The 57,671-nt window shown below is 35.5% G+C and carries 47 protein-coding genes, 1 tRNA gene and 2 pseudogenes (1 of these 50 running past the window's edge); 25 read left to right on the plus strand and 25 right to left on the minus strand.

What is annotated here, in order from left to right; genetic code table 11:
• The 3 genes from A9G37_RS06835 to A9G37_RS06845 all read left to right on the plus strand — a co-directional run.
• The coding region (locus A9G37_RS06835; RefSeq protein WP_141671110.1) for an IS3 family transposase at positions 1–207 on the plus strand (207 nt) is incomplete at its 5' end.
• A 286-nt stretch (positions 208–493) separates the two neighbouring features.
• Positions 494–1,945, plus strand: a complete 1,452-nt coding sequence (locus tag A9G37_RS06840) for an APC family permease (RefSeq protein WP_065575028.1) — start codon at positions 494–496, stop codon at positions 1,943–1,945.
• 356 nt (positions 1,946–2,301) lie between these two features.
• The gene (locus tag A9G37_RS06845; RefSeq protein WP_065575029.1) at positions 2,302–2,769 is read left to right on the plus strand and encodes an IS30 family transposase; all 468 of its coding nucleotides are present in this window, start codon (positions 2,302–2,304) and stop codon (positions 2,767–2,769) included.
• A gap of 375 nt (positions 2,770–3,144) precedes the next feature.
• Here A9G37_RS06845 and A9G37_RS13590 read toward each other — a convergent pair whose 3' ends face one another.
• The 3 genes from A9G37_RS13590 to gltB form a co-directional block, all read right to left on the minus strand.
• On the minus strand, positions 3,145–3,243 hold the full coding sequence (locus A9G37_RS13590) for an NINE protein (RefSeq protein ID WP_080702388.1): 99 nt from the start codon (positions 3,241–3,243) through the stop codon (positions 3,145–3,147).
• 350 nt (positions 3,244–3,593) lie between these two features.
• Positions 3,594–5,006: an FAD-dependent oxidoreductase gene (locus tag A9G37_RS06855; RefSeq protein ID WP_065575031.1), complete on the minus strand. Its 1,413-nt coding sequence runs from the start codon at positions 5,004–5,006 to the stop codon at positions 3,594–3,596.
• 13 nt (positions 5,007–5,019) lie between these two features.
• Complete coding sequence (gltB, locus tag A9G37_RS06860) at positions 5,020–9,477, minus strand: glutamate synthase large subunit (protein ID WP_065575032.1); 4,458 nt, start codon at positions 9,475–9,477, stop codon at positions 5,020–5,022.
• A 285-nt stretch (positions 9,478–9,762) separates the two neighbouring features.
• Here gltB and A9G37_RS06865 point away from each other — a divergent pair, with 285 nt between their 5' ends.
• From A9G37_RS06865 to A9G37_RS06875, 3 genes are all read left to right on the plus strand, one after another.
• Complete coding sequence (locus A9G37_RS06865; protein ID WP_065575033.1) at positions 9,763–11,286, plus strand: fused MFS/spermidine synthase; 1,524 nt, start codon at positions 9,763–9,765, stop codon at positions 11,284–11,286.
• A 14-nt stretch (positions 11,287–11,300) separates the two neighbouring features.
• Positions 11,301–11,918, plus strand: a complete 618-nt coding sequence (locus A9G37_RS06870; RefSeq protein ID WP_065575034.1) for an MFS transporter — start codon at positions 11,301–11,303, stop codon at positions 11,916–11,918.
• Between the two features lie 518 nt (positions 11,919–12,436).
• On the plus strand, positions 12,437–13,618 hold the full coding sequence (locus tag A9G37_RS06875; protein ID WP_065575035.1) for an NAD(P)/FAD-dependent oxidoreductase: 1,182 nt from the start codon (positions 12,437–12,439) through the stop codon (positions 13,616–13,618).
• Here the strand turns inward: A9G37_RS06875 and A9G37_RS06880 are convergent.
• On the minus strand, positions 13,611–15,044 hold the full coding sequence (locus tag A9G37_RS06880) for a sigma-54 interaction domain-containing protein (RefSeq protein ID WP_065575036.1): 1,434 nt from the start codon (positions 15,042–15,044) through the stop codon (positions 13,611–13,613). The two genes, A9G37_RS06875 and A9G37_RS06880, sit on opposite strands and share 8 nt — an antisense overlap.
• A gap of 252 nt (positions 15,045–15,296) precedes the next feature.
• Here A9G37_RS06880 and lysA point away from each other — a divergent pair, with 252 nt between their 5' ends.
• From lysA to A9G37_RS06900, 4 genes are read left to right on the plus strand one after another with little or no spacing between them, the layout of a single operon-like run.
• Positions 15,297–16,694 (plus strand): diaminopimelate decarboxylase, encoded by a 1,398-nt coding sequence (gene lysA / locus A9G37_RS06885; RefSeq protein WP_065575037.1) that lies wholly within the window; start codon positions 15,297–15,299, stop codon positions 16,692–16,694.
• Between the two features lie 52 nt (positions 16,695–16,746).
• Positions 16,747–18,153 (plus strand): APC family permease, encoded by a 1,407-nt coding sequence (locus A9G37_RS06890; RefSeq protein WP_034913748.1) that lies wholly within the window; start codon positions 16,747–16,749, stop codon positions 18,151–18,153.
• Between the two features lie 25 nt (positions 18,154–18,178).
• On the plus strand, positions 18,179–19,285 hold the full coding sequence (locus A9G37_RS06895; protein ID WP_034913744.1) for an alanine/ornithine racemase family PLP-dependent enzyme: 1,107 nt from the start codon (positions 18,179–18,181) through the stop codon (positions 19,283–19,285).
• Between the two features lie 54 nt (positions 19,286–19,339).
• Positions 19,340–20,746 carry an amino acid permease gene (locus A9G37_RS06900; protein ID WP_065575038.1) on the plus strand — a complete coding sequence of 469 codons (1,407 nt, stop codon included), beginning with the start codon at positions 19,340–19,342 and terminating at the stop codon, positions 20,744–20,746.
• A 177-nt stretch (positions 20,747–20,923) separates the two neighbouring features.
• Here the strand turns inward: A9G37_RS06900 and A9G37_RS06905 are convergent, their stop codons facing one another.
• The 13 genes and pseudogenes from A9G37_RS06905 to aas all read right to left on the minus strand — a co-directional run bounded on the left by A9G37_RS06905 (position 20,924) and on the right by aas (position 31,496).
• Positions 20,924–21,526, minus strand: a complete 603-nt coding sequence (locus A9G37_RS06905) for a MarC family protein (protein WP_065561484.1) — start codon at positions 21,524–21,526, stop codon at positions 20,924–20,926.
• 163 nt (positions 21,527–21,689) lie between these two features.
• Complete coding sequence (gene rplS / locus A9G37_RS06910; RefSeq protein ID WP_034913735.1) at positions 21,690–22,040, minus strand: 50S ribosomal protein L19; 351 nt, start codon at positions 22,038–22,040, stop codon at positions 21,690–21,692.
• Positions 22,041–22,071: 31 nt separating this feature from the next.
• Positions 22,072–22,824 (minus strand): tRNA (guanosine(37)-N1)-methyltransferase TrmD, encoded by a 753-nt coding sequence (trmD, locus tag A9G37_RS06915; RefSeq protein WP_065575039.1) that lies wholly within the window; start codon positions 22,822–22,824, stop codon positions 22,072–22,074.
• Between the two features lie 16 nt (positions 22,825–22,840).
• A complete protein-coding gene (gene rimM, locus A9G37_RS06920) occupies positions 22,841–23,371 on the minus strand; it encodes a ribosome maturation factor RimM (RefSeq protein WP_065575040.1) in 531 nt (176 codons plus the stop codon).
• 23 nt (positions 23,372–23,394) lie between these two features.
• Positions 23,395–23,643 (minus strand): 30S ribosomal protein S16, encoded by a 249-nt coding sequence (rpsP, locus tag A9G37_RS06925; RefSeq protein ID WP_065575041.1) that lies wholly within the window; start codon positions 23,641–23,643, stop codon positions 23,395–23,397.
• A gap of 225 nt (positions 23,644–23,868) precedes the next feature.
• Complete coding sequence (locus A9G37_RS06930; RefSeq protein WP_065575042.1) at positions 23,869–24,243, minus strand: DUF956 family protein; 375 nt, start codon at positions 24,241–24,243, stop codon at positions 23,869–23,871.
• Between the two features lie 145 nt (positions 24,244–24,388).
• Complete coding sequence (locus tag A9G37_RS06935) at positions 24,389–25,300, minus strand: PTS system mannose/fructose/sorbose family transporter subunit IID (protein WP_065575043.1); 912 nt, start codon at positions 25,298–25,300, stop codon at positions 24,389–24,391.
• Between the two features lie 16 nt (positions 25,301–25,316).
• The gene (locus tag A9G37_RS06940) at positions 25,317–26,111 is read right to left on the minus strand and encodes a PTS mannose/fructose/sorbose transporter subunit IIC (protein ID WP_065575065.1); all 795 of its coding nucleotides are present in this window, start codon (positions 26,109–26,111) and stop codon (positions 25,317–25,319) included.
• Between the two features lie 26 nt (positions 26,112–26,137).
• Positions 26,138–26,674, minus strand: a pseudogene (locus tag A9G37_RS13595) (PTS system mannose/fructose/N-acetylgalactosamine-transporter subunit IIB); the annotation flags it as partial.
• A 56-nt stretch (positions 26,675–26,730) separates the two neighbouring features.
• Positions 26,731–27,112 (minus strand): annotated as a pseudogene (locus A9G37_RS13600) (PTS sugar transporter subunit IIA); the annotation flags it as partial.
• A gap of 156 nt (positions 27,113–27,268) precedes the next feature.
• Complete coding sequence (gene murQ, locus A9G37_RS06950; protein ID WP_034913711.1) at positions 27,269–28,165, minus strand: N-acetylmuramic acid 6-phosphate etherase; 897 nt, start codon at positions 28,163–28,165, stop codon at positions 27,269–27,271.
• A complete protein-coding gene (lplT, locus tag A9G37_RS06955; RefSeq protein ID WP_034913708.1) occupies positions 28,152–29,339 on the minus strand; it encodes a lysophospholipid transporter LplT in 1,188 nt (395 codons plus the stop codon). The genes murQ and lplT overlap by 14 nt, the downstream gene beginning before the upstream one ends.
• 15 nt (positions 29,340–29,354) lie before the next feature.
• A complete protein-coding gene (gene aas / locus A9G37_RS06960; RefSeq protein ID WP_034913703.1) occupies positions 29,355–31,496 on the minus strand; it encodes a bifunctional acyl-ACP--phospholipid O-acyltransferase/long-chain-fatty-acid--ACP ligase in 2,142 nt (713 codons plus the stop codon).
• A 189-nt stretch (positions 31,497–31,685) separates the two neighbouring features.
• Here aas and A9G37_RS06965 point away from each other — a divergent pair, with 189 nt between their 5' ends.
• Positions 31,686–32,660 (plus strand): ornithine cyclodeaminase, encoded by a 975-nt coding sequence (locus A9G37_RS06965; protein WP_034913700.1) that lies wholly within the window; start codon positions 31,686–31,688, stop codon positions 32,658–32,660.
• Positions 32,661–32,730: 70 nt separating this feature from the next.
• Here A9G37_RS06965 and gpsA read toward each other — a convergent pair whose 3' ends face one another.
• From gpsA to A9G37_RS06980, 3 genes are read right to left on the minus strand one after another with little or no spacing between them, the layout of a single operon-like run.
• Positions 32,731–33,747: an NAD(P)H-dependent glycerol-3-phosphate dehydrogenase gene (gene gpsA, locus A9G37_RS06970; RefSeq protein ID WP_442903142.1), complete on the minus strand. Its 1,017-nt coding sequence runs from the start codon at positions 33,745–33,747 to the stop codon at positions 32,731–32,733.
• A gap of 40 nt (positions 33,748–33,787) precedes the next feature.
• Positions 33,788–34,264, minus strand: coding sequence for a protein-export chaperone SecB (secB, locus tag A9G37_RS06975; RefSeq protein ID WP_065575046.1), 477 nt, complete (start codon positions 34,262–34,264; stop codon positions 33,788–33,790).
• 24 nt (positions 34,265–34,288) lie between these two features.
• The gene (locus A9G37_RS06980) at positions 34,289–34,729 is read right to left on the minus strand and encodes a rhodanese-like domain-containing protein (protein ID WP_065575047.1); all 441 of its coding nucleotides are present in this window, start codon (positions 34,727–34,729) and stop codon (positions 34,289–34,291) included.
• Positions 34,730–35,876: 1,147 nt separating this feature from the next.
• Here A9G37_RS06980 and glnA point away from each other — a divergent pair.
• The 11 genes from glnA (at position 35,877) to fruA (ending at position 48,919) form a co-directional block, all read left to right on the plus strand.
• Positions 35,877–37,286, plus strand: coding sequence for a glutamate--ammonia ligase (gene glnA, locus A9G37_RS06985; protein ID WP_034912563.1), 1,410 nt, complete (start codon positions 35,877–35,879; stop codon positions 37,284–37,286).
• Positions 37,287–37,358: 72 nt separating this feature from the next.
• Positions 37,359–38,408: a nitrogen regulation protein NR(II) gene (gene glnL, locus A9G37_RS06990; RefSeq protein ID WP_034912566.1), complete on the plus strand. Its 1,050-nt coding sequence runs from the start codon at positions 37,359–37,361 to the stop codon at positions 38,406–38,408.
• An 11-nt stretch (positions 38,409–38,419) separates the two neighbouring features.
• Entirely contained in the window at positions 38,420–39,874 is a 1,455-nt protein-coding gene (gene glnG, locus A9G37_RS06995) for a nitrogen regulation protein NR(I) (RefSeq protein ID WP_034912575.1), read from the plus strand.
• Between the two features lie 213 nt (positions 39,875–40,087).
• Positions 40,088–41,041, plus strand: a complete 954-nt coding sequence (locus A9G37_RS07000) for a siderophore ABC transporter substrate-binding protein (protein ID WP_141671112.1) — start codon at positions 40,088–40,090, stop codon at positions 41,039–41,041.
• A gap of 11 nt (positions 41,042–41,052) precedes the next feature.
• Positions 41,053–42,009, plus strand: coding sequence for an ABC transporter permease (locus A9G37_RS07005; protein WP_065575066.1), 957 nt, complete (start codon positions 41,053–41,055; stop codon positions 42,007–42,009).
• Entirely contained in the window at positions 41,999–42,970 is a 972-nt protein-coding gene (locus tag A9G37_RS07010; protein WP_034912578.1) for an iron chelate uptake ABC transporter family permease subunit, read from the plus strand. Before A9G37_RS07005 ends, A9G37_RS07010 begins: the two co-directional genes overlap by 11 nt.
• Entirely contained in the window at positions 42,967–43,722 is a 756-nt protein-coding gene (locus tag A9G37_RS07015) for an iron ABC transporter ATP-binding protein (RefSeq protein WP_065575048.1), read from the plus strand. Before A9G37_RS07010 ends, A9G37_RS07015 begins: the two co-directional genes overlap by 4 nt.
• A 134-nt stretch (positions 43,723–43,856) precedes the next feature.
• Positions 43,857–44,861, plus strand: coding sequence for a catabolite repressor/activator (gene cra, locus A9G37_RS07020; protein WP_034912587.1), 1,005 nt, complete (start codon positions 43,857–43,859; stop codon positions 44,859–44,861).
• Positions 44,862–45,075: 214 nt separating this feature from the next.
• The gene (gene fruB / locus A9G37_RS07025) at positions 45,076–46,281 is read left to right on the plus strand and encodes a fused PTS fructose transporter subunit IIA/HPr protein (RefSeq protein WP_065575049.1); all 1,206 of its coding nucleotides are present in this window, start codon (positions 45,076–45,078) and stop codon (positions 46,279–46,281) included.
• A complete protein-coding gene (gene fruK / locus A9G37_RS07030; protein ID WP_034912594.1) occupies positions 46,281–47,216 on the plus strand; it encodes a 1-phosphofructokinase in 936 nt (311 codons plus the stop codon). The genes fruB and fruK overlap by 1 nt, the downstream gene beginning before the upstream one ends.
• A gap of 8 nt (positions 47,217–47,224) precedes the next feature.
• Positions 47,225–48,919: a PTS fructose transporter subunit IIBC gene (gene fruA, locus A9G37_RS07035; protein ID WP_065575050.1), complete on the plus strand. Its 1,695-nt coding sequence runs from the start codon at positions 47,225–47,227 to the stop codon at positions 48,917–48,919.
• A gap of 63 nt (positions 48,920–48,982) precedes the next feature.
• Here the strand turns inward: fruA and A9G37_RS07040 are convergent, their stop codons facing one another.
• Positions 48,983–49,558, minus strand: a complete 576-nt coding sequence (locus A9G37_RS07040; RefSeq protein ID WP_065575067.1) for a TIGR00730 family Rossman fold protein — start codon at positions 49,556–49,558, stop codon at positions 48,983–48,985.
• A 148-nt stretch (positions 49,559–49,706) separates the two neighbouring features.
• On the opposite strand from A9G37_RS07040, the gene A9G37_RS07045 reads away from it, so the two are divergent.
• Positions 49,707–49,782, plus strand: a tRNA-Asn gene (locus A9G37_RS07045).
• A gap of 327 nt (positions 49,783–50,109) precedes the next feature.
• Here the strand turns inward: A9G37_RS07045 and mutT are convergent.
• The 4 genes from mutT to A9G37_RS07065 all read right to left on the minus strand — a co-directional run bounded on the left by mutT (position 50,110) and on the right by A9G37_RS07065 (position 55,543).
• Positions 50,110–50,514 (minus strand): 8-oxo-dGTP diphosphatase MutT, encoded by a 405-nt coding sequence (gene mutT / locus A9G37_RS07050; RefSeq protein WP_034912603.1) that lies wholly within the window; start codon positions 50,512–50,514, stop codon positions 50,110–50,112.
• Positions 50,515–50,634: 120 nt separating this feature from the next.
• A complete protein-coding gene (gene secA, locus A9G37_RS07055) occupies positions 50,635–53,367 on the minus strand; it encodes a preprotein translocase subunit SecA (RefSeq protein WP_065575051.1) in 2,733 nt (910 codons plus the stop codon).
• A gap of 77 nt (positions 53,368–53,444) precedes the next feature.
• Positions 53,445–53,795: a hypothetical protein gene (locus tag A9G37_RS07060; protein WP_034912611.1), complete on the minus strand. Its 351-nt coding sequence runs from the start codon at positions 53,793–53,795 to the stop codon at positions 53,445–53,447.
• A gap of 218 nt (positions 53,796–54,013) precedes the next feature.
• Positions 54,014–55,543: a multicopper oxidase family protein gene (locus tag A9G37_RS07065; protein ID WP_081297689.1), complete on the minus strand. Its 1,530-nt coding sequence runs from the start codon at positions 55,541–55,543 to the stop codon at positions 54,014–54,016.
• A 701-nt stretch (positions 55,544–56,244) separates the two neighbouring features.
• Here A9G37_RS07065 and A9G37_RS07075 point away from each other — a divergent pair.
• Positions 56,245–57,327 carry an MJ1255/VC2487 family glycosyltransferase gene (locus A9G37_RS07075; RefSeq protein WP_218059336.1) on the plus strand — a complete coding sequence of 361 codons (1,083 nt, stop codon included), beginning with the start codon at positions 56,245–56,247 and terminating at the stop codon, positions 57,325–57,327.
• Between the two features lie 10 nt (positions 57,328–57,337).
• Positions 57,338–57,671: the 5' portion of a type 3 dihydrofolate reductase gene (gene folA, locus A9G37_RS07080; RefSeq protein WP_065575055.1), read on the plus strand. It continues 170 nt past the right edge of the window; 334 of the gene's 504 nt are visible here — the first part of the coding sequence; its start codon is at positions 57,338–57,340; its stop codon lies off the right edge, out of view.

Below are 57,671 nucleotides of genomic sequence, written 5' to 3' on the forward strand. Positions count from 1 at the left end.
TTAAGTCGCAAAGGCTGCCCCTATGATAACGCAATTGCAGAAAGCACATTCAAAGCAGTGAAAACAGAATTTGTGTCAAATACTATTTTTGATTCACTGGCGCAACTTAAATTGGAATTTAATCACTATGTGGATTGGTTTAATTATAATCGACTTCATTCAACATTAAATTACCAGTCGCCGATTGAATACAAAAGAAATCGATGACCTTATCTTTTTGGTACTAAAAAGTGTGGACATACCAAAATGAAAGCAGGTAAAATTCGAGGTCGTATGGTTGTTGATATGAAAATGCAGAAGTCTAAATAAATTAACCTCATTTGTAATTCAAAAAGCTGGCTATATGCTGGCTTTTTTATAAATCAAAAAATTATTTATTTGATTTATCTAAGTTTTTATGTAAATAATGTTAATCTTTTCTTGTGTTTTATAAATAAATCCCTATCATAATCAGATTTTGCTAATTAATTTTATATGTTTCAAGAGGAACTTCATGGCAGATCATAATTTAGAGAATAATTTGCGCAAGGATCTTGGTTTAGTTTCTGCATTATCACTAGTCGTTGGAATGGTTTTAGGTGCAGGAGCTTTTATGAAACCTCCTGCTGTGTTAGAAGTTGCTGGTGATTATAATTTTGCGTTGCTAGCTTGGGTAATAGGTGGTGTATTTTCTATTTGTGGTGGTTTAACTCTTTGTGAACTAGGAGTCATGTTTCCTCGAACTGGTGGAATGTTAGTATATTTAGAAAAAATCTATGGTGCGAAAGTTTCTCACCTTTATGGTTGGATGATAACTGTCTTATTTGCGCCTTCACTTATTGGAGCACTAGTCGGGTATTTTAGCTCAGTATTTTGCTTATTATTTCATATCAATGATGCTTATCGAATGGCTGTGAGTGCTGGCGTTTTAGTGTTTATTGCAACAATCAATGCAGTAGGTGTTAAAAAAGCAGGTTATTTGCAAACTATTGCCACTATATGCAAACTTATTCCAATACTATTATTAGCTATATTTGGATTATGGAAAGGTAGTGGACAAGTGGTATTGTTCAGTGCTAGTGGGCAAGGGATTGAAAGCTATGCGCCTTTCGCTGTCGCTATTTTAGCTACGTTATTTGCGTATGACGGTTGGGCGCAGGTCGCATCGGTAGCTGGTGAAATTCGTAATCCGTCGAAAGTTTTACCCCGAGCCATAATTTTAGGCATAATTTTCCTTGTTATAGTTTATGCCTGTATTAATATTGCATTATTCAAAATTTTTCCTGTTAAAGAAATGGTATCACTAGGACATGATACTTCAGCGGTTGCTTCACAGCGGATGTTTGGGCATTTTGGTGGTAATTTAGTTGCAGTTGGTATTATGATTTCCATCTTAGGCGGCATTAATGGCTATATTATGACGCTATCTCGCACAATTTTTAGCATGGGAGAACGAGGGACTATCATTGGTGCACGTTATTTAAGTACTATTGATGAAGAAAGTCGCTCACCAATTAATGCGATTATCGTTTTAGTTATTTTTTCTTTCCTTTATTCAGTGTTACTCGATGCTGATCGTCTATCTGAAATATCGATGTTTTCCATATGGGTATTTTATTTATTAACTTTCATTGGTGTAATAATTGCTCGAAGAAAATACCCGAATGTGACTAGAACTTATAAAGTAATTGGTTATCCGATTATTCCTATCATCGCTATGTTAGGTGCAATATATGTCATTTACGGAATGTTAATTTATCAAACCGTAAATGGTATAGCTTCAATAGTGGTCACCTTAATTGGTTTGCCAGTGTATTACTATTATCATATAAGAAATAAAAATAAAGCGCTATCACTTGGTGAAATGAAAAAATATGATACTAGCACTAAATATATGATCGTTACGGTTTCAATAAGTATCATTTTGGGATTAATTGTTTATGGTTATATCGTTAGTGGCAAATGATAAGAATAGTTAATTATTAATTTAAATTCTAAAATCAATACAATAAATAGACCGGCTAATGTCGGTTTATTTTTTTAATAAAAAGTTAAATATAATTTGAAACCAAGCTATAAATATCCTGAATTCAAACATGAAGTGCAATTTTAAACACGGTGGAGTGAAGAAAGTAGAAAGGCGATTTATACTAGCACCTTCGCACCACCACAGTTTGGAGATTGCTATGTATTATAATCACCTTTCTAGGAAGGAAAGATACCAGATTTTCGTATTATTACAAGCAAAGAAGGAGAGCGCCGTTATAAACGGTCAATTAAACGACGTCCAAGTTATGTAGAAAGCCGGAAAACGCGAGGACATTGGAGGGAGATACGATTATTAGCCGTAAAGACAAGCAAGCATTGGTGACATTAGTTGAACGCAAAACAGGGCTAGTATTAATTGGGCGCCTCAATCAACGTACCGCCTCCGAAACGAGAGATATGATAATAAAATTGCTAACACCGTTTGAAAAAATGGTTAAAAGCATCACCTTTGATAATGGAACCGAATTTAATTATCATCATGCTATTGAGCATTATTTAAATACTACCGTGTACTTTGCGGAGCCTTATAAAAGCTGGCAAAGAGGCACAAATGAAAACACTAATGGCTTAATACGTCAGTTTATACCTAAGTCAGCGGCCATTTCATTAGTTGACGACGAACAGATAAAGAAAATACAATATCTATTGAACACACGCCCAAGAAAACGGCATAAGTTTAAAAGCCCTGCTGATTTTTATTCTAAGGAGTTAAGAAGAATTGCACTTCATGGTGTAATCTAGGTTTTGAGTTAATATGTAGCGTAATCAACAAATATTTAGTGATACAAAAGATAGAAAATAAAGGCTTAAATGCTTTATTAATTTTTATTATACCTTTAAACCCCATAAAGTAATTTCAGGGAAAAACGCCTTATGAGTTTTAAAGGATCATTTTAATCATAAAGTGTAAATAGCCTTTTTTTACATACTATGAATTTTTTTCATTTATAACATGCGTTGATGATTCAGTGTGGCAAGGGTTATTAATTTGAATTGAAATATTATTTTGTGACTGATTATATTTACTTTTGTAGATACAGTTAGCATAGTTAAGCATACCGCTAGTTAGAAATAGGTCTAAAAACCATCCGATACCTAATAAACCAGCAGTAAAAACTAAATGAAGCCTGTAATCCATTTTCCACAGTACATGCGATGGGCTCCCCACATTCCAAGAAAGAACCATAATAAATATGCGACACCTTTACTTTTCATACTATCTCCATTTTATAATTAACTTATGTTTTTATTAATAATTAATGCTTTTTATAAATATTATTCATACCTGATGCAGTAGATAATTGATGTAACGTTAATTTTTAGTGTAACGATAATAGTAAAATCACTAATTTTACTGTTTTCTTATTTATTCTGCAAATAGAAGAAGCATATAATATTACAAGAAGTTAACTCGATTTTGTTGAAATGAATGCTAATAAGTATCTGTTAGATTAAATCTGAGCTACTAAAATTAAAGATAAAAACTCGAATTATTAAAAACCCGCTGTTTTAAAGCGGGTTTGTTTTTTTATTTAAAGTAATTTTGATTGAAAGCAAGATAATCGCTAAATCTCTAAGTAATCTAAGATACCTTCAGCCGCTTTGCGACCTTCGCTGATGGCGGTAACAACTAGATCAGAGCCACGGACAGCATCGCCACCAGCAAAGATTTTTGGATTGGTGGTTTGGTAGCTGTTAGCTTCGGGTGCGATGATTTTGCCTTGTGGGTCAAATTCGACACCATGCTGAGCAAGCCAAGGCATGGCATGAGGCTTGAATCCAAAAGCCATAATTACTGCATCGGCAGGAAGAATAAATTCAGAACCTTCGATAATTACTGGCGAGCGTCGTCCTTTTGCATCTGGCTCGCCTAGTTCTGTTCGAACCATTTTTATGCCTGTGACTTGTCCTGTACCGTTAATTTCAATGCTGAGAGGTTGTACGTTAAATTGGAACTGTGCGCCTTCTTCTTTGGCATTTTTGACTTCTCGTTTTGAGCCAGGCATGTTGGCTTCGTCTCGGCGATAAGCACAAGTAACTTCAGTTGCACCTTGACGAATAGATGTTCGTACACAGTCCATTGCAGTATCACCACCACCTAATATCACAACACGTTTGTTTTTCATGTCAATGTACGGGGTATCTTGGGTTTGCGCATGTTTCATTATGTGTTTAGTGTTGGCAATTAAAAATGGTAAGGCATCATAAACGCCGTTGGCATCTTCGTTTTGAAGACCCGCTCGCATTGATTGATAAGTTCCAGCTCCCACAAAAACCGCATCAAATTCGTTGATTAAGTCGGTTAATTGTAACGTTTTACCGACCTCAGTATTTAGACGAAACTCAATGCCCATTTCAGTAAAAATATGTCTTCGGTTGATTAATACTTCTTTATCAAGTTTAAACGCCGGGATGCCAAAGGTGAGTAGTCCACCAATTTCAGGGTGACGGTCAAACACAACTGGCGTTACGCCATTGCGGACTAAGACATCGGCACAAGCAAGGCCAGCAGGACCAGCACCAATAACTGCAACTTTCAATCCTGTTTTTTCGACGTTTGATAAATTAGGTTTCCAACCCATTCTAAATGCTTCATCAGTAATATAACGCTCTATATTACCTATGGTAACTGCACCAAATTCAGCATTTAAAGTACAAGAGCCTTCGCAAAGGCGATCTTGTGGGCAAACACGACCGCAAACTTCAGGCAGGCTGTTGGTTTGATGTGAGAGTTCAACCGCTTCTAATATTTTGCCTTCATTAACCAATTTTAACCAATTGGGAATATAGTTATGAACAGGGCATTTCCATTCACAATATGGGTTGCCACAAGCAAGGCAACGATCAGCCTGTGCTTGTGATTGTGGAGCAGAAAATCCTTCATAAATTTCAACAAATTCAATTTTGCGAATATTTAACGATTTTTTAGGCGGATCAACACGTTGTAAATCGATAAATTGATAAACATTTTGACTCATTTTCGTGTTCTCCTTACTGTGCTTGAATACGTAATTCTGCTGATGAGCGACTGCGGTGCCCAAGTAGGGCTGTTACATCACTCGATTTTGGTTTGACTAATACAAATTGTTTTGAATAATCATCCCAATTAGCCAAAATTTCTTCCGCGCGTGATGAATGGGTAAGTTGAGCGTGCTCCATTATTAAACCACGTAAATGTTCTTCGTGAATTGAGTAATCAGCAACATTCAATAGTTCCACTAACTCTTTATTTATGCGTTTATGGAAATCACTATCTTCATCTAAAATATAAGCAAAACCACCTGTCATACCTGCACCAAAGTTAACTCCTGTTTTGCCTAATACGCAGACAATACCGCCTGTCATATATTCACAGCCATTGTCACCAATGCCTTCAACAACACTAATTGCACCAGAATTACGTACCGCAAATCGTTCTCCAGCACGTCCAGCGGCAAAGAGTTTTCCTCCAGTTGCACCATATAAGCAGGTATTACCGGCAATGGTTGCTTTATGGCTTAAAAATGCTGAGCCTTGCGGTGGTCGAATCACAATACGACCGCCAGCCATGCCTTTACCAACATAATCATTGGCATCGCCTGTGAGTGTTAAGTCCACACCTCCAGCGTTCCAAACACCAAAACTTTGACCCGCAGTGCCGTTAAAGTTAAGCGAAATAGGATCAGCAACAAGACCTTGGTCACCATATTTTTTGGCAATATAGCCAGATAAACTAGTACCTACAGAGCGATCAGTATTTTGTATATCAAAATAGAGGCTTTGGCTTTGGCGATTATCAACAAATTGCTGTGCTTGTGTGATGATCTCTTTATTCAGCACACCTTTATCAAATGGTTTATTGTCTTCAATACAATAAACTGGTTTGCCATCAATAGGTTTTGCTGTTTCAAGCAGTCCTGATAGGTCAAGTTTTTGTTGTTTTGCCGTGATGCCATCAAGTTCTAATAACAGATCGGTGCGTCCTATCAAATCGACGATACGACTGACACCTAGCTCGGCCATAATTTCTCGCGTGTTACGCGCAATAAAGCGGAAATAGTTTATCGTTTTTTCTGGCAGGCCATGATAATGTTCGCTACGCAGTTTTTCGTCTTGCGTTGCAACACCCGTTGCACAGTTATTAAGGTGGCAAATACGCAGATATTTACAACCTAAGGCAACCATTGGTCCTGTTCCAAATCCAAAACTCTCAGCACCTAAAATAGCTGCTTTGACAATATCTGTGCCCGTTTTTAAACCACCGTCTACTTGTAAACGTATTTTGTGACGTAACCCATTGGCGACTAATGATTGCTGAGTTTCAACTAACCCTAATTCCCAAGGAGAACCAGCATATTTGACTGAAGTTAATGGGCTGGCGCCTGTTCCACCATCATAGCCTGAAATGGTAATTAAGTCGGCATAGGCTTTAGCAACTCCAGTTGCGATTGTGCCAACGCCTGGCTCTGATACTAATTTAACCGAAATCATGGCATTAGGGTTAATCTGTTTTAGGTCAAATATTAATTGTGCCAAATCCTCAATCGAGTAAATGTCGTGATGAGGTGGTGGTGAAATAAGTGTGACACCCGGTACAGAAAAACGCAATTTAGCAATATATGGGGTGACTTTGTCGCCAGGTAACTGACCACCTTCCCCCGGTTTTGCTCCTTGTGCTACTTTGATTTGAATAACATCGGCACTCATTAAGTAACTTGGTGTTACACCAAAACGACCTGATGCAACTTGTTTTATGCGTGATACTTTTATGGTGTTGTAGCGAGCTGGCTCTTCACCGCCTTCGCCTGAATTTGAAAAACCACCGAGCGTGTTCATTGCTTCGGCAAGGGATTCATGTGCTTCAGGGCTTAGCGCACCAATTGACATGGCTGCCGAGTCAAAGCGTTTGAACAGTGATTCTTCTGGTTCGACTTGATCAAGTGGAATAGCTGTGTTTTCAGGTGGATTGAGCTTTAATAAATCACGCAAGGTGGCAATAGGGCGGTTGTTGACGATATCGGCATAGCGTTTGTAATCTTCATAATTGCCATTATTGACCGCTTTTTGTAGTGACTGTACTACATCAGGATTATAAGCATGATATTCACCATCATGAACATATTTAAGTAACCCACCTTGTTCTAATGGTTTTCTTTTCAGCCATGCACTTTTTGATAAGTTAAATTGGTCTTGTGCAAAATCATCAAAATTGGCACCATTAATACGGTTAGTAACTCCTTGGAAACAAAGTTCAACAACCTCTTTATTTAAACCAACTGCTTCAAATAGTTTTGAACAGCGGTAAGAGGCGACAGTTGAAATGCCCATTTTTGACATAATTTTATATAAGCCTTTGTTAATTCCATTACGATAATTAAGAATGGCTTCACGGTAAGATTTGTTTATTGTGCTATTATCGACCATTTGGCCTAAAATTTCGTAGGCTAAATAAGGGTAAATTGCGGTTGCACCAAAACCAAGAAGTACCGCAAATTGATGTGGATCACGGCAGCTTGCGGTTTCGACAATGATATTAGCATCGCAACGTAAGTTTTTTTCAACTAAGCGTTGCTGAACAGCTCCAACTGCCATAGGCGCAGGAATTGGTAAGCGATCAGGTGCTATATTTTTATCTGATAAAATCAATAATACCGTGCCATTGCGAACTTTTGCTTCAGCATCACCACATAATTGTTCAATGGCATCGCGCAGGCTACCATCGATTTCATAAGTGATATCTAAGGATTCTGATTTGTAATAACGTGACTCTAATGCTGTTAATTGTTTAAAATCTGAATAGACCAAAACAGGGGATTTGAACGCAACACGATGCGCCTGACCTTCTGCTTCGGCAAACACGTTCATTTCACGGCCAATACTGGTTGAAAGTGACATAACGTGTGATTCGCGTAGTGGGTCGATAGGCGGATTTGTTACCTGAGCAAATTTTTGACGAAAATAATCATAAATTGAGCGAGGCCTTGTTGATAGTACCGCAAATGGTGTGTCATCGCCCATTGAGCCGGTGGCTTCTTGACCGTTTTCACCTAGCACTCGAATACATTGGTCTAGCTCTTCAACACTATAACCAAATTGTTTTTGATAAGTTGCTAGCAAGATATCGTCATAATATCGAGAGCCAATGTTATCATCAGGTAGGTTTTCAAAAGGGATCAGTCTTTTAACATTTTTTTCCATCCATTCTTTATATGGATGACGTTTTTGTAAATCGTTGTCTGTTTCAGACGATTGTAAAATGCGACCTTCTTCAGTGTCTATAACTAACAATTCACCTGGACCAACGCGTCCTTTAGTGACGACTTCGTCAGGTTGATAATCCCAAATACCGATTTCGGATGCACAGGTAATGAGTTTGTCTGTCGTTATTACATAACGTGCAGGACGTAATCCGTTACGGTCTAAGTTACATGCGGCATAACGACCGTCAGACATTACAATACCGGCAGGACCATCCCAAGGTTCCATATGCATTGAGTTGAAGTCGAAAAAAGCACGCAGATCTTCGTTCATGTCAGGATTATTTTGCCATGCAGGTGGAACCAATAAGCGCATAGCTCGTACAATATCCATTCCTCCTACAAGAAATAGCTCAAGCATGTTATCTAATGAACTTGAATCAGAACCTGTGACATTAACAAAAGGTGCCGCATCTTGTAAGTCCGGAATGAGTGGAGTTTTAAATTTATAGGAACGTGCTTGTGCCCATTGCCTATTACCTTCAATAGTGTTGATTTCACCATTATGAGCTAAATGCCGAAAAGGTTGCGCTAATGGCCAACGAGGAACAGTATTGGTTGAAAAACGTTGATGAAACAAACAAATTGCTGTTTCCATTCGGATGTCAGCCAAATCTAGATAGAATCGAGGTAAATCTTTAGGCATACATAAGCCTTTATAGATATTGACCTGATTTGAGAAACTACAAACGTAAAATGTATCGTCTTGTACCCGTTTTTCAATTCGACGGCGCACCATGTATAGGCGGCGTTCTAAATCAATTTTTGTCCATCCAGCGGGTGCATTAACAAAGACTTGTTCAATTTTAGGCAATGATGATAGGGCAATTTCACCAAGCACACTTTTATCAATTGGTACTTCACGCCAACCTAAAATAGATAAGGTTTCATTGGCTAATTCTTCTTCGACAATATCACGGCTAATTTGAGCTTCTTTTTCATCTTGGCTCAAAAACAACATACCAACGGCATAATTACTTGCTAAACGCCAGCCCGCATCTTGTGCCACTAATCTAAAAAATCGATCGGGTTTTTGTAATAAAAGTCCACAGCCATCGCCAGTTTTACCGTCTGATAAAATGGCACCACGGTGTTGCATTCTGGCAAGTCCGTGAATTGCAGTACGCACCACTTTATGACTTGGTTGTCCTTCAATGTGAGCAATTAAACCAAATCCACAGTTATCTTTTTCATGATGCTGGTTATATAACATATCATTGCCTCTAATTCATCGTTTTATAATTTAAGAAGGAATAGGCTTTAATTCCATATTGCGTGTGAAGTTAATCAAAAATTAGTTTTTGGTCAAATAAATATTATTTATAAGTCAATCTTCCAAATATAACGTTATTAATAAAGCTAATGGCGGTTTGTATTACGTTTATATCTAGTTGTATTTGATGCAAAATGAATAATTGTCTAAAATATTAGCAATTAATTATATATTAACTATAATTAGCTTAAATAATAATAGTTAGTTAGGAGTAGGAAAATCGCTATGAAATATTTTGCTTGGTGCATTTCGCTTTTAGTTGGATTGATGAGCTTAGGTCAAGAAATGCTATGGTTTAGAATCGTTAGCTTTATGTTAGGTGGTGCTCCCTATGCTTTTGCACTTGTACTGTTCTTTTTTCTATTAGGTATTGCTTTTGGTGCAAGTCGAGGTAAAGCAATTTGTACACGCTATTCGAACCTACTATTGGCCGGAGGAATGGTTTTAATTTTTGCTGGTTTTATTGATATATTAATTCCATTTATTATTCAAAGCATAAATCAACCAAATAGCTTAACTCAATGTATATGTATATGTAGTATTTTAATATTTGTCGTTGCAGCTTTAAAGGCAATATTATTTCCAATTGTGCACCATTTAGGTACGAATATTGGCAATGGAAAAGTAGGTGCTTCAGTTTCTAAAGTCTATTTTTTTAATATTATTGGCTCAACGCTTGGTAGTTTATTAATTGGCGGAGTTCTTCTTGATTATATTTCTATTTCATCAATGTTTATTTTAATAGGTATTGTTTGTATCTTATTAGGTGGCTTGATGATAATTAAAAAATCGGCAGTTTCTGTTTCTGCCTTTGCTATACTTGGTATTAGTTGCTTTTATTTTGTAGATAAACACACTGATTATATTTTCAGAGATAGCCTAGGACAAGACATATCTATCAATTCTTATATTGAAAATCGCTATGGTGTAATTCATATCGCCGATGACAATAAGAATGGACGGAAAAATATTGTAGTAGGAAATCGAATGTATGATGGCATTTTAAATATAGATCCAGATAGTGATATAAATGACTTAAATCGGCTTTATTTATTAGCGGCAATTCATCCAAATCCTAAGAAAGTGCTGGTTATTGGGGTTAGTGGTGGGGCTTGGACGCGTGCTTTATCAAGTTTTCCTACATTAGAAACGATTGACGCCATTGAAATTAATAAAGGTTACTTGGATATTATTAAACAATACCCAGTTGTTTCTCCAATACTAGATGATCATCGAATTAATATCTATATTGATGACGGTCGACGTTGGCTTAAACGAAATAGTGATAAAAAGTATGATTTAATTATTATGAATACTACTTACCATTGGCGTTCAGGAATAACCAATCTATTATCGCAAGAAATGATGAATATATTACATAATTCATTAAATCCTAATGGTATTTTGGCATTTAATAGTACTCGTTCGCTAGATACATTAAAAACGGCACAATCGGTATTTAAGTATGCTTATTGGGGTACAATGGGCTTTATTTATGCCTCGGATTCAGAGATTAACATTGATGACAATGTTGCTAAAAATCGCCTTGATAAGTTGGTTTTAGATGGCAAACCATTGTTTAATGAAGCGTCTAAACAAGTTAAAAACGGTGCTTACCAAAAAACATTAGCAACCAAACTGTTAAGTCTAGATGAAGTTGAAAAGCTTTATAACTTAGGACGAGATACGGAAATTATCACCGATAGTAATATGATAACTGAATATAAATATGGTTATTTGGACAAATAATTAAGGACGCTTTTATGTTAAGTAAGAAACAATCACTACTATTAAGCACGCTATTTTTTATTTCTGGAATGAGTGGCTTAACTTATCAAGTTGCTTGGCAACGAGCTCTTTATTCGGCTTTTGGATCTGATGCTGATTCTGTAGCAATTATTGTATCGGCATTTATGTTAGGACTTGGTTTAGGGGCTCTTGGAGGAGGAAAAATTGTTGATAAATACCCAAATAAAGCACTACAGTTTTTTTGTTTTAGTGAATTTGGAATTGGTTTATTTGGAATAATTAGTTATCAACTTATTTTATTTGTCGGTGATATCTTTATTGTTTATAATTTAATTGTTGTTGCAATTGTTAATTTCTTATTGGTGCTTATTCCAGCCCTTTTGATGGGAGCAACACTTCCAATTTTAATTACTTATATAGCACAGTTTTGGAAAAATATTGGTCAAACAACAGGACATCTTTATGCGATTAATACTTTTGGTGCGGCAATTGGTGCAATTTTGACAGGATTTATTTTATTTAACTATTTTGCTCTTAATGTTGTAACGATATTTGCTGCACTAGGAAATTTTGTTGTTGCTATATCTGCTTATCTATTTTTTAATAAAATGCGAATAAAAAAGAGCGGATAAGAAGATAGAATAATACTATTAAAGATATTAAAAATGATAAATCGGTGATAGTTGTCGCTGGTTTATCAATATATTATTAAAATCAATTAGTTATTTATTTAAACAATACAAGCTTTTTACTATTAATTAAGTTTAAATAAGTAATAAAGATTATTTTGTTATATTTACCCTCCTTTTATAAAAATTGCATAACCATACCTTTATAATTGAATGAAAAATAAAAAGAATGCTGGCTTAATAAATATTATTTATAAGTCGATCTTTTAATAAGTTATATAAACGTTATTAATAAAGCTAATAGTAGTATTTACCTTTATGATTTATTTTGTTTTTTATAAGTTAAGGTGTTGCTTTTAAATTTGGCTTTAGAAAATGGGATATAAGTTCTTTTTCTTTCTTGTTAAAAAGTTTCAGGTAACTAGGTGTTTGAGTATAAAATAAGTTATTTGATTCAATAACTATGTGTGCCAATTGTATACTGTTATAATTTGTTATCTTTTATTTTTGATCTATTAATAATGCAAACTAAAATTACAATTGTGGGTGCTGGCGCCGCTGGGCTTTTTTGTGCAGGTTTACTGGGGCAAAAAGGGTATGATGTTACTGTGATTGATAATGGTAAAAAGTTAGGACGCAAAATTCTAATGTCTGGTGGTGGTAAATGTAATTTTACTAATTTAATGGTTGAACCTAGTAATTATATTTCTTGCAATCCTCATTTTTGTAAATCAGCTTTGAAACAATTTACTCAGTGGGACTTTATCCAATTAGTAAATCAGTATGGTATTGCTTACCATGAAAAAGATCATGGGCAATTATTTTGTGATAATTCAGCGCAAGATATTGTTGATATGCTATTAAACGAGTGTCAAAAAGGGCATGTTCATTTTATGATGCAGACTCAGGTTGAAGATATTAGCAGTGATAAAATAGGATTTAAATTACATACTTCTCAAGGCATTATTGATAGTGATAATCTTATTATTGCTACGGGAGGCTTATCGATGCCTGCCCTTGGCATGACTTCAATTGGTTATAAAATTGCCGAAAAATTGGCTATTCCAGTGATACCAGTCAAAGCAGGATTAGTACCGTTCACGTTACATAAACCTTTACTTGATATATTATCAACCTTGTCAGGTATTGCTGTTGCTGTTGAAGTTTCTAATGAAAGAGTTAGTTTTAAGGAGAATCTATTATTTACTCATCGAGGAATTTCAGGACCAGCTATTTTGCAAATATCAAGCTATTGGCAGGCTGGAGAGTCAATTACTATTAATTTATTACCTGATTTCACATTCGAATCATCGTTTAAACCATTATTAGAGCAGAATCGTAATCAAACTATAAAAAATTGTTTAGCACAGGTTTTACCTAAAAGGCTTGTTGAGGTGTTAATACAGCTCAATTTGATAAACGATATAATAGTTAAGCAACTTAATTCCAAACAACAGCAAGACTTGTATAATGCTTTAACACATTGGCATATTACTCCAAATGGGACTGAGGGTTATCGTACTGCGGAGGTGACTCTTGGTGGTATAAGTACTGATGCGTTGTCTTCCAAAACTATGGCAGTTAAAACACACCCCAACCTCTATTTTATTGGTGAGGTTGTTGATGTGTCAGGTTGGTTAGGTGGCTATAATTTTCAATGGGCATGGAGTAGTGCATTTGCTTGTGCTCGATCGTTTAATTAATTACGCCCATTTGAATATGGTATTTTTTTACTTTGTATTGTAACGTTGTGCGTGAAATGTTTAATAGTTTTGCCGCCGTTATAATTTTGCCGTTGGCTTGATTTAATGCGTTAATAATGAGTTGTCGTTCATAGTTTTCAACTTGTTCAATTAAGTTGTTTCTATCAGTAGATGTGTTAATAGGTAAATTTTCTGGTTTATTGATATCATCGTTTTGAGAAGATGAACTATTAAGATCGAATAGATCTTCATCAAGGATAATATTCTGTAATTTACCCGGTTCGTTTTGTAATACCATACTTCTGACAATTGTATTTTCAAGCATACGGACATTACCAGGCCAAGGAGCTGATATTAATTGTTGTAGTGCATGTTCACTGATACCGCTAATTACAACATTGACGTCGTTTTTATGTTTATCAATAAAATAGCGTGCTAACACCGGAATATCTTCTGTTCTGTCGCGCAAAGCGGGGAGTTTTATTAAACCAACGTTTAAGCGAAAAAACAGATCACTTCTCATTTTTCCTGTTTTTAATAGTTCTGTAGGTGGTTCATTCATGGCAGCAACAATACGAACATCTGAATGCATTTCTTTATTACCACCTAATTGCCAGTAGGTTTTTTCTTGTAAGAATCGTAATAATTTACTTTGCATTTCAAGAGGCATAGCATTTAATTCATCAAGGAATAATGTGCCTCCGTTAGCCAGTTCTAAATAACCTTGTCGGTTTTCAGCACCTGTAAATGCGCCTTTGACCGTACCAAATAGGGTGCTTTCAATCAGTGTGGTTGGTAGTGCACTACAGTTGAGCGAGATAAATGCTTTGTCACGGCGTTGGCTTATTTGGTGGATTAAACGAGCAAATAGCTCTTTACCTGTTCCTGTTTCGCCAACTATTAATACTGGAACTTCATTTGCTCCCAAGATGTTAGTTTGATCGATAACCTCTTGCATTGTTTTTGATACAAAAACAATTTCTGGTAATGGTTGTTCTTTATTTTGATATAACTTGCTATTGAGCTTGAATACTTGGTCTTGTAATTGCCTAACAGTAGATAAATTTCGACCTATTTCTATTGCGCCGATAATTTTTTGATTTTTATTATAAAGAGGAACTGTTGTGTGCATATAATCTACAAGTTTACCTACATGGTTATAATAGCTTTGGTAATTGTTTTGATATTCTTTCCCATGTTGTAGGGCTTGCAACATCGTGCTGTCTTCTTTTCGCATCTTGGGATAAACTTTAAGCATTGGTTTTCCTATAGCTTGTTCTATAGGAAAACCATCAAGTTCAGCACTTTCTTGATTGTAATAAACATATTTGCCTTCTTTATCAATAATCGCCATTGGTTGATGGATTAAATCAAAAAAATGTTTAAATATTTCCAATGATTGTAATAATTCAGGATCGATTGTCATGGTATTCGTGCCTTTTGAACTAGGGTGATTTGTTATATTTAGCTTTGTTTAATTTAAACGCCTGTTAATTATCATATAAAAATGACAAATTTTTGTCATAAAAACGGATTTTATACTAAATGATTAAATTTTTACTTGCGTTTTGTTTGTTAATATATTGATTATTTTTGTTTTTAAAGTTGGCATGCTGATTGCACAACAAGTGAGAGGCCATTTTACTTATTTTTTATGTAATCATTAACTGGAGGCTATATGTCCGACAAAATTATGTCAAATTATAACAAATTACGTACTGATCTTGTAACTAAAGATCGTCGTTTTAGCGCTGAAAGTGGCAAACTTTGTTTTGATGGTGTTAATTTAGAAGAGTTAGCCAAAAAATATCCAACGCCTTTTTATGTGTTTTCTGAAAAGGAGATTGATCGTAATGTGCAAGAAATTAAGGAGGCATTTAAAGCTCATCCAAAAACAAAAATTTTCTATGCATCAAAAACTTGTTCAGTAATGGGTGTTCTTAAAGCGATTAAAGATGCAGGAATTTATGCCGAAGCGAACTCAATGTTTGAAGTGCGTAAATGTTTAGATATCGGTTTCTCTGGTAGCCAAATTGTGTTTAATGGTGTTGTTAAAAAGCCAGTGGATTTAGAGTTTGCTATCCAAAATGATCTGTATATTATCAATGTAGATAGCTTATATGAGCTTGATATTATTGATGAGATTTCAAGACGTTTGAAAAAGGTAGCAAATGTTTGTGTGCGTGTTGAACCAAATGTTCCGTCAGCAACTCACGCAGAATTAGTCACTGCTTATCATGCTAAATCAGGTATCGATTTAGAACAAGCAGAAGAAACATGTCGTCGTATTTTAGAAATGCCATATGTTCATTTACGCGGTTTACATATGCACGTTGGTGATCAAGTTCCAGAATCAGAGCCTTTTGCTAAAGCTACGAAAGTTTTAGTTGATGAATCACGTCGCTTAGAAGAAGTGCTTGGTATTAAATTTGATTTAATCAACGTAGGTGGGGGGATCCCTGTTCCTTATAAATATGATGAAGAAAATGGTAATCCATTAGAAGATAATATGTATGCAGGTATTACTGCACAAGATTTTGCTGATGCTGTTATTAGTGAAGTACACAAATGGCGCACTGATGTTGAAATCTGTATTGAGCCAGGCCGTAAAGTAACAGGCTCAGCAGGTGTGCTTGTAACTGAAGTTGCCTGTGAAAAACGTAAAACCAATTATGATTTAGATGGCAATATTGAAGAGCATGTTGAGTGGAAATTTGTTGATGCTGGTTATAGTGTGCTATCTGATAGTCAACATTTTGATTGGTTCTTCTATGTTTATAATGCTTCAAAAATCAATGAAACACATGATGAGTACATCAAATTGGCTGGTCCTTTATGTGATGGTGGTGACTATTTCCATGTTGGTGTTAAAGGTGAAGAATTCTTAATGCCAAAAGACACTCAAATCGGTGATATTGTTGCTTTCCTTGATGCTGGTGCTTATACCATCGAAAGCCAAACTGTTTATAACAATCGTCCTCGTACTTCTGTTGTAATGATAGATAAAGAAGGCAAGGATAGATTGATTCGCCGTGAGGACACTTACGAAGATATGGTTGGATACGACATATATTAATCATCAATATCTGGGGCATTTTATGCTCCAGATATTATAAAGTGAGGTTATTATGAGTGATTCTAAAGATTCAAGTCTACTTGGTATTAAAGACATTGTTTTTATGAATGTCATTGCAATACTAAGTTTGCGTCAAATTCCTAATGTTGCTCCTTATGGGGCGTCAGCAATGGTACTTTGGTTACTTGCTGCATTTTGTCTTTTCTTCCCATTAGCTATGGTTTGTGGCGAACTTTCAACAGGTTGGCCAAAAGATGGTGGAATTTTTGTTTGGGTAAAAGAAGCATTTGGTAAACGTATCGGTTGGATAGTTGTTGTTTGCTTTTTGTTCTCTTGCGTTCTTTTCTTCCCGTTAATGTTGCAATTTGGTTTTACTGCAATTGGGTATATGTTTAGCGCTGAGTTAGCTCAAAATCAAGTATTTATTGGTGTTGGCTCTATGGTGGTATTCTGGATTTTAACACTGATGAATATTAAAGGGATGCAATGGACTAAAATTATTAATAGTGTGAGTGCATGGCTTGGTGTATTTATTCCAGCCGCTATTATTGTGCTATTAGCTGTTGTATGGTTATTCACAGGGCATCCTATGGCTACAAGCTATAGTCATGTTAGTGATTGGTTACCTGATTTAAGTAGTTGGGATACTATTGTTTTTCTATCTAGCATGATGTTCGCATTTGCTGGTCTTGAGGTGGCTCCGATGATTGCAGGGCGTACACGAGATCCACAACGAGACTTTCCAAAAGCAATGTTGGTTTCAGCTGTGGTTATTGTTGGTATTTATATGGTCGGAACATGGGCTATTAATACTTTATTACCAGCAGCCGATACTGATATCGTAGCGGGTGTTATGCAAGCAATGGAAGCTGCAGCTAAAGAATTGCATATGCCTTGGTTATTACCAGTAATGGCAATTTGTTTGTTTTTTGGTGCATTAGGACAAATAAACTCATGGTTAGTTGGTCCGATTTATATGCTACAAGAAGCATCAAAAGAAGATAATTTGCTTGGAGAACGCATCGGTCGTTTACATCCAGTATATAAAACACCAGCCTTTGCGTTAATTATTCAAGCTGTTATTGTTACAGTACTTTGTTTTTCAACTTTTGTGTCGCCAAGTATTGCAGCAGCATATTGGATGTTAACAGCGTTAACGACAATTTGTTACTTTATTCCGTACTTAGTGATGTTTATTGCATATTATCGTTTACGTATTACTCAACCAGATGTTGCTCGTAGTTTTAAAATTCCGGGTAAGGTGTTGCCAATTGTGTTACCAGCACTTGGTTTCCTATCTACTCTATTTGCTGTGGTATTAGTGTTTATTCCACCTGCGCAAATAGATATGGGGGGGTATGTCGAATATATTGCTAAAATTGTTGGTGGTGCAGTACTTGCCATTGGTTTAGCTGAATGGATTTATTATCGAGCACAAAAACGTAACCGTTTGCAGTAGTAATAATATATAGAGGAGTAAAATTATGTACAAACCTATATTAGAAATTGATTTACGCAAATTAAGAAATAATGCTCGTGTTGAAAAAGATCTATTAGCTAAACACGGTATTGAGGTTATGGCTGTTAATAAAGTTTTTGATGGTTGTGTTGAAACGGCCAAAGCAGTACTTGAAGGCGGTATTGATGTGATTGCTGAATCAAGAACATACAATTTAAAGAAATTAAAAGAAGCTTTAAATTGTAAAACCTGCTTATTGCGGAGCCCTTGTTTAAGTGAAATTAGTGATGTTGTTAGATATGCTGATATTAGCTTAAACAGCGAAAAAGTAGTAATTCAGGCACTTTCTGATGAAGCCGTTAAACAACAAAAAGTTCATCAAGTTTTATTAATGGTTGATATGGGGGATTTACGCGAAGGTATTTGGTTTGAACATATTGATGAAATCATTGATACGGTTAAACTTATTCTTTCTTTACCCGGTGTTGAGCTCTATGGGCTCGGCACCAATTTTAATTGCTATGGTACTGTACTACCTACAGTTAAAAATGGAGTAGACTTTTTAAAAATAGCGCGTAAAGTAGAGCAAGTTTGTAATATTAAAATAAAGTATTTATCGGCCGGTAATTGTACCAGTTACCACTTATTGGATAAAGGTATTTGGCCAGAAGGATTAAATCATTTGAGAATTGGTGGTTTACACGAGTTTGGTATTGAATATGTGGATATGAAATATCTTGACGAGTTTCATCATTCAAATAAACCCGTTGATAAAGCATGTAGTAATATTTATAAATTATATGCGCAAATCATTGAACTCAATAGTAAACCAACAGTTCCTGTTGGTGAATTAGGTGTAGATGCTTTTTTAAACAGTAAAACCTTTGTTGATAGCGGTACACGCAAACGAGCACTTCTTGCCTTTGGACGTCAAGATGTGCCAGCAGAAAGCTGTATACCCATCAATGATGATATTACTGTATTGGGTCAAACCAGTGATCATACCTTGGTTGATATTGAAGATGTTACTCAAACACTTCGTGTTGGCGATGTTATTGGATTTGAGCTTGATTACACTGCTTTACTAATGGCTTGTCAAACTAATGGTGTAGAAAAACGGTTTATTTATTAATTTGTGTTAACTGCTGGGTAACCAGCAGTTTTTATTAATTACTAGGCGGTTTATATGACAACATCTGAATCACAAGAAAACCCTTATCCCAGTAGTAATTTAAAGAAAAACCTAAAAAATCGTCATTTATTGATGATTTCATTAGGTGGATCAATTGGTACTGGATTATTTATTGGTATTGCAGCTCCACTTAGCACAGTTGGTCCATTAGGAACAATTATTGCTTATTTAATGGCAGGAAGCATAATGCTTTCAACAATGTTATGTTTAGGTGAACTTTCTTGTGCATTTCCTCATGCAGGTTCATTTCAACACTATGCGTTGATGTTTATACCCAATCCGATTTGGAGTTATACCATCGGTTGGTTGTATTGGCTTAGTTGGGTACTATCTATGGCGGCAGATTTAACCGCTGCTTCAATGATTGCTCACCAAACCTTTCCTTCGATTCCTATTTATCTTTTTAGTCTATTAATTCTAATTGTTCTTACTTCAGTGCATTTAACCTCTGTTCGTGCATTTGGAGAAAGTGAGTATTGGTTTTCAACTATTAAGGTTCTTGCGATTATTGCATTTATTGGGGTGGGGATTTATTTACTTAATCACCAATATAGCGAAACGCATATCTTACCAACATTTAAAACCGAAAAAGGGTGGTTTCCTAATGGTTTTTTAGCCATATTGGTTTGTATGACTATCGTGACCTATTCCTTTCAAGGCGTCGAATTAATTGGTAGTGCAGCTGGTGAGGCGCAATCTCCACAGTCTGTGTTACCCAAAATTATTACTGGTGTTGCTTTTCGCATTATTCTATTTTATGTTCTGGCTATTGCTGTTTTAGCCCTTGTTTATCCATATGGAACGGTTCATTCTGAAATTAGCCCATTTGTGTGGGTATTTAATAAAGCAGGAATTTCAATAGCTTCGTATTTAATGCTTTTTGTTATTTTTTGTGCGGCAATATCGGCGGCTAATTCTGCAATTTATGCCAGTTCAAGAATGCTGTGGTCTATGGCACAAGATAAACTCGCACCTCAATATTTTTCAGACGTAAATAAGCGTGGAGTGCCCACAAAAGGTATTTTATTTATTGCTATTATTGCGCTAGTTTCACTATTTTCTAAATATATTGCCGCTGAAAAATTGTATATTTATTTAGTAGCGGGAACAGGGCAAGTGGGATGTTTTGCATGGATTATTATTGCTTGGTGTCAATATCAGTTCCGTAAGGGAGTAAATAACGGTAAATTTCCCAAAGGGATGGTAAAGTTCAAATCGCCATTATTTCCTTGGCTAGCAGGGGTTTCTATTATTGTTAATATTGTGATTATTATTGGTGTTTGGTTTGGGGAGTCAGGACATTTTATTTTATTATCAGAAGTTGTTTTAGTAATAATTATTTTGGTTTCTTACTTTTTTTATAAGAAACGAAATTCTTTAATAATAAAAACGTTAGATTAATTTTATTGACCTACTAATTTGTTTGTAATCACCTAATAAATCAGTTTAGGTGATTACATTTAATTTTTAAAATCAGATTATTAATGTTTTTACTATTTGTGATTTATCTTTATTTTAAAGCACTAAATTAAGTGCGTTTGCTTGGTATAATCTTGATTAAATCCTTTTTGATACAAGTTATTTTAGAAAAGCTGATACACCCGTAAAAACGACTTGCGCAGCAATAGCTGATATTAGTAACCCAGTAAGTTTTGATAAGATAGCAATACCTGTGTTTTTTAATACTTTAGCAATACTTTTTGCACATAATAGCATTGCATAAATTCCTGAAGATGCAATGAATAAAGAAACAGCGCCAATCATATTGGCTGCAAAGCCTACGGAGCTTGTTCCCATAACAATGATAGTACCAATGGAAGCGGGTCCCATACAAAGTGGAATTGCAAGGGGTACAACACTGATATCGTCATCACTGTTAATTTTGTTCTTTTCTGGAGAATCATTCATTAGTGACACCGCAGTGATAAATAGCAACGCTCCAGAACCAATTCGGAATGCATCAAGAGTAAAACCAAAGACACTAAACATGGTATTACCAAAAAAGAATAGCACTATACCGATGATAAATACGGCACAGGATGTTTTGAGTGCTGTTTTGCGTCTAAGCTGTTCGTCGTATTGTTTTGTGCCACTTAAAAATGCACTTAAAACAGCAGGAGGTGTCATTAATGCAAATAGCTTTACAGTTGTGGCAAGGATATTAACAAGATAGTCATCCATAGTGTTACCTTTCAAAGAATAACAATTAAATTCCCTTTAATTTTGTTAATATTATTAGTTGCTAGGGAATGATTTTTGTTAGATACAAAAACGGTCACCAAAAAGGTGACCATGTTTAATCTGATATTTTTTAATTGGTTTTAGACAATTAAACCAATAAAATTTAGTTAAGGCGCTCTTTGATACGAGCTGCTTTACCACGAAGTTCGCGTAAGTAGTAAAGTTTAGCTTGACGTACTTGACCACGACGTTTCACAGTAATTGAATCAACAATTGGTGAGTGAGTTTGGAATACTCGTTCAACACCTTCACCATTCGAAATCTTACGTACGGTAAATGCAGAGTGCAAACCACGATTACGAATGCCAATAACAACACCTTCATAAGCCTGAAGACGTTTTTTGTTACCTTCAACAACCCATACTTTTACTTCAACCGTGTCACCAGGGCGAAAAGACGGGATGTCTTTTTTCATTTGTTCTTGTTCTAATTGCTGAATAATTGCATTTTTCATAATATTATCTCTTACTAGTTATACTGAAATATTAATTGCTTAGTTTGTCACTGTATTCTTGTTGGAATTCAGCGAGTAAACATTGCTCTTCATCAGTCAGAGCTAGATTTGCAAGAAGATCTTCTCTTCTTAACCAAGTTCGTCCTAGTGATTGTTTTAATCGCCAGCGACGAATCGCTTCATGGTGACCAGACATTAATACGTCAGGTACCGCCATTCCATCTAACACCTCAGGACGAGTATAGTGTGGACAGTCAAGTAAACCGTTAGCAAAAGAGTCTTCTTTTGCCGATGATTGGTGATTTAGCACGCCAGGAATAAACCTTGCTAATGCATCAATCATGGTCATCGCAGGTATTTCACCACCACTTAACACGTAGTCTCCAATTGACCATTCTTCGTCAATTTCGGTTTGAATAACGCGTTCATCTATACCTTCGTATCGTCCACAAATCAAAATTAAATTTTGATTTTGTGACAATTCACAAACACCTTGTTGGTCTAATTTGCGCCCTTGTGGGGAAAGATAGATTACTTTTGTATTGTTACCTGACACTGTTTTTGCCGCATGAATTGCATCTTTAAGTGGTTGAACCATCATTAACATGCCGGGACCACCACCATAAGGCCTATCATCGACTGTTTTATGCTTATCATGCGCAAAATCGCGAGGGTTCCAATATTCTACTGTTAACAACCCGTTTTTAACGGCTCGACCAGTTACGCCATAACAGGTAATAGCTTGAAACATTTCGGGAAAAAGGCTAATTACGCCAATCCACATAGTTTTACCTTACCAATTAAAAAGCAGGATCCCAATCGACCACAATCATTTTTGTTGTTAAATCAACTTGTTTTATAAATTGATTATCAACAAAAGGGATTAAACGTTCTGTTGCTCTAAATGCATCTTTTAGATTTGCTTTAACCACTAATACATCGTTAGATCCGGTTTCCATCAAATCAGTTACCAGTCCTAAATCATAGTTATTAACTGTTTTAACTCGGCACCCAATGAGATCTTTCCAATAAAAATCACCATTGCTAAGTTTTGGTAATTTTTCTGCATCAACAAACACTTCAATATTGGTTAATGCAATGGCTTGATCACGATCATCAATGCCTTTAAGTTTTACAATCATATCATGATTATGCGGTTTAAAGCTCTCTACAATTACCTCTTGCCATTGCCCAGCATGCTGGATATACCAAGGAGTGTAATCAAAAATGCTATCTGGGAATTCTGTAAACGAAAAAATTCTGAGCCATCCGCGAATGCCGTAGCTTGAACCAAGTTTACCAACAACAATAAGATTCTCAGTATTCATCATTACAGTGATTATCAATTACTAAATTAAGCAGCTTTTTGTGCTTGTTTAATTAGTGCATTAACACGATCAGAAACAGTTGCACCTAAACCAACCCAATGATTTACGCGATCAAGATCTAAACGTAATTCTTCTGCTTTACCTTGTGCAATTGGATTAAAAAAGCCAATGCGCTCAATAAAACGGCCATCACGTGGGTTACGGCTATCAGTGACAACTACTTGATAAAAAGGGCGCTTTTTAGAGCCACCACGAGCTAAACGAATAGTTACCATAACATCCTCTTAAATTAAAAAATAATCTTTTTTCTGCCCAACACGGACAAAATCAAAGCCCCTGAATTATACTCTTTCTAGCAAAAAGTGCAATGGCTGTTTGTTGATGAAGCGGTGTTATATTGATTGACTTAAACTAACTTAAAAAAGAATAGAAAAAAATGATACTAACTATAATTTATTTAATTTAAGTGGAAATCGATAAATATAATAAAATAGTGATTTTTATTTTTTGTTCTTTTTGTGAAAAAAAGCTCTCTTTAAAACATCAAAAAAGCCAAGTGAGCGTACCATTTTTTGCCCGTCAACATAAACTCGAATGGCTTTTAATACCTTCTTGGGCTCTTTAGATGCAAAGGTGAATGTGCCGTTTTTTTTTGTTTGTATTGAATAACGAGGGATCCATCTACCACCTAACAATACAGAAGCAATCACATAATCAATTTCATTCCATGGTATTTGGATATATTTGCGTGGATCGTGTTGATGATAAAACTCGAAGGCTTTGTCACCAATTATTATATTGCCGTATTCAGATAAGCCTGTAAATGCGGTTGCTTTCATTGTTAAATCAACTTTAGTATTTAATGATTGAACCATCTACCCGATATCCATGCAAAGTTCGAATGATTAATGACACCTTTTTATCACATGGTGTGATAAAAAGGTTAATGTAATAGTAAATAGAAAGTTGGCACTATTTTAAAATATCATACTTTCTAAATATATAGGCATAGCTATATGTTTATAAAAGACCGATTACATGGCCAACAATACCTACTATAAATAATCCCAAAATAATTAGGATTGGTGATACTTTTTTACGAAGTAACCACATGCAAAAGAAAGTCAATAGTAAGGGGACAAGTCCAGGTATTAACTGATCCAAGTTATTTTGTAAGGTGGTTACCTTTTGTTGAGTTAGTGATAATCCGCTTTGCATTTGAATTAATGCTTGTTGAATGCCTTCAGCACCTACTGGTAATGTATTCCAATCAATAAAAGCACCATTGTCTAGCTTGACAGTAGATACGACTGGTTGGAATTTAATTGATACCCATCTTTGTACTAAGGCTGCCAGTACAAACATTCCTAAAATAGAAGCTCCTTTGGTGATTTTTTGTAGTAATCCGCCTGATAAATTATCGGTTATTTTAGAGCCTGTACGGTAACCAAATTCTTGGGTATACCACATGAAGCCCCAACGAATAATATTCCATAATAAGAAGAATAAAATTGGTCCCAAAATATTACCGCTTAGTGCAAGTGAAGCGCCAAGAGCGCCGAGCATTGGACGTACGGTAAACCAGAATACAGGATCACCCACACCCGCTAATGGTCCCATCATCCCAACTTTTACCCCTTGAATTGCTACGTCATCAACAGCAGCTCCATTAGCTCGTTCCTCTTCAAGTGCAAGAGTTACCCCAAGTACTGGAGAAGCTAAATAAGGGTGAGTATTAAAAAATTCTAGGTGACGCTTAAGAGCAGCAGAGCGATCCTCTTTGGTGGTATATAATTTTTTGATAGCAGGGATCATTGAATAGACCCATCCACCATTTTGCATACGTTCATAGTTCCAAGACCCTTGGAGGAAGGTTGAACGCCAAGCAACCGCTAAACGATCTTTTTTGTTTAATTGGATTCTATCAGTCATTTTCTTCTCCAAGTTTTTAGTAATCATTTAAAATATCATCTAGTGGATCACCTTTGCTACCACAATTGGATGAATTGCCACGTTCAGAAAGATTGAGGTAAATTAGTGCTAATGCTATACCTAAAGCGCCAAGTGCAATCAGTGTTAATTGTGATATCGCTGCAACGACAAAACCAATAATGAAAAATGGCCATACTTCTCGGTTTGCCATCATATTGATTACCATTGCATAACCAACAGCAACAACCATTCCACCACCAATAGCCATTCCTGTTGTTAGCCATTCTGGCATTGCTTCTAGTGTACTTCTAACAATTTCAGCAGGAATAAAGAGTAATGCAGCAGCTGGGATTGCGATACGTAAACCTTGTAAACAGATACCTAAAATTTGTAACCATTCAATTTTTTGAATATTGCCTTCCTCCGCTGCCGCATCCATCATGTGTACTAATGGAACAGCAATAGTTCGTACAATCATGGTTAAGAATAGCCCTGCAACGGCAAGTGGAATAGCTACAGCTATAGCGGTAGATACACCAGCTATACCTTGGCCGCCTAATACTAAAATAATTGATGAAGCAACCGATGCTAAAGCTGCATCAGGTGCTACTGCCGCCCCAATATTGGCCCAACCGAGTGCAATCATTTGCAACGACCCGCCTAATACAACCCCCGCTTCTAAATTACCTGTTACAAGTCCAATTAAAGAACAAGCCACTAAAGGTTGGTGGAATTGAAACTGATCTAAAATACCTTCCATACCAGCTAGAAAGGCAATAACTATCACTAAAATGATAGCAATAATTGGCAATGTCATAATATAACCCCTTAAATAAACTAATTCTTTTGTTGCGCCAATTCTTCTTTCGCTTTTTTCAATAATTCGTCCATATTACTGCTAGAGTCATTAGGTACTTTGCGAACATCAAATTTCACATTTTTTGTTTTTAATTTTTCAAATGTATCAACATCATCAGCATTCATTGACAGCACTTTATTAACCATAACCTTTCCTACGGAATGGGCCATTGAACCAATATTAAGTTCATTGATATCAACACCGCCCTCTATGGTTCGTAGCACATCTTGTGGATTTTCAAATAGAAGTAGCGCTTTGGTATTACCAAAACGAGGATCGCGTGAAACTTCAATAATTTTTTTAACTGGAACTACATTTGCTTTTACACCAGGAGGCGCTGCTTCTTGGATGAGTTTTTTTCTTAATTCATCTTTTGCAACCGAGTCAGAAACAACAATAATCCGGTTCGGATTGGTTGATTTTGTCCATGCTGTCGCCACTTGCCCATGTAATAGGCGTGAGTCAACACGAGCTAACACAATTTTCATTTTACCATCTCCAAGTACTGTTCCTTCGGGGATAGTATTTGCGTTTTTAGTAGAAGTAGAAGATTGTATTGGTATTTCGACTGTTGTTCGAACACCTTCTTTGCTTGGTTCAATAATTGCGGTAGCAATTTCTTTCGCCGTTTCCATTGAGAAACGAGATGAATAGGCTTCAATTAACATTGGTAAATTTAAACCAGCAACAATAGCCCAATTACTATGTTCACCACATAAATTGTTAGCTTGATTAAATGGTGTTCCTCCCCATAAATCTACTAAAAACAGGACTTCTTCTTGATTAGCAAATGTCGCAATCGCTTCAAGCATTCGTTCTTTTAAACTTTCAGGACTATCACTTGGGTGCAAGGTAACAGCTTTAACATTTTCTTGCTCTCCAAATATCATCGATCCTGATTGTAGAATACCTTCCGCAAACTCACCATGAGTTGCTAGGATGATTCCAACCATATAACGACCTCCTAATTTTTTATATTAATTGCATAATATATAAAATAAAAATATCTAGTTATTTTACAGAAAAAAATAAGTTAAAAATTATGTGAGCATCACATTTTAATAAAAAACTTAATTTTTTATTGTTTATTAAAGTAAATTTAGTCTATCTTACAGTGTTTGACGAATAAAACCATTTTCTTTTTTTAGTCTCACTCTGGCTTGCTCTGCATTTAAACCTGAAAGAATCATCAAAATAGCAGTTTTACAATGCTTATTACTTTCGGTTAATGCGGTAATGGCTTTTTCTCGAGTGCAATCGGTAGCCTGCATAACAATGGATATTTGCCGTTCAACAAGTTTGGCGTTGGTAGCTTGTACGTCAACCATCAAATTACTATAGACTTTGCCGATTTTTATCATGCTGGCAGTGGTTAACATGTTGAGGACTAATTTTTGTGCTGTGCCCGCTTTCATTCTGGATGAGCCAGTAATTACTTCTGCACCAACGATTGGTGTAATAGCAATATTGGCTAAATTAATCATTGGAGCTAATGGGTTACAGCATAAGCTAATCACTGTTGCTCCAATTGATTTAGAATATTGCATAGCACCTATTACATAAGGTGTGCGCCCACTAGCGGCAATGCCAACTAAAACGTCATTTGAGCTAAAATTAATGTTTTTTAAGTCAGTAATTGCCAATTCTGGGTTATCCTCGGCGTTTTCAACCGCCTTAAAAATGGCTGTTTTGCCTCCAGCAATTAAGCCAATAACTTGTTCTGGTGAAGTGCCATAAGTTGGTGGACATTCACTTGCATCTAAAATACCTAATCGGCCTGAAGTGCCAGCACCTATATAGATTAGTCTACCTTGATTTGAGAATGCTAAACTAATCGCATCAACGGCTTTTGCGATATTGGGTAATTCTTTTTCAATAGCCAATGCGACTTTTTTATCTTCATTATTGATGATTTGTAGCATTTCTAATGTTGAACAGTTATCTATTTTTTCGCTATTAGGATTACGACTTTCTGTTAGCATCGCTGATAGATTAATGTGATTCATTATTTTTTAACCCTAACCATAATAAAAATATAACTAAAGCAAATAAGCTCCCAAAACCAACACCGATAGCAGTAACCGATAAATTTAAAGCAACGGCTAACGTATAAAATCCTAACATTACCATCATTGCAGTATATTCGCTTAAATTTTGCACTGAAATAACACTACCAGCACCAACTAACTCTTTACCTATTTTTTGAATAAAGGCATTTAATGGCACTAAAAAGAACCCACCTAATGCACCAATAACAATAAGTAGTATATAAGATGAAATGATATGGCTTTGTAATGTAAAAGCGATTACAGCTATTCCCATCATTATTCCTGCTGGAATACAACGTAATGTGTTGTTAATATTAATAAATGTACTAGCTAGACCTGCGCCAATAACAATACCGATAGCAACGATTGCATTAAGGTTTGTTGGTGTTGCGTTGTCATGAATATTTAAGATAGCTGGAACCCAACTAATTAATAGAAAACGTAAAGTAATACCAGCTCCCCAAAATAAACTGGTACCCAATAGTGTAAATAAAACACGTTTATTATTGCATATGATTTCTAATGTATTAGTAAAATCGTTTACCATATTGATAAATTGCCATGAAATATTTTGCCGTGCAGCAGGTAATTTAGGAATAAAAAAATTAGCAATAACAGCTAGCCCATACACTAACACGCACACAAGTAAGGAAGCGCTCACATTAAGATCGGCAATATGACCACCAGCTAGCGAACCAAGTAAAATGGCGGCAATGGTTGATGCTTCTATTAACCCATTTGCTTTAACTAAATTATCACCTGTAGTTAGTTCGCCTAAAATTCCATATTTAGCGGGAGAGTAGGCCGCAGCACCTATACCAACTAAAAAGTAACCAACAAAAGGACTTATATTTAAACAAATACAACCTGCACCTAATAATTTGATGCTATTTGAAATCATCATTGCTTTGCCTTTTGACATGCTGTCAGCAAATTGCCCCACAAAAGGTGAAAGTATGATAAACGGTGCGACAAAACTAATTTGTAATACCGATTGGCTCCATGTTGGATAATGTAAATTCTTAATGAAAGCTAAAATAGCAAAAAAGATTGCATTATCAGCAAATGCTGAAAAAAACTGCGCAAGCATGGTTGCAACCATGCCTTTGCTTAATAGAGAATGTTGTTTCATGTGACATCCTTTAGTTTATTCGTCAGCCATTTTTCGTAAAGTAATAAAATCAATTTTACCTGTACCTAGTAGTGGTAACTCTTTTACTATACGAATATCACGAGGAACGGCTAATGCTGGAATGCCCAATTCTTGAGATGCTTGATTAAGTTGCTCTCGATTTAATTTTGTTGAGGTAGTAAATAAGACAATTGCTTCCCCTTTAGCTGCATCGGCTTTGACTGTTGCACCGTGCATTGCATCAGAGTCAACTTTTTTTGCTAAGGATTCAACACTTTCTAATGAAACCATTTCACCGGCGATTTTTGCAAATCGTTTCAAGCGTCCTTTAATTGTCACAAACCCCTCACTATCAATAGCAACGATATCGCCGGTATCATACCAACCTTTTTCGGCTTGTCCATTTTCATCAGCTGCTACTGGTTCTTCAAGTTTGCCGGGATTTTCCACCCGTAAATAGCCTTTCATCACATTAGGTCCTTTGACTTGCAATTGGCCGCCATCGCTAATGCCTGGAATGTGAATTAATCTTGATACCATGCCTGGAAGTAATCGCCCTACAGTACCAGCTTTAAATGCCATAGGAACATTAAGCGCTACAACAGGTGCACATTCGGTAACGCCATAGCCTTCTAAAATACGAATACCATATTTATCTTTCCATTGTTCTCGTACTGCATCTGATAATTTTTCGGCACCTGCAACAACATAGCGTAAACGCATAAAATCATATGGGTGCGCATAACGGGCATAGTTTGCCAAGAAAGTTGGCGTACCAAATAAAACCGTACAATTTTGGTCATAAATAATTTCAGGGACCATACGGTAATGTAATGGATTTGGATATAAAAATGTACGGCTACCTGAAAATAGCGGTAAAAATAATCCTGCTGTAATACCAAAAGCATGGAATAATGGTAGAGCCGACATGAAGCGATCTGCAGGGGTTGGATCTATAACCGTTCGAATTTGTTCAACATTAGCAAGTAGGCTTCCATGACTATGAGCAACACCTTTAGGGTTTCCCTCTGAACCAGAGGTAAACAGTACTAGTGCTTCGTCATCGCTTGATTGTTGGTATTTAATTAAGCGTGGAATATATTGATGCACTGCAACATAAAGCTTATCTTTTAAAGTTAAGTTTTTACGCAAATCTTCAAGAAAACACCACTTAACGTCTTTGATTTCTTCAAGTAGATAATCAAGTTTACCTTTTCTAATAAATTTGCGTGAAGTAATAATCGTTTTGATTTCAGCAGCAGTAATGGCACAGTTTAAGCCTTTTGTTCCCGCAGTATAGTTAAGCATTGCTGGAATTCGATTTTTTACGGACAAACCAAAAATAGTTGCAACAGTAATGGTTGCATTGGGTAATAAAACACCAACTCGCTCTTTATTTTTAGTAATTTTGGCAATAATACAACTAACACCTATAATTTGTTTTAATAAACTGCGATAAGATGCTTCTTGAGTTGTTGGGTCTTGTACCATTCTTGATTTCACGCCATAGCGAACTTGTGCTTCTAATAATGCTTCAAACAGCGTTAACTTTGGACGACTTGCCATGCGTGCGTTCATCATAATTTGATGAAGTTTTTCACCTGCAATATAACGCCTTTCACTAGCTTTAGGCGCATCGGGCATTGGAATAGATGTAGGGTTAAGTACATGAATGGTTATTTTAGGGAATAAACGACGTTTAAATAAACCTTTTAAACGACTAGTTAAAGTAAATTCAGCACCTTCGATCCACACTGGTACAATGGTGGCTTGAGAGCGAGCAGCAACAAAAGCAGCGCCATCATAAATTTTCATTAATGAGCCAGTTATAGTAATTCTTCCTTCAGGGAATATGACTATCGGGCGGCCTTTTTCAACTTCGCGAACTAATCGCTTTATTGCCATTGGACTAAGCGGGTCCATTGGCACAAAATCAACATAACGCTTTGCTAAGCGGACTAACCAATGATTAATATAACCCGAATAAATAGCAAAGACTGGTCTTACGGGTAAAAATACGCCAATTAGAATACCATCAAGGAACGATACATGGTTAGGTGTAATAAGAAGTCTATCTTGTTTTAAATTTTCTAAATCGCCATTAATTCTTACATGGAATAGGATCTTTAAGGAAAATTTTAATATTTTAAATAACATCTGATATTCTCAAATATCGTGCAAAATTACACATTGTAATAATAGTGAAAATATAGTGGATATACAAGAACTGAAGTTTTTGTTATATAAAACAGTTTTTTATGGTTTAATTGACAATAAATCTTGATCTAAAAAATAAATAATAGATACTAAAGTTCAGAAAATATAGAAAATCAATAAGGAATAAAAATGCTTATTTTAACGGCCAATGATATTGAAAGATTTTATACAATGAAAGATGCAATAGCTGCAGATAAACAAGCTTTGAAAATCTATAGCCAAGGAAACAGTGATGTGCCGTTACGAATAAATTTTGATATGCAAAAGGGACAATGCTTGTTTATGCCCGCACATCTTAAAGGTAGCGACATTGTGGGTATAAAAATTGTTTCGGTATTTCCTGACAATCCTAAATTGGGTAAACCATCAGTACCTGCTCAAGTTTTAATGTTAGACCCGCAAACAGGTGAAGTCTGTGCTATGTTAGATGGCACTTTTGTCACTCAGCTTCGTACAGGAGCCGTTCAAGGTGCAGCAACCGATTTGCTGGCGCGTAAAAATGCTAGTCGAGGAGTGTTGATAGGTACTGGTGGGCAAGCTGTATCTCAATTAGAGGCAATGTTAACTGTTCGTTCACTTACTGATGTCGCTATTTTTGATATTGATACACAAAAAGCGGAACAATTTACAGAAGAGATGAAACATCGTTTTGCTCATTTTTCTACTAATTTTTATTTTTCAAAAAATTTGGATGATGACATTAGTCAGGCTGATATTATTACTTCGGTTACAACCTCAAAAGTTGTGACATTTAATGGCGAAAAAGTAAAACCTGGCACGCACGTTAATGGAGTGGGTGCTTATACACCAGAAATGCATGAAATTCCAGAATGTATTGTTGAAAAGGCGAATATTCGTGTAGTTGATACTAAAGAAGGTGTATTTGCTGAAGCAGGCGATATTATTGATCCAATTAAACAACAATTGGTATCAGAAGATGATTTTTTAGAGTTAGGAGATTTAGTGATAGATCCAACCCAATGCCGTCTAAATGAACAGCAAATTACGCTGTTTAAAACTGTTGGTACAGCTGTATTAGACGTGTATATTGGCTACGATATTTATCTTAAAGCAAAAGAAAAAGGAATTGGTACGTTTTTATAATACTCAGATATCAAGTTAGTATAATTTCGTGTCAAAAAGTTTCAGGTAACTAGGTGTTTGAGTATAAAAATTAACTTTTTAGTTCTTCTTTTTTTGAACGCCTAAGTAATGCCACCGCTGCTTGTTTTGGATCTTTATTTTCATAAATAACTTGATAAATTTGTTCAGTGATTGGCATATCTACATGATATTTTTGAGCTAATAACCAGACTTCTTTTGTATTATTGCGACCTTCAACAACTTGGCCAATAGCATCTTGAGCTTCTTGAATGGATTTATTTTGGCCAAGTAACATTCCAAAACGACGATTACGGGATTGATCATCGGTACATGTTAAAACCAAATCACCTAATCCAGCCATTCCCATAAAGGTTGCTGGATCTGCCCCCAATACTGCACCTAAACGCATCATTTCGGCAAGTCCACGTGTAATTAGCGCTGTTCTAGCATTGGCGCCAAAGCCAAGACCATCAGATAATCCAGCACCAATAGCGATAACATTTTTAATTGCACCACCAAGTTGCACTCCAATAAAATCTTTGCAGCTATAGACTCGGAAGCTTTTGCTACAATGAAACAAAGTTTGCAGTTGATTTAAAAAATGCTCATTAGTTGATGCTACAGTTACTGCTGTTGGTAATCCAGATGCGACTTCTTTAGCAAAAGTTGGGCCAGAAATGACCGCTAATGGAATCTGATTGCCCAAAATTTCCTTTGCAACATCTTGTAATAATCGGCCAGTATTAACTTCAAGTCCTTTTGTAGCCCAGACAATTTTTGTATCTTGGCGTAAAAAAGGTTTGATTTGAGTCAAAATACTTGCAAAAGCATGACTTGGCACCACAATAAGTAAAATTGGTGCTGCTGAAACTGCCATTTTTAAATCAGTTTCAATTTGTAACAGATCTGGGAAAGGAATATTCGGTAGAAACTGTTTATTTTGTCTATCATGCTGCAAAATGGTCATTTTATCAGGATTGTGCCCCCATAATAAAGTTGAGTGACCATTCCGAGCCAGCAAAATAGCTAAAGAGGTTCCATAAGATCCAGCGCCAATTACTGTTACTGCAGCATCTTTTTTCATAATCATCTAATAAATTTATTATCAGTTAATTGTAATACAATGACTATTGTAGTGTTTCTTTTGATTCAGCTTCAGCTTGTTGTTGCTGAATATAGTTCATAAATAGTGCTTCAAAATTTACTGGTTCTAAATTCACTTGTGGGAATGTACCTTTATTTACTAAACTTGAAATTACTTCACGAGCATAAGGGAACAAAATATTTGGACAATAAGCACCAACACAATGTTGAATTTGGCCTTCGTCAAATCCAACAAGTGAGAAAATACCCGCTTGAGTAACTTCACAGATATACACAACTTCGTTTTGTTGTTTTACTGTTACAGTGACGCGAAGTACAACTTCATATACATTTTCACTTAAAACTTGCGAAGATGAATTTAATTCAAGATTCAGTTCTGGTTGCCATTGTTTAGTAAAAATTTCTGGAACATTATTAGTTTCAAATGAAACATCTTTAGTATAAATACGTTGAATAGCAAACTGTGTTTCTGGTTGTTGTGTATTGTTTTGTTCTGTCATGATAAAACCTTATTTTTTATAATATTATTTTCTAACTAATGGTAAATTCTCGCCGTTCCATCCAGCAATACCGTCTTTTAATACAAAGACATTTGAAAAACCTTGTTTAACAAGTATTTCACCTATACCTGTTGATGATAAACCATTCTCATCAATTAAAATAATGATATTTTCTTTAAACTTTTCAATTGTTTTTGCACTTGCATTTTTAATATCGGTAGGCAAAATGTTATGAGAATCTGTTATATGTCCTTTTTTGAAACTATCAGCAGTGCGAATATCAATAATAACTGCTTCTTGTTTATTTACCATATGGATTGCTTGGGCATTATTGATAACTTTAACTTTAGATAGTTTGCCTTTAATGGTTAGTACAATGATTGCGACAAATAGTACAATCCAACCTAGGGACAGTAAAAGATGATTTTTTACAAAAGGTAGAATTTCGAGTGTTATAAAGTCCATACTTGTATAATTACCTAGTTTCTTCAATATAAGGAGTGATTATAGCGATATTATGCACTGAAATACAGCACCAATAAGAAAATCTTGCAATTTTATAAATAATATTTATTTAATTTTAAGGGATAGGTTAATGAGATTGAAACAATTTATTTTTTTGGTATATATTGTATTTGTCATTATTTTTCCTGTTGATGCTGAACATACAAAGTTCTCTTGCTTGGTTAATAATAAATGGATATGACACAAATCAAGATGTATTTAAGGCAATTAATCTTTATTATTCTTATCGTTATTTTAATCGTTTGATGAAGATTTAATGACTGAAAATATCTTTCGCACAAATTATTTTGTGTTTCAACAAAAACAGTTAAATTTACTGTTTGTCGATATTATTTCCTGACAGATCTAATACATTAATAGAATTCAATGATTATATTGATCAGATAAAAAATTAGAGATTGAGATATAAAAATAAAACATGCTGATTTTTTCGTCCCTTTTTAATTTTGATGCAAAGTTAACTTGTCGTGATTATACCACGCCAAGTTATTTTCAATATGGACGTTGTGATATTGATGATCATGGGTAAACAAAAACGATTAAAGGCATTTATAAAATAGAAGGGAAATATGTAGCGCTCAAAAGTATTTGACTAAAAAATGGCTATGGCTGAATTTAAATTGATTTGTTATTGAGGAACAGGCTGTAAGCAAATAACGATCATTAACCCAGAAGATGATATGTATTACGACGTAGTATTTATTTCAGAAGAAACTATTAAAAATGATTGGAATAAGATAACGTTCTATTAAATTGTTTCTAGTGATCGAGAGCCATTGCCTGTATAGTTTTGGGCGCATTACTGGCAGATTGCCTACGACTGGTAATTTATCATTGCTATAAGTGTAAATATTGTAGATTTAGATAATAAACGGCATTCAAAGTATTATGGATGATTTTGGTGCATTAAGTTGGTGCCTTTCTAACCATTATGGTGCAGAATTAAGATCTATGTTACTATTTATTGTACATACATTCATGAATGTACCGTTAAAAAATTGGCATTAAATTTGCATACGTTATAGCAATTTGGTAAGAATACCTTAAAAACTGAACAATTATTATTTGTCCTCAATGGAGAAGATACATGTCTATACTAAAAGTTTTAACACAAATTAAAGAAAATGAGGTTAAGTTTGTTGATTTACGTTTTACCGATACAAAAGGTAAGGAGCAACACGTTACAATTCCTGTTAGTCAAATTGATGATAGCTTTTTTGAAGATGGTAAGATGTTTGACGGTTCATCAATTGCAGGTTGGAAAGGTATTAATGAATCAGATATGGTGCTAATGCCAGATACATCAAGTGCTGTTATAGATCCTTTTTTTGAAGATGTGACATTAAATCTCCGTTGTGATGTTTTAGAGCCTGCAACATTACAAGGATATGATCGTGACCCACGTTCAATTGCTAAACGTGCCGAAGAATTTTTAAAATCATCAGGTATTGCTGATACAGTTATTTTTGGCCCTGAACCAGAATTTTTCTTATTTGATGATGTTCGTTTCGGTTCACCAATGTCAGGTAGCTTTGTACATATCGATGATATTGAAGCTGCTTGGAACTCAGGTACTAAATATGAAGATGGTAATAAAGGCCATCGTCCTGGTGTAAAAGGTGGTTATTTCCCACTTCCTCCGGTTGATTCATCACAAGATATCCGTTCTGAAATGTGCTTAATTATGGAGCAACTTGGCTTAGTGGTTGAAGCTCACCACCATGAAGTTGCAACAGCTGGCCAAAATGAGATTGCCTGCCGTTTCAATACATTAACTAAAAAAGCTGATGAAGTTCAAATTTACAAATATGTTGTACAAAATGTGGCACATGCTTACGGTAAAACTGCGACATTTATGCCAAAGCCTATGTTTGGCGATAACGGTTCTGGTATGCACTGTCACCAATCACTTGCTAAAGATGGCGTAAATCTTTTTGCTGGTGACAAATATGCTGGCCTTTCTGAAATGGCATTATTCTATATTGGTGGTATTATTAAACACGCTAAAGCAATTAATGCATTTACTAATCCTGCAACTAACTCTTATAAACGCCTAGTTCCAGGATATGAAGCACCAGTTATGCTTGCATATTCTGCTCGTAACCGTTCTGCATCAATTCGTATCCCAGTTGTTACTAGTCCTAAAGCGCGACGTATTGAAGTTCGCTTCCCAGATCCAGCAGCTAACCCATACTTAGCATTTGCTGCTCAGTTAATGGCTGGTTTAGACGGCATTATCAATAAGATTCATCCAGGTGATGCCATGGATAAAAACTTATATGACTTACCACCAGAAGAGTCTAAATTAATTCCTCAGGTTGCGGGGTCACTTGAAGAAGCACTTAATGCATTAGATGCAGATCGTGAATTCTTAACACGTGGTAACGTATTTACTAACGATACTATTGATGCATACATTGATTTAAAACGTCAAGACGTTGATCGTGTACGTATGACACCACACCCAGTTGAGTTTGAAATGTACTATAGTCTATAAACTATATAGTAATTTAACCTATCAAACCACCGTTAATTTGCGGTGGTTTCTAATCAGGACGGAAAACCAACGATGACATTTAATAATGAATCTGATGCTAATCTTGTTCTCGATTCTATGATTACAAGTATTTTATTACTTGATACTAAACTTAATATTTTGTATGCCAATATTGCTGCGCAGCAATTATTAGCACAAAGTTCAAAAAAATTATTAGAAAGTTATCTTCCTGATTTGCTGGGATACTTTTCTTTGGATATAGATTTAATGCTCAGTACATTAGAGCAAAATCAAGGTTTTACAGATAATGAAGTCAATTTAGTTATCAATAATGAATTACATATTTTAACATTGACCGCTCAACTATTAGTTAATGGACAGATTTTAATTGAAATGACTCCATTAAATAGCCATAAACGTCTTAGCCAAGAACAATTGCAACAAGCGCAACAGAGTGCAGCTCGTGAATTAGTTCGTGGACTAGCTCATGAAATTAAAAATCCACTAGGAGGGCTTCGAGGCGCTGCTCAATTATTATCACGTGAACTACCTAAAAATGAATTGCAAGATTACACAAAAATTATTATTGAACAAGCGGATAGGTTAAGAAATCTGGTGGATAGGTTATTAGGCCCACAGCAACGATTACAGCAAAAAGAACAAAGTATTCATCAAGCAATAGAACGTATCTATGCTTTGCTGTGTTTAGAAAAGACAACCAATATTAAAATTCTGCGTGATTATGATCCAAGCTTACCTGATTTTATTCATGACTCTGAACAAATAGAACAGGTAATTTTAAATATTGTTCGTAATGCTTTGCAGGCTATCGGATCCAATGCTGGTACAATTATTATCAGGACAAGAACTGCTTTTCAGATTACTTTACATGGGCAGCGCTATCGTTTGTGCGCTCGTATTGATATTGAAGATACTGGGCCTGGTGTGCCTGTTCATATACAAGATACTTTGTTTTATCCCATGGTGAGTGGGCATGAAGGAGGTACAGGTATTGGACTTTCGATTGCAAATAATATTGTTGATCAACATCACGGTAAAATTGAATTTAATAGTTGGCCTGGGCATACTCAATTTTCTGTCTATTTGCCAATTAGGCAGTGAGGTAAACGAAAATGAATGTTTGGATTGTTGATGATGATAGCTCTATTCGATGGGTATTAGAAAAAGCATTAACTAATGCTCATTTTAACTGTGTTAGTTTTGAGAGTGGTCAACAAGTTATTGATGCATTAGATACATATGTACAAAAACCAGCTGTACTAATTTCTGATATTAAAATGCCAGGACTTGATGGTTTAACATTGCTTCATCATATTAAAGAGCAAATGCCGAATTTGCCAGTTATTATTATGACTGCTCATTCCGATCTAGATGCAGCAGTAAATGCCTATCAAAAAGGTGCTTATGATTATATTCCTAAACCTTTTGATGTGGACGAAGTTATTCAATTGGTTGAACGTGCGATTTCACAAACTCAAAGTAATAAAACCAATAATAATACAACAAGTAAAGCATCGACCGGCATTATTGGTGAAGCACCTTCAATGCAGGAAGTTTTTCGTATTATTGGTAGGCTTTCCAAATCATCAATTAGTGTATTGATTAATGGTGAATCAGGAACGGGGAAAGAATTAGTTGCAAAAGCATTACATATCCATAGCCCTCGCTCACAATCCCCTTTTATTGCACTAAATATGGCAGCCATCCCTAAAGATCTTATTGAGTCAGAACTTTTTGGACATGAAAAAGGAGCGTTTACTGGAGCGGCTCAAATTAGGCATGGAAGATTTGAACAGGCGAATGGTGGTACATTATTCCTCGATGAAATTGGTGATATGCCACTTGATGTTCAAACCAGATTATTAAGGGTGCTTGCCGATGGGCAATTTTATCGTATTGGCGGTTATTCTCCCGTCAAAGTAGATGTCCGTATTATTGCAGCTACTCATCAAGATTTACAAGCTAGGGTTCATGAGGGTAAATTTAGAGAAGATCTTTTTCATCGTCTAAATGTAATTCGTATCTTATTACCACCGCTACGCGATCGAATTGAAGATATACCAAAACTATCAGAACATTTTTTACATACAACCGCCAAAGAATTGGGGGTAGAAAGTAAAGTATTCAGTTCTGAAGCTTTAAATGTTTTATGTCGCTTTAATTGGCCAGGTAATGTTCGTCAACTTGAAAATATTTGTCGCTGGGTTACGGTGATGTCTTCAAATAAAGAAGTTTTAGTTCAGGACTTGCCTCCAGAATTATTGCAATTATCGACAGCTAAAACAGTGGTTACAAATGAAAATACCACATTGCCTACAAGCCACTTTTCTCAACAAGAAGTTGATTGGAAAGTATTGCTGGAACAATGGGCAAAACAAGCTCTAATAAATGGTAAAACAGGAATTTTGACTGAAGCAATAAATGATGTTGAACGAATCTTATTAAGAAGTGCGCTTGATTTTACTCGAGGCCATAAACAAGATGCTTCTCATCTGCTAGGCTGGGGGCGAAATACCTTAACTAGAAAACTTAAAGATTTATCCCTTGATCACACTAAACAACTCTAATTATCAATATTAATTATGCTATCGAATAAAAATCGATAGCTTTTTAATCCGTTCATTTCAGAGTTATTTAATCTATTTCTTATCACATATTAGTTTTTTAAACATTTAAAGTACATTGAATAGAGCAAAGTTTTTAGTTACAATCATAATGTAAATGATAATTATTATAATTATCGTTTTTGTTTTTTATTTGGTTGATAATTAGGAGCTACAATGTATTCATATATCAAAGTGAAATTTTTAGTTTTACTTGCTGTTTTGCTTGTTTTGGTTGGATGTGACAATAAAAAAGAACAGCAAACTGCTGCAAATACGCTTACCATTAAACATACTCAAGGTGAAACCGATGTGCCTGAAAATCCTAAAAAAGTTGTTGTTTTTAATACTGCAACACTTGATATCATGGACGCATTAAATATTCCTGTGACAGCAGTGCCTCAATCAGATGTGCATTATCCAACTTTTTTATCTAAATATGAGCGCAAAGACTACACTAATGTGGGCACTTTATTTGAGCCTAATTATGAAGTTTTAAGTTCAATTCAGCCAGATGTTATTGTTGCTGGAGGTCGTGCTACTGATGCTTATAAAAAATTGAATGATATTGCTCCGACGATTTCTTTAGATATTGACCCAAATAACTTTTTAATCAGTTTAACTCAAAGAACAGAACAATTAGGCTCAATCTTCAATAAACAAAATGAAGCTAAGAAACTTATTGTCGATTTTAATCAAAAAATCGAACAATTGAAAACTAAGACAACTACGGCTGGCACAGCACTTGTGATTATGGTTAATGGCGGTAAAATGTCGGCTTATGGTTCAAAATCTCGTTTTGGTTTTGTGTTTGATGTACTTGGTTTTCAGCCTGCAACCACTTTCCAAGAAGCTAGTCGTCATGGTAATGCCGTTACCTCTGAATTTATTTTGAGTGTTAATCCGCAGTGGATATTTGTGTTAGATAGAGATAATGCAATTGGTAATAAAGAAGCTCAGTCTGCACAACAAGTACTTGACAATGAATTGATCCGAAAAACTGCGGCATGGCAACAAAACCATATCGTTTATTTAGATTCTTCTTCCATGTATATTGCTGGTGGTATCCAAACCTATAGCCATTTGATGGACCAAATAGATGCCGCTTTGCAAAGTGAACCAGCACATTAATGTAAAACATGATTAAACCATTTTATTTTATTGCAGGCATGTTCATTTTATTGATCATGACTGCAATAAGTTTATTTATTGGTGCAGGGCATGTGACACTATTTGATTTATGGTCAGATAGCAATATGCGTGAGATTTTTTTTGTAAGCCGTATTCCTAGAACTGTTGCCTTATTGTTAGCTGGTAGCGCCATGAGTGTTGCAGGTTTGATTATGCAATTATTAACACAAAATCGATTTGTTGAACCCTCTTTAGTTGGCACTACTCAATCGGCTAGTCTTGGCTTATTAGTTATGATGGTTTTAGCTCCTGGCGCTAGTGTTATGACAAAAATGGTTGTTGCTAGCCTATTTGCTATGATTGGCACAATGATATTTATGGCGATTTCTCGAAAGATTATTTTAAAGTCAGCAATAATGGTACCTCTTATTGGCATTATGTTAGGTGCAGTTATTAGCGCTATTACTACATTTTTTGCCATGTATTTTGATTTATTACAATCACTTGGTGGTTGGGAATCAGGTGATTTTTCAGCTATTTTAAAAGGCCGTTACGAATTATTATGGTTGGTGGGTGGTTTGACATTACTTGCTTGTTGGTGTGCGGATCAGTTTACTGTAGTTGGCTTGGGGCGTGATTTTTCTATTAATGTAGGGCTTAACTATCGTCGTGTTATGTTTACAGGGCTTATTGTTATTGCATTAATTGGCGGTATTGTCGTTGTAGTTGTTGGAGTTTTACCATTTTTAGGATTGATTGTACCAAATATTGTTAGTTTATTATTTGGAGACAATGTTCGTAAAACCATGCCATGGATCTGTTTGTTTGGTAGTGGATTAGTTTTAATTTGCGATATTATTGGGCGTGTAATTCGCTATCCTTTTGAGATCCCCGTAAGTGTTATTCTTGGCGTAGTTGGCGCTATTATTTTTTTAATATTGTTGAGTCGAAAACGTCATGTTAGTTAATCAAAAACGCCATATTTTGTGTCAAAAAAGAGTTCTTTTATTGTTAATTATTGCTCTAGTTTGCATAATATGTTTTATGACTTTCAACCTTAAAGGCAATATTAGCTATATTTTGAAGCATCGAACGTGGGTAATGCTAACTATGATTTTAGTCGCTTTTTCGGCTGCGACATCAACACTGCTTTTTCAAACAGTTACCAACAATCGAATATTAACACCTTCTATTATGGGATTTGAATCACTATTTGTACTTATTCAAACAGTTGTAATCTTTTGTATTGATTCACAAGGTATTCCTTATATTGGTATTATTGGTAAATTTGTATTCGAATCACTTTTATTAATTTTATTCTCTTTGTTTTTATATCGAGGTTTGTTTACTAGACTCAAGAAAAATTTACATGTGGTATTATTAATAGGAATTATTTTAGGCACATTATTCCGTAGTTTTTCTAATCTATTGCAACGCTTGATGACCCCGTCTGAATTCGCTGTGCTTCAAAGTCGTATTTTTGCTACATTTACACGTGCAGAGCCTATATTGATTATCTTTTCGTTAGTAATAGTAGCTATTGTTGGTCTATTTTTATGGCAAATGCGATTTAAATTTGATGTACTTGCGTTGGGTCGGGATAATGCAATCAATTTGGGTATCGATTATCAAAAAAGTGTCACTATTATATTATTGCTAGTTTCAGTTTTAGTATCAGTGTCAACGGCATTAGTCGGTCCATTCACTTTTTTGGGGCTTTTAATTACTAATTTAGCTTATAGTATTAGTGGATCAAGCCAACATCGTTTTTTATTGCCTACTGCTTTTTTGTTAGGTGTTATTTTTCTGGTCGGTGGACAAATGTTCTTAGAGCGAGTATTAAATATGGTTGGTGCATTATCCATTGTCATTGAATTCATTGGTGGTTCTTTGTTTATCTTCTTATTATTAAAAAAGGTTCCAAAGTGATAAAAATTGATAATGTTAGTAAAAACTATCAAACAGTATCTGTATTAAAAAATGTCAACGCGACGATTTCACAAGGTGGAATTACTGCTATTATTGGTCCAAATGGGGCGGGGAAATCGACGCTATTATCAATTATAAGTCGTCTTCTATTAGCTGATGAAGGACAAGTTAAAATTCAAAATATGGATGTTGTTAATACGCCAAGTGATAAACTTGCCACTTATTTATCAGTATTGAGACAAGAAAACCGTTTTACCAGTAGATTGTCTGTTTTTGAACTAGTTGGATTTGGGCGTTATCCTTATACCAAAGGGCGTTTAAATGCTGATGATTATAACCATATTTATCGAGCGCTCGATTTTTTAGATCTTACTGAATATAAAGACCGCTTTTTAGATGAATTATCTGGTGGTCAACGGCAACGAGCTTATGTTGCTATGGTGTTATGTCAAGATACTAAATATGTATTACTTGATGAACCACTCAATAATCTTGATATGAAACATGCTGTTGCCATGATGAAACAATTGCGCCGCGCAGCCGATGAGCTAGGTAAAACCATTGTGATTGTTATTCATGATATCAACTTTGCATCCGTATATTCAGATTACATCTTAGCGATGAAAAATGGTGAATTAATATACCAAGGCAATCCACAACAGATTATGAAAGCCAATATTTTAGAAGATATATTTGATACACCGGTCAAAATTGAAAATATTCACAATCAAAATATTGCTATTTACTATTAACAAATACAATGGAAATTAATTAATCTTAATAGTAAAAAGTTACAATTGTTTAATTAAGTAAATAAAAATTATTGTTTACTATTTATTTCTAACCATGTTAAATAATTGGCAATATTTTTGTTGAGATAATTATAATGAAATTACAGGAAATAGCACTTTTAGCTGGTGTATCAAGGACGACGGCCAGTTATGTGATCAATGGAAAAGCCAAAAAGTACCGCGTTAGTGATAAAACAGTCGAAAAAGTTATGTCGATAGTGAAAAAACATAATTACCAACCCAATGCGGTAGCAGCGGGGCTTAGAGCAGGTAAAACCCGGACTATAGGCATTATTATTCCTGATTTAGAAAACAACAGTTACACTCGCATAGCTAATTATTTAGAACAATTGGTAAGAAAGGAAGGATATCAATTACTAATTGCATGTTCCGAAGATAATCCACAAGTCGAAAAAGAGTGTGTCAAACACCTTCAGCAGCGTCGCGTAGATGCCTTAATTATTTCTTCTTCGTTCGTTTCTGCTCAAGATTATTTTTTTTATGATGACTGGCAAAACGAAAAGATTCCATTATTTGCACTTGATCGAATATTATCCATCTCTAAATTTAGAAATATTGTAGGTGCAGATAAACAAGATTCTAAATCACTTGCTCAAGCATTTAATAACTTTGTACAAGATTCAGTAGTTTATATAGGAGCCCTAGCAAACTTATCTGTTAGTCAACTTCGTTTAGATGGTTTTAAAGATATCAAACTTGACAATTGTAATAAAGTTAATTTTTTATATGCAAATAATTATAGTCGACGAGATGCTGATTTAGCCTTTAGTCAATGGCTAGAAAGTCATGAATTGCCTAATGGTATATTTACTACTTCTTTTTCGCTATTACAAGGAAGTATTGATGCAATTTTAAGAAAATTTGGGCACTTACCTGAGAGTTTAACTATTGCTACCTTTGGAGATAATGAATTGTTAGATTTTTTACCATGTAAAGTCATATCACTTTCGCAAGATCATAAAGAAGTTGCCGATGTAACAATAAAACTGTTTTTAAACTATTTACATAACAATAATTACCAATCGGGCACAACAATAATTCCAAGACGATTGATCTATCGAGGTAGCTTAAGCCGTTAAGGTATTAATAGGCATAAAAAATATGTTAATTTTAAAACAGTTCAAATTAAAAAATAAGATCCAGATCACAAATTACTTATTAATAGTCATAATTTATTTGATAATTAATGTTTATTTATTCATTATTGCTGAAACGATTCAATTGATTAAAGGATTTGTATTTTCTAAGTCATTTTAGTCGACCCAACATTATTAACCCAGAGGTATTTATTATATGTTTCATTTAGTTAAAGAAAACATTCATTTAAATGAACAAGCTACCAATAAAACTGAAGCGATAAAAAAAATTGCTACGGCATTAACCAATGCAGGATTTGTTGAAGATGGTTATGTCGATGGAATGTTAGAACGAGAAGCACAAGCAGCCACATATCTGGGTATAGGTCTTGCTATTCCCCATGGAACTACTAAAACTCGCCATTTAGTCAAAAAAACAGGGGTACAAGTATTTTGTTTTCCTAATGGTGTTCAATGGGGGGATGATGGTGAAAAGGCCTATCTTGCAATTGGTATTGCAGCAAGCTCTGATGAGCATTTAGAATTACTCCGTCAACTAACTCACGTACTTGGAGCTGAAGGGGTAGAGGAGCGAATTAAAAAAATTCAGTCTGCCGACGAAGCAATTGCTATTTTAACTGGTAAAACAAGTTCTGAAGATAGCCAATTTTCTATAAATGAATCTGCATTATTATTGGATATTCCTGCTGATAGTTTAGCAACTTTACAAGCATTAAATGCATCACGTTTAAAACAGCAACATGCTGTAAATTCAAGCTTTATTGCCGATGTGTTGGACAATAAACCTACATATTTAGGTGATGGAGTTTGGTTAAATGATAGCAAACAAGGTAATTTAAAAAATGCTATGGCGATTAGTCGCACCATCAGTAATATTAATGAAGATGGTAAGCCTGTTAAGTTACTCATCACCATATCAGCAGTTGATGATTCTATTTCTGATATTGTAAATAATATTGCAACTTTAGTTTTTAACCAAAAATTACAATTACTATTATCAGCCAATACTGATGATCTTAGCAGCCTTCTTTTATCTGGTTCTGCGACAATAGAATCTAATAAATCAGAAATCCAATCGACATCTTCAAATGAGTCGACTGTGGCTGAATCGAATAATGAATCATTAAGTCGTGAATTTATTATTCCAAACGAAAATGGCTTACATACACGCCCGTCATCAGTTCTAGTAAAATTAGTTAAAGAGTTTAATTGTAAGGTTACTGTCGCTAATTTAGATGGTAAAGGTGAGCCAGTAAGTGCAACGAGTTTAATGAAAATTGTTGCACTAGGCGCTAAAAAAGGTAGTCGATTACGATTTACTGCAGTAGGTGAAGATGCTACTCAAGCGCTTGATGCTATTGGTAAAGCAATTGGGGATGGTTTAGGTGAGGGGACTGAATAATGACTTATCGTGTCGCAACAATAACTTTAAACCCAGCTTATGATCTTTTGGGTTTTTGTCCCAAAGTTGAGCTTGGTGATGTTAATTTAGTCCAAACCAATGCATTACTTGCTGCTGGCAAAGGTATCAACGTTGCTAAAGTTTTGTCGGATTTAGATGTTCAATTAACTATTGGCGGTTTTTTAGGTAAAGAAAATCGTGATGGATTTAACTTATTATTCAAATCATTAAATGTAATTGATAAATTTGAAACAATTGAAGGTCGTACTCGCATTAATGTTAAATTAACCGAGGAAAATAGTGAAGTGACTGACCTTAATTTTTCAGGCTTTACGATTAACGATCAAGATTGGCAACATTTTGTTACAAATTCTCTTGAATGGTTAAAAGACATTGACATGGTGGCTATCAGCGGTAGTTTACCAGTTGGAGTATCACTTGATAAATTTACTAAGTGGATGGAACAAGTTAAAGCGATTTGTCCAAAGATCGTATTTGATAGTAGCCGAGATGCATTAGTTGCAGGATTAAAAGCAAAACCATGGTTAATTAAACCCAATGACAAAGAGCTAGAAATGTGGGTAGGTCGCAAATTACCAACATTAGAAGATGTTAAAGCAGCTGCTATGAAGTTAGTTAACGACGGCATTGAAAATGTGGTGATCTCGCTAGGAAGTAAAGGCGCTTTGTGGGTAACTAAAAATGAAGCATGGCTTGCAAAACCGCCAAAATGTCATGTAGTTAGTACTGTTGGTGCCGGTGATTCAATGGTCGCCGGGTTGATGTATGGCTTAATGACTAATCGTTCAATTAAAGATACTTTAGTCTTTGCATCAAGTGTTGCAGCTTTATCAGTTGGGCAAGCTGGTGTTGGTATATCTGATTGCCAAGCTGTAAATAATATGCTAGAAAAAATTGAAATAATTTCTGAATAGGAGTATTCATGAATATATATATTATTGAAGGTAGTAATACAGGGCCAGTAAATGGACGTTTGGCTAAAGCGGAATTAGCTTTAGCCGCAAACGAATTAAATCTAAATCTGGTTGATAATGCAACATCGGCTGATGTTATAGTTGCAGTAGGTTCTGGAACTATCAGTGATAAAGCAGTTGTTGGTAAAAAGGTTTATGCCGTTGATGATTTAAATCAAATTTTTGCTAACCCAAAACAGATTTTAACAGATGCGCAAAGTAAAGCGAGTGTTTATCAACAAACAGCCGAAGCTATGTCTGCCTCAAGCAATAATACCAGTGTAAAACGTATTGTTGCGGTAACCGCATGTCCAACAGGTGTTGCTCACACCTTTATGGCAGCAGAAGCGATTGAAGAGGAAGCCAAAAAACGTGGATGGTGGTGTAAGGTTGAAACACGTGGCTCAGTTGGTGTCGGTAATGAATTAACACCAGAAGAAGTGGCTTCAGCCGATGTTGTAATTGCGGCTTGTGATATTGATGTTGATTTGAGTAAATTTACAGGTAAAAAACTTTATCGCACCAAAACAGGTCCAGCTCTGAAAAAAACAGCACAAGAATTTGATAAAGCATTTGAAGAAGCAACCGTATATCAACCGTCATCAAATACTTCAACCGCTAAATCAAGCAACGAGAAAAAAGGTATTTATCAGCACCTTCTAACAGGTGTATCTTATATGTTACCAATGGTGGTTGCAGGTGGTTTGATTATTGCGCTTTCATTCGCTTTTGGTTCATTTGAAATGGTTGATGGAGTACAAAAATTAATTGGAGAATCGCATTTAGCCGAAATTGGTGGTCTTGCTTTCTCACTTATGGTGCCACTGCTTTCAGGTTATATTGCTTATTCCATTGCTGACAGACCCGGTCTTGCACCAGGACTTGTTGGCGGTTTGCTAGCAGTTTCGACGGGGGCTGGCTTTTTAGGTGGAATTATTATTGGTTATTTTGCAGGTTATCTAGCACTATTAATCACTAAATATTTACCATTACCAAAAAGTCTAGAGGCATTGAAACCAATATTAATCGTACCACTATTTGCAACGCTTATTACCGGTCTTGTGATGCAATTTATTGTTGGTACGCCTATTGCGTGGTTAATGAACGTTGTAACAGTATGGTTAAATTCAATGGGTACAGCCAATGCCGTTATATTGGGCGCTATATTAGGTGGCATGATGTGTACTGATATGGGTGGACCAATAAATAAGGTTGCTTATGCATTTGGTACAGGTTTAATTTCAGCGCAGGTTTATGCTCCAATGGCAGCGGTTATGGCTGGGGGCATGGTTCCACCTTTAGCAATGGGAATTGCGACATTGATTGCGCGCAAAAAATTTGCTAAAACTGAACAAGAAAGTGGTAAGGCTTCATTGGTATTAGGCTTATGCTTTATTTCAGAAGGAGCAATTCCATTTGCTGCGCGCGATCCATTACGTGTTATCCCATGTTGTATTGTTGGTGGTGCTATTACGGGTGGTATGGCGTTAGCCTTCGGTTCAACATTAATGACGCCGCATGGTGGTTTATTTGCTTTAGCAATTCCGGGCGTTGTTAAACCAGTAGTTGGTTACTTATTGTCTATTGTTGTTGGTGCCGTTATTGCTGGTGTAGCATATGCATTTATTAAACAACCAGAGTCAGAAGCTGTAACTGCTGCGTAATTTTAAACATATAAATAAAAGCGCCATCAAGTGATGGCGTTTTTATATAATATGACATTTAAGCTATTTTTTTACCCAGCGCTGTAAATCTTTAGGGATAAAATGATCCAATTGTTGTAGTATAGTTCGATGATCTTTCGAAACAATTAATGTTTTATAAAAACTATCTCGAACAAAACCTTCATTAACTGCATGTTGCAAAAAATTAAGCATTGGTTGCCAAAATTCTAACACATTAAATAATGCAACGGGCTTTTCATGATAACCTATTTGCATTGCTGTCCAAACTTCAAAAAGTTCTTCTAAAGTTCCAGTTCCTCCTGGCATTGCAATAAAACCATCAGCTAATTCCGAAAGTCTTGCTTTGCGTTGATGCATATTATCTACTACTTCTAAACGAGTGATACTGTGGTGTGCTGTTTCGGCTTTGACTAAACGTTCAGGAATAATACCAATCACCTCACCGCCGTGCGCAAGTACTGTATTAGCAATAATTCCCATTAAACCTTTATTACCACCACCATAAATTAGCCGTCGATTTTGTTCTACTAAAGTTTTGCCTAATTGTTCTGCTTGTGTACGATATTCTAATTGGTTTCCTTCGCTTGCTCCGCAAAAAATACAAATATTTTTTTTCATAAATGCCATTTTACCTGTTAATAATATATTTAATTATCTTAGCATATCTATAGATTAATTTGATTACAAGCTGAGCAGTTAATTCTATTTGCTGTTTTAGAGATTGACATTGGTGTTATATATAGTTAGTATTCATTCCGTTAAGTGTTCCTCCATAGTTCAGTCGGTAGAACGGCGGACTGTTAATCCGTATGTCACAGGTTCAAGTCCTGTTGGAGGAGCCAATTTCCGAATTTATAAAACCTGCTTATGGCAGGTTTTTTTATATGCAACCCATTCTGATTATTCGTTTCGTTATTACAGCAAATAGACCTAAATCCGAGTTTATTGGGTATGTATTTAGCCATTGCCAAATGGATTATTAGTTAAAATAGGATCAAAGCTTTGTGATAGTAAATTTTTGCTTTAGCATTGTGTTATTCTCGGCGCGGGGAAACAGCGTACAGCTGTTTTATGAACTAAATATAATAGCTCTAAAATCATACAAGAAACTAATTTAAGTTAAATAAACAAAACTAAACTCGCGAACAAGCTAAATTGTAATAACTAAGTTATATTTGTTTATCTAAGTTTTTAAGCATTTCGATGATCGGTCGATTGGCGTCAGGGAATTCGTCGGCATTCAGATCTTCTTGGTCAACCCAACGACTTGGTTGGCCTTCTTTAGCAAAAGGGACTCCATCCCACTCTTCAACTAAATACGCATGAATTGTAATATCTCGATCATCATAACTGTGGTTAAAGGTATCTAAAAATTGGGCTTGGTGGATATGAATGTCAACTTCTTCAGCAATTTCTCGTTGTAAGGTTTGATATGGCGTTTCTCCGATCTCGATTTTTCCACCAGGAAACTCCCAAAAACCAGCAAGATGAGAGTCTTCACCGCGTTGGGTGATAAATATTTGACAATTTTGTGAACGAATAATACCTACAGCAATTTCAATATGTTTATTCATAATTCTATTTGCCTATGAGTAAAATTTTAGGGGAAAGTTGTGACTTTCCCTTTCAACCTATTGTCGATCTTAATCGACGATTTAAGTATCAAATTTGTTTGATGATACTAAATTTTTTCCTTACTGAACAGCACCATGGCAATGTTTATATTTTTTACCTGAACCACAGGGGCATGGATCATTACGACCAACTTTGGCTTGAGTTCGTACTATTGGTTGCGAAGAAGCTCCTGCTGATAGTTCTTCATTTTCGCCATTTATACTCGCTACCGAATCATGGTTAGCTTGTTGTTTGGCCATTAGTTTTTCCATTTCTGCTAGGCGTTGGCGTTCAGCTTCGTCAACTTCTTCTTGTGAGCGAATTTGTACGCGACTCAAAATACCAATAACATCATATTTTAATGATTCTAGCATGTTAGCAAACATATTAAATGATTCACGTTTATATTCCTGTTTTGGATCTTTTTGTGCATAGCCGCGCAAATGAATACCTTGACGTAAATAATCCATAGCTGCTAAATGTTCTTTCCAAAGCGTATCAAGTGTTTGTAACATAACACTTTTCTCGAAATGTCTAAATGCTTCAGCTCCAGCCATGTTTTCTTTTTCTAAATATTTGTCTTGAGCAATTTGTAAGATTCGTTCACGCAATGTTTCTTCGTGCAGATTTTGCTCTTCATCTAGCCATTTTGCGACCGGTAAATCCAAGTCAAAGTCTGTTTTTAGCGCAGTTTCAAGACCTGGTATATTCCACATATCTTCAATTGATTGTGGTGGAATGTATTGGTCAATTAGAGTGTTAAATACATCACCTCGAATTGAATCAATGGTATCTTTTATATCGGTATTATCAAGTAAGCCGTTTCGTTCTCGGTAAATTACTTTACGTTGATCGTTGGCGACATCATCATATTCAAGAAGTTGTTTACGAATATCAAAGTTGCGACTTTCAACTTTCTTTTGAGCATTGGCAATGGCTTTTGTGACCCATGGGTGTTCAATAGCTTCACCTTCTTTCATACCCAATTTACGCATCATATTACCCATACGATCAGAGGCGAAAATTCTCATCAATGGATCTTCCAGTGATAGATAAAAGCGTGAAGCGCCAGGGTCACCTTGACGTCCTGCACGACCTCGTAGTTGGTTGTCGATACGGCGTGACTCGTGACGCTCAGTACCTAAAATATAAAGTCCACCTAACTCAATCACTTCTTCGTGTTTTGTTTGCCAAGCTTGTTTCGCTTTTTCGATGTCTTCTTGTGTTGGATTTTCAATTTTTGCTATATCATTTTGCCAGTTACCACCGAGCATAATATCAGTACCACGACCAGCCATGTTAGTTGCAATAGTAACTGCACCTTTACTCCCTGCATTAGCAATGATTTCAGCTTCTTGAGCATGGAATTTAGCATTTAGGACATTATGTTTGATACCTGCTTTTTTAAATGCTTGTGAAACTAATTCTGATTTTTCGATTGATGCTGTTCCGACTAAAACAGGTTGACCGCGTTTTACACATTCTTGTACATCAGATACAATTGCATTTATCTTTTCCTTTTCGGTCATATAGACAAGGTCGGATTGATCTTTTCGTTGCATTGGGCGATTAGTTGGAATAACAATCGTATCTAAACCATAAATTTGGTTAAACTCAAATGCTTCAGTGTCAGCAGTACCTGTCATGCCCGCTAGTTTTTCATATAAACGGAAATAGTTTTGGAAAGTAATTGAAGCCAGTGTTTGGTTCTCATTTTGGATTTTAACGTGCTCTTTTGCTTCAACAGCTTGATGTAAACCATCAGACCAACGTCGACCATCCATTGTTCTTCCAGTATGTTCGTCAACGATGATAATTTCGTTATCTCTGACAATATAATCAACGTCGCGATGGAATAGGTGGTGAGCGCGTAGGGCTGCATTAACGTGATGCATCAATACGATATTGCTCGGCGCATAAAGTGACTCATCACCTTTCATGATACCTTGTTTTATCAGTAATTCTTCAACTTTAACTAAGCCTCGTTCTGTTAAGTTAACTTGGCGGGATTTTTCATCAATTGAGAAGTCACCATCACCTTGGAACTGGTCAGAGTCTTCTTTTTCTTGACGGGTTAAGTGAGGAATGATTTTATCAATGCTAATATATTTGTCGGAACTATCTTCCGCTTGACCTGAAATAATCAGAGGTGTTCTTGCTTCATCAATTAAAATTGAGTCAACTTCATCGACTAAGGCGTAATGCAATGGACGTTGTACTCGAGCATCTTTGGTAAATACCATATTATCGCGTAGGTAGTCGAAACCATATTCATTATTGGTACCATAGGTGATATCTGCGTTGTAAGCCTCTCGTTTTATGTGTGCGGGCATATTTGGCAGGTTAATCCCTACAGTTAAGCCCAAAAATTCGAATAAAGGACGATTATTTTCAGCATCTCGCTGCGCTAAGTAATCATTAACCGTAACAACGTGTACACCTTTACCTGTTAGTGCATTTAAGTAGGCAGGTAATGTCGCTGTTAAAGTTTTACCTTCACCCGTACGCATTTCAGCAATGCAACGTTCATTTAATACCATACCACCGATTAACTGCACATCAAAATGACGCATGCCAAATACACGTTTACTCGCTTCACGTACCACTGCGAAAGCTTCTTCCAAAATATCATCTAATTGGGTCCCAGAGGCAATCTTTTGTTTAAATTCTGTGGTTTTTGCTTTTAGTTCATCATCGGTTAATGCTTCCATGGCTGGTTCAAGTGCATTAATTTTTTCAACTCGTTTACGCATACTTTTTAATACGCGCTCATTGCGGCTACCAAATACTTTTGTTAATAATTTTAATAACATAACTTTTCTCTTGTTTTTTAATACGGATTTTAAGGCTTTTACCTTGAATAAAAATTAGTTTTATTTGTGCGTAAATTCTAAGAGGTAGTTTTTGGTCCAGCTCGTATGCCGTTGTAAGGGGATAGTCGGATTGCCTTGCTATGGGAAAGATCATCATAATTGGGCGTTATTAAAAGTACTACAGTATGCTGTTTTGGGGAACATGATAGTGCTAGTGTTGGTAACTTTCTTTGTGCTGTTTCTCTGTGATCTTGTACAATGGATGTAATAGCAATAATTCCACTGTGCGAAACATCAGATTCCGATGGAAGCGCTTCGTTTTGACATAAACCAAACCCAGCAGCAATCACACCTAATAATAAGTGCGATAAAGCGGTTTTGATAATCAATCGTTTGTTGAGTTTTTGCCAATAGTTGATGACGATCATAATCTGCGCATTTTAGCATTTTTTAGCAAAATAAAAAACCCTTATTACAAGGGGAATAATTTAATAAAAGGAATTTTAATAAGATGATAGGTTTATAAAAACTCGCTTTTTTCGGTAATGATAAGCGAGTTTTTGTTAATTTAACTTCCCTCAATCCAACCATACTAAAAATTGAATCAAGGAAAGGGATAAAGGAATAAATATTATTCCACCATTAATTACCCCATCATGCCAGTTGTTTCATGTTCAATAATGTGACAGTGATACATGCGAAGCCCAGGAAGATTTTGCTGTATTTTGATGGTAAGTTTTTCGTGTGGCCGCAAATTAATGGTATCTTTTAAGGCAATATAATCAGGCTGAGTTTTTTTACCATTTAACTCGTGCGATTGTACAATAAATTGTGCGCCATGGATGTGGAAATTGTGATCCATATGGGAGTTATTAAATATTGTCCATTCTTCAATATCGTGAATTTTGCTTTTTAGATCAATTCGCGACATGTCATGACGTTTACCATTAATTAAAAATAACACACCACCACGCGGCTCTTTCATGTCCATTACTTCGGTATATTCCAGTAATTTATGGACGACAGCTGGCCCCATATTAGGTAGTTGGTTTAATGTGTTTGGTAAGGTGATTGGCTCGGATTTAGTCAGTGTTAACTCACCTAGTATTATATCTTGTTCTGGCGGTACATTGCCCATTTTATTGCGATCATATCCGATTGATTGTAAATATACAGTACCAGTTTGTTTTGGTATTATGACTAATTCAGCACGTTCAGCCGGAGTTAATAATAAGGGTTTGGTAAGCAGGTAGGGTTTAGCTAATAGTCCACCATCAGTGCCAACTAAAAAGACATCGCAGTTAGGGATAGAAAGATTGAGATATCGACCTGAACACGAATTCCATACTCGGATATGTGTGGCTGAATCTATTTTGATTTTTGGGCGGTAACTGCCATTGATTAATACAAATTGGCCTTCACGTCCATTCATCCAATCGACCATTGAATTATCAGCAATTAGACCTTTGTCGGTTAATTTTAAGTCAGAAAAGAACCAATTTTGTTCAGGGAACGATGCAAGTGGATCGTGTTTGCTACGAACAATAAATGTACCAGCTAAACCTCGATAAACTTGTTCGGCTACTGTATTATGTCCGTGAGGATGATACCAATAAGTGCCAGCAGTACCTTTAGGAATGATAAATTCATAAGTTCGACTGCCTCCTGTTGGAATTTCGTTTTGTGGGTTGCCGTCTTGATCAGATGGAATGAGCAAGCCGTGCCAATGAACTATCGTTGATTGAGTAAGTTCATTTTTTACGGTGATTTTAACATGGTCTTCTTCAAATACTTCGATTTTCGGACCAGGTATCATTCCATTATAGGTCCAAAATTCCGTGGTTAAATCTGGTGTTAACGCAATTTTTGTTGGTTTTATATGTAATGTTGCTTCAAAAACACCTTTTTGCTTGCTCTCATTTTTTAAGTTGGTCAAAGTTGGTAGATCTATTCCTTGTGGTAGTACTGAAGTCGATAAAAGTTTTTGCGACATTTGATTGTGATTCATGTCCATATTCATGTGTTGGTGCATATTATCCCCCTTTTGACATTCATCAGAATTAGTATCACACATTGTGTCATGCATATTATTGTTCCTCATTTGGGCTATAGCTTTAGTTGCGACCAATCCACCGATAGCTGTGGTAATATTTATCAAAAAATTTCGACGTTTCATGATGTTCCTCAAAATAGTTAATTTTAACAATAACCTGATGGTTATACTGATAAAACAAATATCAATATAATTCAGTTATTGCTTGTAGTGTTACTTAATGCTTTTATTTACATAAACCAATTAAACAGCTTGCGGTGGTCTTAACTCTGGAATAAATTCGTTATATTGTAGAATAGGCTTAATGGGCAGATATCGTTCACTGCTAGACGAAATATAAAGTTTTGTAGGAAAATTAGAGTTCAAAATATTACAGGTTGAACACTGATGAAACAAAGCACAAGCTGATATGATTGTGTTTTTTCGCAAAAAACCAAAACTGGCTCGTTAGAAATAGATTCGTGTTTAGGTGTTAATTCAGATGTGGAATGAGCAGAATGACAAGTTAAAGCTGGTGATAATAATAAGTTAGATAAATGCCATGAAGAATAACTAAACAAAAATAGTATTGATGCTAATACAATTGTTTGGCAAATTGGTTTATTTTGGGGTGTTATAGGCATCTTGATGTCTCGCTATTTTTTGTAAAATAAATAATAGCCCTACTTAAAGTTTAAATATCACCTTGATATAACTAGTTTAATTTAATTGTATTGATTTGTCGACTTGTCTATTAATATATTAAAAATACTAAAATTTTAAGTTAATGTGTAAAAAAATAAGATAATTATGACGTGTTCTGGTATGATATTTATCAATAATAATTGGCAAATAATATTGATATGAAGATTCTTTTTGGTGTTCAAGGAACAGGAAATGGCCATGTCAGTCGTTGTAGAACTTTAGCTAAAGCATTAAAAAAAGCTGGAGCTGATGTTGATTATATTTTTAGTGGACGTGATCCTAAAGACTATTTTGATATGCAAGTTTTTGGTGATTATAAGACTTATCGAGGTGTCACCTTTGCAACACTAAATGGTAAAATTAATTTTCGTAAAACCATACAACGAATTCGTGCTTTCAGGCTGATTAAAGACGTGCGGGAACTCGATTTATCAAAGTATGATTGTATTATTAGTGATTTTGAGCCAGTCACTGCTTGGGCCGCACATCATCAGCAACGTGACTGTTTAGGTATAAGTAATCAGGCCGTATGCCAATATCTTAAACCTAAAGAATATGGGTTAGTTGCCAATGTAATCATGAAATATTATGCGCCAGTTACTAAGCCTATTGGTTTGCATTGGTTTCATTTTGGGCATAAGTTATTGCCACCGATGATTGATTCATTTAATGCCACACCAACAGAAGATGGCAGCATTGTGGTTTATTTGCCGTTTGAAGGTATAGATGAGATCATTGGTATGTTAAACCAATTTCAAGATCGTCAATTTATCTGTTTTCACCCAGATATAAAGCAAGAATCGCAACGAGGTAATATTAATTTTCAACCTCTTAGTCGTGATAGTTTTACGCAAGCTTTAGTCAATTGCTCTGGCATTATTTCAAATACGGGCTTTGCATTGATTTCTGAAGCATTAACGCTTGGTAAAAAGATTCTTACTAAGCCTGTTGCAGGTCAATTTGAACAAATTTATAATGCTCAATGTTTACGATCTCTTGATATGGCAACGGTTATGGAAAGTTTAAACTGTATCAAACTTAAGTATTGGTTAGATTTACCTTCACCAAAACCAATAATATACCCTGATGTTGCTACTGAATTGTCTAATTGGATCGTTGCTGGACAAAAAGAGTCGTTACTTTCTTTAAGCGAACGACTTTGGAGTCAAACCATCTTTCCTGAGCATGTCAATCAGCGAATAAAATCTTTAGGGTATGTGTAAAGGAACGGATATGACATTAAGTATTATTGTAGCCATGGCCGATAATCGTGTAATTGGCTTAAATAATCAAATGCCTTGGTATTTACCTGCAGATTTGGCATGGTTTAAAAAAAATACACTTAGTAAACCTGTTATTATGGGAAGAAAGACATTTGAGTCTATTGGCCGTCCACTACCAAATCGTCATAATATTATTATTTCAAAGCAAGCACCAAGTGAACCTAATTCAATTCAAAATGTAAGTTGGGTTCAATCAATTGATGCCGCTATATTGTTAGCCCAAAAACAGAATGTTGATGAGGCATTTATTATTGGTGGTGGTAATATTTATAAGCAGACTTTAC

Origin of the sequence: Gilliamella sp. GillExp13, assembly GCF_001690815.1 — a bacterium.
GTDB lineage: Bacteria > Pseudomonadota > Gammaproteobacteria > Enterobacterales > Orbaceae > Gilliamella > Gilliamella bombi.

Excerpts from the sequence above, each read along its gene's own strand:
- rimM (WP_065575040.1), bottom strand. The coding sequence starts at position 23,371 with ATGATGAATACTGAGAATCTTATTGTTGTTGGTAAACTTGGTTCAAGC.
- glnL (WP_034912566.1), top strand. The coding sequence starts at position 37,359 with ATGACATTTAATAATGAATCTGATGCTAATCTTGTTCTCGATTCTATG.
- glnG (WP_034912575.1), top strand. The coding sequence starts at position 38,420 with ATGAATGTTTGGATTGTTGATGATGATAGCTCTATTCGATGGGTATTA.
- A9G37_RS06855 (WP_065575031.1), bottom strand. The coding sequence starts at position 5,006 with ATGAGTCAAAATGTTTATCAATTTATCGATTTACAACGTGTTGATCCG.
- A9G37_RS06870 (WP_065575034.1), top strand. The coding sequence starts at position 11,301 with ATGTTAAGTAAGAAACAATCACTACTATTAAGCACGCTATTTTTTATT.
- mutT (WP_034912603.1), bottom strand. The coding sequence starts at position 50,514 with ATGAATAAACATATTGAAATTGCTGTAGGTATTATTCGTTCACAAAAT.
- aas (WP_034913703.1), bottom strand. The coding sequence starts at position 31,496 with ATGTTATTTAAAATATTAAAATTTTCCTTAAAGATCCTATTCCATGTA.
- lysA (WP_065575037.1), top strand. The coding sequence starts at position 15,297 with ATGTCCGACAAAATTATGTCAAATTATAACAAATTACGTACTGATCTT.
- lplT (WP_034913708.1), bottom strand. The coding sequence starts at position 29,339 with ATGAAACAACATTCTCTATTAAGCAAAGGCATGGTTGCAACCATGCTT.
- A9G37_RS06965 (WP_034913700.1), top strand. The coding sequence starts at position 31,686 with ATGCTTATTTTAACGGCCAATGATATTGAAAGATTTTATACAATGAAA.
- A9G37_RS07040 (WP_065575067.1), bottom strand. The coding sequence starts at position 49,558 with ATGAAAAAAAATATTTGTATTTTTTGCGGAGCAAGCGAAGGAAACCAA.
- A9G37_RS06890 (WP_034913748.1), top strand. The coding sequence starts at position 16,747 with ATGAGTGATTCTAAAGATTCAAGTCTACTTGGTATTAAAGACATTGTT.
- A9G37_RS06865 (WP_065575033.1), top strand. The coding sequence starts at position 9,763 with ATGAAATATTTTGCTTGGTGCATTTCGCTTTTAGTTGGATTGATGAGC.
- A9G37_RS07060 (WP_034912611.1), bottom strand. The coding sequence starts at position 53,795 with ATGATCGTCATCAACTATTGGCAAAAACTCAACAAACGATTGATTATC.
- A9G37_RS06930 (WP_065575042.1), bottom strand. The coding sequence starts at position 24,243 with ATGGTTCAATCATTAAATACTAAAGTTGATTTAACAATGAAAGCAACC.
- murQ (WP_034913711.1), bottom strand. The coding sequence starts at position 28,165 with ATGAATCACATTAATCTATCAGCGATGCTAACAGAAAGTCGTAATCCT.
- cra (WP_034912587.1), top strand. The coding sequence starts at position 43,857 with ATGAAATTACAGGAAATAGCACTTTTAGCTGGTGTATCAAGGACGACG.
- fruB (WP_065575049.1), top strand. The coding sequence starts at position 45,076 with ATGTTTCATTTAGTTAAAGAAAACATTCATTTAAATGAACAAGCTACC.
- A9G37_RS06875 (WP_065575035.1), top strand. The coding sequence starts at position 12,437 with ATGCAAACTAAAATTACAATTGTGGGTGCTGGCGCCGCTGGGCTTTTT.
- fruK (WP_034912594.1), top strand. The coding sequence starts at position 46,281 with ATGACTTATCGTGTCGCAACAATAACTTTAAACCCAGCTTATGATCTT.
- A9G37_RS06880 (WP_065575036.1), bottom strand. The coding sequence starts at position 15,044 with ATGACAATCGATCCTGAATTATTACAATCATTGGAAATATTTAAACAT.
- A9G37_RS06905 (WP_065561484.1), bottom strand. The coding sequence starts at position 21,526 with ATGGATGACTATCTTGTTAATATCCTTGCCACAACTGTAAAGCTATTT.
- A9G37_RS07000 (WP_141671112.1), top strand. The coding sequence starts at position 40,088 with ATGTATTCATATATCAAAGTGAAATTTTTAGTTTTACTTGCTGTTTTG.
- A9G37_RS07010 (WP_034912578.1), top strand. The coding sequence starts at position 41,999 with ATGTTAGTTAATCAAAAACGCCATATTTTGTGTCAAAAAAGAGTTCTT.
- A9G37_RS06935 (WP_065575043.1), bottom strand. The coding sequence starts at position 25,300 with ATGACTGATAGAATCCAATTAAACAAAAAAGATCGTTTAGCGGTTGCT.
- glnA (WP_034912563.1), top strand. The coding sequence starts at position 35,877 with ATGTCTATACTAAAAGTTTTAACACAAATTAAAGAAAATGAGGTTAAG.
- trmD (WP_065575039.1), bottom strand. The coding sequence starts at position 22,824 with ATGTGGATTGGCGTAATTAGCCTTTTTCCCGAAATGTTTCAAGCTATT.
- secB (WP_065575046.1), bottom strand. The coding sequence starts at position 34,264 with ATGACAGAACAAAACAATACACAACAACCAGAAACACAGTTTGCTATT.
- fruA (WP_065575050.1), top strand. The coding sequence starts at position 47,225 with ATGAATATATATATTATTGAAGGTAGTAATACAGGGCCAGTAAATGGA.
- A9G37_RS06900 (WP_065575038.1), top strand. The coding sequence starts at position 19,340 with ATGACAACATCTGAATCACAAGAAAACCCTTATCCCAGTAGTAATTTA.
- A9G37_RS07065 (WP_081297689.1), bottom strand. The coding sequence starts at position 55,543 with ATGAAACGTCGAAATTTTTTGATAAATATTACCACAGCTATCGGTGGA.
- secA (WP_065575051.1), bottom strand. The coding sequence starts at position 53,367 with ATGTTATTAAAATTATTAACAAAAGTATTTGGTAGCCGCAATGAGCGC.
- rplS (WP_034913735.1), bottom strand. The coding sequence starts at position 22,040 with ATGAAAAATGCAATTATTCAGCAATTAGAACAAGAACAAATGAAAAAA.
- A9G37_RS06840 (WP_065575028.1), top strand. The coding sequence starts at position 494 with ATGGCAGATCATAATTTAGAGAATAATTTGCGCAAGGATCTTGGTTTA.
- A9G37_RS06895 (WP_034913744.1), top strand. The coding sequence starts at position 18,179 with ATGTACAAACCTATATTAGAAATTGATTTACGCAAATTAAGAAATAAT.
- A9G37_RS06980 (WP_065575047.1), bottom strand. The coding sequence starts at position 34,729 with ATGGACTTTATAACACTCGAAATTCTACCTTTTGTAAAAAATCATCTT.
- A9G37_RS13590 (WP_080702388.1), bottom strand. The coding sequence starts at position 3,243 with ATGAAAAGTAAAGGTGTCGCATATTTATTATGGTTCTTTCTTGGAATG.
- rpsP (WP_065575041.1), bottom strand. The coding sequence starts at position 23,643 with ATGGTAACTATTCGTTTAGCTCGTGGTGGCTCTAAAAAGCGCCCTTTT.
- gltB (WP_065575032.1), bottom strand. The coding sequence starts at position 9,477 with ATGTTATATAACCAGCATCATGAAAAAGATAACTGTGGATTTGGTTTA.